This is a genomic window from Klebsiella sp. JN_Kp121 (genome assembly GCF_040062145.1).
Classification (GTDB): Bacteria; Pseudomonadota; Gammaproteobacteria; order Enterobacterales; family Enterobacteriaceae; genus Klebsiella; species Klebsiella aerogenes.
On record NZ_JBEAHX010000033.1, the window covers coordinates 1 to 57,454 of the forward strand.

The window sequence follows — 57,454 nt, forward strand, 5'->3', positions numbered from 1 at the left end:
GCGACGTAATCGAGCGCCTCATCCCAGGAGACGGCTTCCAGTTTGCCGCCACGCTGGCGACGGATCATGGGGGTTTTGAGACGCGGGGTCAGGATCTGGGTATCGTTAATGAAGTCCCAGCCATAATAGCCTTTCAGACACAGGGTTCCCTGATTGGTTTTCCCCTGCGCCGCCTCAGCCCGGACGATTTTGCCGTTATCGACCACCAGGTTGATTTTGCAACCTGATGCGCAATACGGGCAAACCGTGACGACTTTTTTCATCGGTTTTGCTCCAGTTAATCAATTAGCGCTGACGCGCAATCGACCGTCACTATGCATCTTCTATGCCATGTTTTCATTGTGGGTATTAACGGATAGTACGCGGCTTTTTTGGGCGAAATGCTGACGAAAAACAGGTCATCGTCAGTTTTGACGTGACGAAAAGCCCGGAGATGTGACGCCGATTATAAAAACGGCAGCGAAAAATGGATTTGTCGTCGCCCGCTTGCACAATCGACCAGACTGACACTATTCCCGCCAGGCAGAGGTAAACCATGAAACCGGTCATTTTAGTGATTGATGATGACGTCGCGATCTGCGAGCTGCTGAGCGACGTGCTCGGCGCCCACGCGTTTGAGGTGGTGGCCTGCCAGAACGGCGGCGAAGCGCTGGCGACGGTCGCCCGGCGCGCAGATATCGCGCTGGTGCTGCTGGATATGATCTTGCCGGATACCAATGGATTGCTGGTGTTACAACAGCTGCAGCGCACGCGGCCTGAGCTACCGGTGATAATGCTTTCCGGGCTGGGAAGCGAATCGGATGTGGTGGTCGGGCTGGAAATGGGCGCCGACGATTACATCGCCAAACCGTTTAATGCCCGGGTAGTGGTGGCGCGCGTAAAGGCGGTGCTGCGGCGCAGCGGGGCGATCGGCGCGGAAAGCCTCGTGCCGGGCGGGGAGCATGGGCTGTTGTTTAACGGCTGGCGGCTGGATACCCGCCGCTGTGAGCTGTTTAATCCCCAACAGCAGAGCGTGGCGTTAACCCAGGGGGAGTATGGATTGTTGCTGGCGCTGGCGCAAAACGCCCGCCGGGTTCTGAACCGTGAACAGCTGCTGGCGCTGACCCATAATGAGAGCATGGAGGTATTCGACCGCACGATCGATGTGCTGATCATGCGCCTGCGGCGTAAAGTTGAGGTCAATCCGCATCAGCCCACCTTGATTAAAACCCTGCGCGGGCTGGGCTACGTTTTCGCCGCTGACGTTATCCATAACGACAAAGCGGCGTAGGGCGAAAAGAGACCCGGCGCCGCTTTGCCGCGTTATTTCACCGTCCAGCCCTTGTAGCTGCTGACGTTATTTTTATCGATCATTTTCACCGGGATCAGCACCGGCGCGGCTGGCGCGGGCTTGCCCTGCAGAATGTCATAACCAATTTCTACCGCCTTCGCCGCCATGACCTGCGGGTCCTGCGCTGGCGTGGCGACGAACAGGGAATTCTTACGCTTCAGCGCCTCTTCGCCGTCCGGGCTGCCATCGACGCCCACGATAAAGAACTCATTACGTTGCGCCTGTTTCGCCGCCAGATCGGCGCCAATCGCCGTCGGATCGTTAATCGCGAACACGCCGTCAATCTTCGGATTCGCCGCCAGCAGCGACGTCATCACCTCCAGCCCGCCTTCGCGGCTGCCTTTCGCGTTCTGGTTGGCAGAGAGGATTTTGATATCCGGATGTTTTTTGAATTCGGTTTCGCAGCCTTCGACGCGGTTCTGCACCGCGGAAACCGGCGGCCCGTTGATAATCACCACGTTGCCTTTGTTGTTCAGGCGATCGCTAATGTATTTACAGGCCATCGCGCCGGCCTGGGTATTATCGGAGGTGATGGTGGCATCGGCGCCTTCGGCGGCGACGTCAACCGCCACCACCACGATCCCGGCCTCTTTCGCCCGCTTCACCGCCGGGCCGATACCTTTTGAATCAGCGGCGTTGAGGATGATCATATCGACTTTGGCGGCGATAAAGTTATCGATCTGCGCCACCTGCTGCCCCAGGTCGTAGCCGCTCGACACCAGCGTGACCTTCACTTTATCCCCCGCCAGCTTGCGCGCTTCCAGCTCGGCCCCCTTGGTGATTTGCACGAAGAACGGGTTGGCGAGGTCGCCCACCGTCACGCCTATCGCTTGTAGATCTTTGGCCGACGCAAAAGGGGAGGCGGCCAGCAGCGCGCCGGCACACAGCGCGGTCACTATAGGTTTTAAACGCATTCGCTTTTCCTCGCAGGTAAGATGTTGTTGTTATGCACTTTGATGGTGTCGGGTACGGTATTTGTCGATCAGCACCGCTATGATGATCACCGCCCCTTTGATCACCAATTGCCAGAAGTAGGAGACGCCCATCAGCGTCATGCCGTTGTTGAGGGTGGCGATAATCAGCGCCCCCACCAGCGTACCGGTGATGGTGCCTATACCGCCGACGAAACTGGTGCCGCCGAGGATCACCGCGGCAATGGCGTCCAGCTCATAGCCGACGCCGAGGTTGCCGTTGGCGCTGTACAGCCGCGAGGCGCTCATCACCCCGCCGAGCCCGGAAAGCAGCCCGCTCATGCCGTAGACGAACAGCAGCACCAGCCAGACTTTAATCCCCGTCAGCCGCGCCGCCTGCATGTTGCCGCCAACGGCGTAAATATGAATACCGAGGGTGGTGCGGCGCAGGATAAACCAGCACACCGCCACGACCGCCAGCGCTATCACCACCAGCCACGGCACCGGGCCGAGATAGTTATTGCCGATCCATTCAAAACTAATATCGGAGTTAATCACCGTGGTGCCGTCGGCCAGCAGATAGGCGGCGCCGCGCAGCGCGGTGTAGGTGCCAAGGGTGACAATAAACGGCGGTAGTCCGGCGAAGGCCACCAGCGCGCCGTTGAACAGCCCGAGCAGCAGGCCGAGCATCAGCGCCGCCGGAATCGACAGCATCGCGAATGGCGGGATGAGCGATACCACCATCGCCGCAACCGCGGTGGTACCGAGTATTGACCCCACCGACAGATCGATACCGCCGGTAAGAATAATAAAGGTCATCCCCGCCGCCAGCACGATGTTGATGGAGGACTGGCGGGTAATATTCAGCAGGTTGCTTTCGGTAAAGAAGTTCGGCGCGACGAAGCCAAACACTGCGACGATCAGGATTAAAATCGGCAGGATGCCGACGGTTTGCATCAGGTCGCCCATCAGCATTTTTTTTGCCGAGGCGGATTTCGCCGCCGGCGCGGAGGTCTCTTTCGGTATGCTCATGCTTGTCCTGCCTTAAGGTGAGAATCGTTCACGCCGGTCGCCAGCGTCATAATGCTTTCCTGACTGATCTCGCCAACCTGCAACTCGCCGGCGATAGCGCCTTCGCGCATCACATATACCCGGTCGCTCATGCCTACGATTTCCGGCAATTCGCTGGAGATCATTAAAATGGCGACGCCCTGGCGGGCCATCTGATTCATGATGCGGTAAATCTCGCTTTTGGCGCCGACGTCAACGCCGCGGGTCGGTTCATCCAGGATGAGAATGCGCGGGCCGATCGCCACCCAGCGTGAAATCAGCAGCTTTTGCTGATTGCCGCCGGAAAGCCCGCCGGCGCGCACCTGAGCATGCGGGACGCGGATGTTCAGCAGCTGGATGGCGTCATCGGAGATGGCTTGCGCCTTCTTCCGGTCGAGCATTCCCCAGTTGGCGTCGCGCTCAAGCGTCGCCATGGTGATGTTCTCCTGCGCCGCCAGTTCGAGAAACAGCCCCTGTTCTTTACGGTTTTCGGTCAGAAAGCCGATCCCGAGGTCGATCGCTTCGCGCGGCGAGTGAATAACCACCGGTTCGCCGTCGATTTCAATGACGCCGCCCGTCGCTTTGCGGACGCCGAAAATCAGTTGCGCCAGCTCGGAACGCCCGGCGCCGACCAGCCCGGCGAGGCCAACGATTTCCCCGGCGTGCACCACCAAACTGCTGGGATGCACTTTGCCGCCGTCGCTGAGATCCTGCACCCGCAGGCGCGGCTGGCCGCGCGGGATATCGCGCTCTTTATTGAACAGATCGCTAAGCGGACGGCCAACCATCATGCGCACTAATTCGGGGGCGCTAAGGTGGTCGCGGGTGAGGCTGCCGACATACTGGCCATCGCGCAGCACGCTGACCCGGTCGGAGAGTTCATACACTTCGGCCATGCGGTGGCTGATATAGATGATTGCCATCCCTTCATCGCGCAGGCGTAAAATCAGCTCAAACAGGCGCTGAGTTTCTCGCGAGGAGAGGGCGGCGGTAGGTTCATCCATCACCAGAATGCGGCTGTTGCGATGCAGCGCGCGGGCGATTTCCACCTGCTGCTGTTCGGCGATAGTCAGCTTCATCACCCGGTCGCTGGCTTTGAACTGCGCGCCGAGCCGGTCGATAACCGCCTGCGCCTGGGACTCCATCTCTTTACGCTGTACCAGACCGCCGCGGGAAAGCTCGCTGCCGAGGAAAATGTTTTCCGCGACGGTGAGATTCGGCGCCAGCTGCATCTCCTGATAGATAAGCGTGATCCCTGCTGCCAGCGCATCCTTCGGGCCTCTGATCGTCTGTGGTTGTCCGTCGATCAGGATCTCGCCGCTGGAGGCGGTATAGGCGCCGGCGAGGATCTTCATCAACGTGCTTTTTCCCGCGCCGTTTTCGCCCATCAGCGCGTGGATCTCGCCGGGCCAGACCGTCAGATCCACCCCTTTCAGCGCATAAAATTTGCCGAAAACTTTGGCGATGTTGCGCATGGATAGCACCGGTGTTCCCTGCATGCCTGCTCTCCTGGCTGCGTTGTCGATGTCGGCACTTCATCACCGCAACGTAAATGAGTGATGTCATCGGCCATTCATAATTGTCATATTTTTGAATAGTTAATGCAGATCACAATTACGCCGAGAAATTTTCTTCACCTTCGGCGACAGTCCGGGAATGATGGGAGAAAACGCCTGACCGGAGTCGCCATGCCTTCTCGCCATCCGTACTTTTTCGTTAGCGCCCGCGGTCGCCTGCTGTCATTTAACTTGTTGATGGTGGCGGTGACGTTAATGGTCGCCGGAGTGGCGATTTTCGGTTTTCGCCATGCCAGTCAGTTGCAGGAGCAGGTGCAGCTGCAAACGCTTAGCGACATGAACGGCAGTATGAATCTGGCGCGTGATACCGCCAATGTCGCCACCGCGGCGGTGCGGTTGTCGCAGGTGGTTGGCGCGCTGGAGTATAAAAGCGAAGCGCAACGGCTGCTGGAAACCCAACAGGCGCTGAAGCATTCGTTGGGCCAGTTGGCCTCGGCGCCGTTGGCCCGGCAGGAACTGGCGCTGGTAGCGAGCATTATTCGCCGTAGCAACGAGCTGCAGCAGAGCGTCGCCGGCATGCTGGAACGCGGGCAACGCCGCCATCTGCAGCGCAATGAACTGCTGAGCGCGCTGTATCAAAACCAGAGCTATTTGCGCCATTTGCAGGATCTCAACGATCGCGAGGGTAAACCGGCGATCGATCCTCAGCGTTTAAACGAGATGGACCGGTTGATCGTCGCCGCGATACACACTGCGACGCCGCGCTCGATCGTCCTGCAGCTCGATGACATCAGACGCTTTTTACCGCGCAACGATAGCGATTCTGCGCTGGCGTTTATCCTGCCGGATTTCAACGCCGAACTGGCGCGGCTGGCGCCGCTATCGGCGCAGCTTGAAGAGAGCGATCTGGCGATCGGTTGGTATATGTTTCATATCAAAGCGCTGGTTGCGCTGCTTAATGGCGATATTAATCAATATGTTGCCAGAGTCGCTCAAGCTTCGGAGGCGCGAGCGGCGCAAAGCCACCAGCAGTTGCGCTCCATCAGCACGTTTATCCTGCTGGCCGCGCTGCTGGCGCTGGCGATCACCGGGTGCGCTGGCTGGTATATCTATCGTAATCTTGGCCTCAATCTGAACGCGATATCCGGCGCGATGTCGCGGCTGGCGCACGGCGAGCAGAACGTGACGGTGCCGGCCCTGCAACGGCGTGATGAGCTTGGCGAACTGGCGCGCGCCTTTAACGTTTTCGCCCGTAATACCGCTTCCCTTGAACACACCACCCGCCTGCTGCGGGAGAAAACCACCCAGATGGAGATCGACCGCCTTGAGCGACAGGGGCTGGAGGAGGCGCTGCTGCATAGCCAAAAAATGAAAGCCGTCGGCCAGCTTACCGGCGGCCTGGCCCACGATTTTAACAACCTGCTGGCGGTGATTATCGGCAGCCTCGAACTGGTACAGCCGGATGAGCGCGATGCGCCGCGGATATCGCGGGCGCTGAAGGCTGCCGAACGCGGCGCCTTGCTTACTCAGCGGTTGCTGGCCTTTTCGCGTAAACAGGCGCTGAACCCGCAGGCGGTGGCGCTGCAGCCGTTGCTGGAGAATGTCTGCGAACTGATGCGTCATTCGCTCCCCGCATCGTTGCGTCTCGAAATAGAAGCGCAGTCGCCTGCCTGGCCGGCGTGGATCGATGTCGGGCAACTGGAAAACGCGATTATCAACCTGGTGATGAACGCCCGCGACGCTATGGAGGGGCGGTCAGGCGTTATCGCGCTACGAACCTGGAACCAGCGGGTCACCCGTAGCGATGGACGGCGTCAGGATATGGTGGCGCTGGAGGTGATTGACCACGGCTGCGGCATGTCGCAGGAGATAAAAGCGCAGGTTTTCGAGCCCTTCTTTACCACCAAACAGACCGGTAGCGGCAGCGGTCTTGGGCTGTCGATGGTGTACGGTTTTGTGCGCCAGTCGGGCGGGCGTGTGGCAATTGAAAGCGCGCCGGGGCAGGGCACCACCGTTCGTTTGCAGCTACCGCGAGCCACGGCAGCGGCGGAGGATGAACGAACGCCGTTGGTTAGTGAACCGATGGTGAGCGGCGAGCAGCTGGCGCTGGTGCTGGAGGATGAAGCCGATGTGCGCCAGACGCTATGCGAGCAGCTGCATCAGCTGGGTTGGCTGACGTTGGAGGCGCAAAGCGGCGAGCAGGCGCTGCAGATGCTGGCGGCCTCCGGGGATATCGCGTTGTTGATTAGCGATTTAATGCTCCCTGGGGGGCTGAGCGGCGCCGAGGTCATTCACGAAGCGCAACGCCGCTTCCCGGCGGTGGCACTGCTATTGATTAGCGGCCAGGATTTGCGCCCGGCGCATAATCCGGTGTTGCCTGAGGTTGAACGACTGCGCAAGCCTTTCACCCGCACGCAGCTGGCGCAGGCGTTGCGTGCGGCGATGGCGCGGATTTGAGATTCCTCCGCTACACGTGGCAAATAGGGTTGATTAAGGTACCACCAGTACCCTGATGAGACTGGCCACGATGAAACGTTACGCAACCGCTCTGTTTTTTTGCACGCTGGCGCTGAGCAGCCAACTGGCCCATGCCGATATTATTGACGACGCTATTGGTAATATTCAGCAAGCCATCAACGATGCCTACAATCCGGGCAGCAGCCGTTCCGACGACGACGACGGGCGCTATGACGACGGACGCTACGATGACGGCAGCTATCAGGGCAGCCGCCAGCAGCGTAGGGATAACCAGCAGCAATATAACGATCGCCAGCGCCAGCTTGACGACCGCCGTCGCCAGCTGGATGAACGCCAGCGCCAGCTTGATAGCGATCGTCGCCAGCTGGAGAGCGACCAGCGCCGTCTCGACGACGATTACTGATTTTCCATTGCCATGACGCCGGTTACTCCAGCACGATCTCCATGCCGTCGTATCCCGCCTCGAAACCTTTTGGCAGCGGGTTATCCATCATCCAGCGGTCGAACTGATGGCTGATATGGGTGAGGATCACCCGCGGGCAGCCAAGTACCTGGTTCAGCGCGCGCACGGTATTCAAGTCGCTGTGGTTGCGCGGTGTCTCTGTTCTGGGCTCGTGGCTGCAATCGATGACAATCACCTGCGGCTGATTATTAAGTAAAAACTTCAGCGTCTTCTCCGGCAGCCCGGCGGTATCCGCAAGCCATGCCACCCGGCTGTGCGCCGACTCCAGCAGATAGCCGTAGGTCAGCTTCGAGTGGATTAACGGCAGCGGCGTGACCTGTAGCCCCTGTAATTCAAATACCGTGAAGGGGATAACGGTGTGGCTAAAATCGAGGATGCCGGGATGTTTAAACAGATCGTCGCAGCCGATGTCATCCGGCGGGCCGTACACCGCAATCGGATCGCCCCCCCCCCAGCGCAGGGGGAACAGCCCCTGCACGTGATCCATATGGTAATGCGTCAATAAAATCTGCTGGAAGCTGCCAGCGGGCTGGCGTTCCGCCAGATCCGCCAGCCCGGCGTCGAGCAGCGTGACCGCATGGTTAAAGCGCACCACCGCGCTGCAGGGGCGGCGGCGATAGCGTGCATCGACGCGGGCGCGCTGGCAGGCGGCGCAGTCGCAGCCGAAGACCGGCACCTGCTGGGCGCCGCCGGTGCCGGTCAGGCGGATCGTCAGGCTCATCGTATTACCTTACCCTCAGGCATGCTGATTCTCTTCACGTCCGGCGTGCTGGCGCAACAGCTGGAAGAAACGCTCTACCGATTGCCCGAGGCTGCCGTCGTTATTCAACGTCAGGCAATCGGCCGGTTTATAGCGCGCGGCGCGTTGCAGGCGTTGGGCGATTTCCACGGCATTTTCCCGGCCGCGCTGTTCAAGCCGCTGGCGCAACACCGATGGCGAGACTTCGAGACAAATCGGTACCAGCACGTCATCGTAACGTTCCCGCGCCTGCGCCAGATGCGCGCGCGAGCCGTTGGCGACCACATCAAAACCGGCATGCAGCCAGAGGTCGATCTCTATGCCGACGCCATAGTAATTATTGTTGGCATGCCAGCTTAGCGCGAAAAGATTACGCTCGGCGCGGGTGAAAAACTCATGCTCGCTGAGCGCAATATGGTTCTCGCAGCCCACCAGGTGCGGGCGGGTGATGTAGCGATGCGCGACCAGCAGTTGCGGATGCTCACGCTGGCGCAGCGCGGCCAGCAGACTATCCTTTCCCGACCCCGAGGGGCCGACCAGCCAAATCAGTTTTCCAGGCATTAAAAGACCCTCTTTCCCTGACGCCAGACGTGATCGATATGGACGTGCTCGCCGCGGCGGTGCGCGAGCACCAGATCGGCACGTTTGCCTTCGGCGATGACGCCGCGGTCATGCAGGCCCAGCGCCTGCGCAGGATGTTTGCTGACCAGACGGACAGCCTGCGCCAGCGTGAAAGCGTTGTCGTCGCTATCGGCGATGCGGAAAGCGGCATCAAGCAGGCTGGCGGGGTAGTAGTCGGAAGAGAGAATATCCAACAGGCCGCTGGTGGCCAGTTGATGCGCGGCGACATTGCCGGAATGCGAGCCGCCGCGCACGATATTCGGCGCCCCCATCAACACATTCATTCCGTGCTGGCGCGAAGCCTGCGCGGCGGCCAACGTGGTGGGAAATTCGGCAATCACGCTGCCAAGCTGGTGGGATTCGGCGACATGTTCATGAGTGGCGTCGTCGTGGCTGGCGAGAGCGATTTGGCGCTCCCGACACATTGCGGCGATAGCCTGGCGATTAGGCTGCGACCAGGCCGCCGCCAGCGCCATTTGCTCTTCTTCGAAGCGTAACATCTGCTCGCCGCTGAGCTGATATTTGCCCTGATAATATTCACGATATTTTTCGCGGTTGGCGAACTGGCGTTGACCCGGCGAGTGGTCCATCAGCGACACCAGGGTGACCGGCTCGCGGTCGACCAGCTTTTCAAACAGCGGCAAGGTGGTGTGGTGCGGCAGTTCACAGCGCAGATGCAGGCGATGCTCGGCGCGGTTAAGCCCGCGCTTTTGCGTCTCTTCCACCGCGTTGATCATCTTTTCCAGATTCTCAAGGCGGTCGCCGCCGTCGCGCACGTCGCCAATCGCCACGGCGTCGAGTACGGTGGTGATGCCGCTGGCGACCATTAAAGCATCGTGGCTGCTCATCGCCGAGTGTGCGGGCCAGTCAACCTTTGGCCGCGGGGTGAAGAATTTATCCAGGTTATCGGTATGGAGTTCGATAAGCCCCGGCAGCAGCCAGCCGCCTTCGCCATCGAGGGCGCCGGGCAGCCGGCTCTGGCTTTCGGCAAAGGCGTAAATCCGCCCCTCCTGCACTTCCAGCGAACCGTCGATGGTTTCGTCTTCCAGTACCAGCTTTACGTTATTGATTATCATACTGTGATACCCATTGGGTGCAGGCGGTCGGCGACCTGACCGCGTACCGTTTCATCATGGAAAATACCGACGATGGCCGCGCCGCGGGCTTTAGCCTGCTGGATCAGCGCCACCACCGCGGCGCTGTTGTTGGCATCCAGCGAGGCGGTGGGTTCATCAAGGAGTAAAATCGGATAGTCGACCGCAAAACCGCGGGCGATGTTGACCCGCTGCTGTTCGCCGCCGGAAAAGGTGGACGGCGCCAGATGCCACAGACGCTCCGGCACGTTGAGCTGGGTCAGCAGGCGGGCGGCTTTAGCGGCGCTCTCTTCGCGCGGCGTACCGAGGTCGAGCAGCGGCTGCATGACGACTTCCAGTGCGGATATCCGCGGGATCACCCGCAGAAACTGGCTAACCCAACCGATAGTGGTTTTACGCACTTCCAGCACCTTGCGCGGCGTGGCGGTCACCAGATCTACCCATTCGTCGCCGTGGCGGATATGAATATGACCGCTGTCCGGCAGATAGTTAGCGTACAGTGAGCGCAGCAGCGTCGATTTACCGCTGCCGGAATGGCCGTGCAGCACCACGCACTCCCCGGCGTTAACGGTGAGCGAAGCGTCGGCGAGCACCGGCAGGCGTACGCCGTGCTGTTGGTGCAGAACAAAGGTTTTATGGATGTTTTCAACGCGTATAGCGTTCATTTTTAGCCTCATTAGCATTCGTGCCTCCCCGGCGTCGCGTTGCTCGGCCGGGCTACGCTGAATTTGTAGCCCGGCCAAGCGTAGCGCCGCCGGGAACGGCACCGAGGGTTAGTTCTGCAACACCGACGACACCAGTAGCTGGGTGTAAGGATGATGCGGATCGTCGAGCACCCGGTCGGTTAAGCCACTTTCCACCACCTGTCCTTGTTTCATCACCAGCAGGCGGTTCGCCAGCAGGCGGGCGACGCCGAGATCGTGGGTGACTATCACCGCCGCCAGCCCTAACTCCACTACCAGCCCGCGCAGGAGATCGAGCAGGCGCGCCTGTACCGAGACGTCCAGCCCGCCGGTGGGTTCATCCATAAACACCAGTTTCGGCTGCGTCACGAGATTGCGGGCGATTTGCAAGCGCTGCTGCATACCGCCGGAAAAGGTGGTCGGCAGGTCGTCGATGCGGGAAGGCGGGATCTCCACCTCCTGCAGCCAGCGTTCGGCGGTGGCGCGAATGTCGCCGTAGTGGCGAGCGCCGGTCGCCATCAGCCGTTCACCGATGTTGCCGCCCGCCGAGACCTGGCGACGCAGGCCGTCCATCGGGTGCTGATGTACAACGCCCCATTCGGTGCGCAGCAGGCGGCGGCGTTCGGCTTCGCTCATGGCATACAGCGAGCGCTGTTGATACCGCACTTCACCCTGTTGCGGCGCCAGACGAGCGGAAATCGCTTTCAGCAGCGTGGTTTTACCGGAGCCGGATTCGCCGACGATGCCGAGCACTTCGCCCGGCCACAGCTCGAAAGAGACATCGCTAAAACCTTTGCCCGGCGCATAGAGATGGGTCAGGTGATTAACTGTAAGTAACGGCTGGCTCATTTTTTCTGCGCCTCGCTCTGTTGGCGGCAATAGTCGGTATCGGAGCAGACAAACATCCGCTGGCCGCTGTCATCCAGCACCACTTCGTCAAGATAGCTGTGGCGCGAACCGCAAATGGCGCAGGGTTCATCCCACTCCTGCACGCTAAACGGGTGATCGTCGAAATCGAGGCTTTCGACTGTGGTATAGGGCGGCACCGCGTAGATACGTTTTTCGCGCCCGGCGCCGAACAGCTGCAGCGCCGGCATCATGTGCATTTTGGGGTTATCGAATTTCGGGATCGGCGAAGGGTCCATCACGTAGCGGCCGTTCACCTTCACCGGATAGGCGTAGGTGGTGGCGATATGGCCGAAGCGGGCGATATCCTCATACAGCTTCACCTGCATTACGCCGTACTCTTCCAGGGCGTGCATGGTGCGGGTTTCGGTTTCGCGCGGTTCGATAAAGCGCAGCGGCTCCGGGATCGGCACCTGATAGATCAGGATCTGATCTTCCACCAGCGGCGTTTCCGGGATCCGGTGGCGGGTCTGGATCAGGGTGGCGTCTTCGGTGCGTTCGGTGGTGGCGACGCCGGTTACGCGTTTAAAGAACTGGCGGATCGACACCGCGTTGGTGGTGTCATCGGCACCCTGATCGATGACCTTCAGTACGTCGTTCTCGCCGATAACGCTGGCGGTCAGTTGGATCCCGCCGGTACCCCAACCGTAGGGCATCGGCATTTCGCGGCCGCCGAAGGGCACCTGATAGCCGGGAATGGCCACCGCTTTCAGTATCGCCCGGCGGATCATGCGCTTGGTTTGCTCATCAAGATAAGCAAAGTTATAGCCAGTCAGTGGGTTAGACACGTTCGTTCTCCCGTTGCAGGCGTTTCAACAGCGCCAGTTCGGCCTGGAAATCGACATAGTGCGGCAGTTTCAGATGCGAGACGAAGCCGGCGGCTTCAACGTTATCGGCGTGCGCCAGCACGAACTCTTCGTCCTGGGCCGGTCCGCTTATCTCTTCGCCGTATTCCGGCGCCTGAAGGGCGCGGTCGACCAGCGCCATGGCCATCGCTTTACGCTCGCTCATGCCAAACGTCAGGCCGTAGCCGCGGGTGAAGTGCGGCGGCTCATCCTCTGGATCGACAAAGCCGTTGACCATTTCGCATTCGGTCAGCAGCAGCTCGCCAATATTGACGCTAAAACCCAGCTCTTCCGGCACGATTTCCACCTGCACGTAGCCGCTGCGGATCTCGCCGGCAAACGGGTGGTTGCGGCCATAGCCGCGCTGGGTTGAGTAGGCCAGCGCCAGCAGATAGCCTTCATCGCCGCGTACCAGCTGCTGCAGCCGCGAGGAGCGCGAGCAGGGATAGACCGGCGGGGTGCGGGTGATATCGTCAGGGGGCGCGCCGCGGTCCGCTTCCGCTTTGGCCAGCCCCTGCTGCGTCAGCAGGTTGAAGACGTGCGGCGTCGGCTGCGTTTCGCTACCGGCTTTCTGCACCGACGGCGGTTCGCCGTTGGCCAGCAGGGCAAAATCGAGCAGGCGGTGGGTATAGTCGTAAGTGGGGCCCAGCAGTTGGCCGCCGGGGATATCTTTGTACACCGCGGAGATCCGGCGTTCGAGGCGCATCCCGGCGGTATCAACCGGTTCGCTGACTGCCAGCCGCGGCAGGGTGGTGCGGTAGGCGCGCAGCAGGAAAATGGCTTCGACGTTATCGCCGCTGGCCTGCTTCAGCGCCAGCGCCGCCAGTTCGCGGTCGGCAATACCGCCTTCGGTCATCACCCGGTCCACCGCCAGGCTGAGCTGTTCGCTTATCTGCTCGACGCTCAGTTCGGGAAGCCGTCCATCGCCCCGTCGTTTCTGATCTTGCAAAGCGTGAGCGGCGCTAATCGCCTTCTCGCCGCCTTTGACGGCAACATACATTTAGCACACCTCCACGTGGGTGGTACGCGGGATAGCCAGCAGGCGCTCGCCGCAGGTCAGGATCAGGTCAATGCCCAGTGGGAACGGGTGCGGGCGTTCGGTTAATTCGTCGATGATGCAGTCCGGGAGCTGGGGGGCGATCATTCGCTCCTCGGCAATGCCCGCGCCGGTCAGGCGCAGCATGCGTCCGCCGCTCAGGCTGGCTAGTTGAACAATCAGCGTGACGCCGGTTTCCGGCGCCGCCACGGTACCAGCGGAAAGGACATTAAGCTGTTCGGCGCTGATGGTGTCGCAGGCGACGGCAAATACCGCCTGCTGCGGCTGTTCCACCAGCGTCGCGCCGGTATGAAAGCGCAGATTTTGGCTGACCAGATCGTTATGCAGCGCGGCGGCCATCCACACCGGGGTGTCGTGATCGGCCAGGGTCAGCAGCAAGCTGGTGGAGGCGATATTCAATGGCTGCCAGCCGTGCTGAAGCTGCTGCAGGGAGACAATCACTCCCGGCTCGCTCATTGCTTTCAGCAGGCGGCGGAAACTGTGTTGGGCATCCTGCACCGGTAGGGTAAAGGCGGTTTGTAATGTCATGCGTTATCTCCGCGAACCAGAGTAAAGAAGTCGACCCGGCTGGCGTTGACTTCGGCGCGGCGGGCGTCGAGGCGCGCGCTGCGTTGTGCTTCCAGCGGGGTAATGAGGGTTTCCATTAAGGTGTGAAAATAGTGAGGCGATTGCAGCAGGCCATCGATCGCCGCGCAGCGTTCGGCGTGGGGGCGGTCGCGGCCCAGAATCCAGCTGTAGCCGAGGGTGCCATCGGCCAGGCGTACGGCGGCGCGGGTCAGGGTGGCGTCACCGGCAAAGAAACGATCGCCGATGCCGCCCATACGCGCCTGGAGCTGTACCAGCCCGGTTTCCGGGGCGCGAATTAATTCATACTCCGGCGCCAGCCGCAGCGATTGCATGCGCGCCAGAAGGTCCTGCGGTTCACTGTGGGCCAGCACGGACATCCAACGCTGGCGGGTGGCGGTATCGAAGTGCATTCAGTGCTCCATGGTGAATTCAATCATGTCGGCGCGGGTCAGGCTGACGGAGTACTCCGTCGTGACTGTCTCGCCCTCGCGGCTATTGAGCGTGCGTACGCACAGCAGTGGCGCCATATTGGGGATTTCCAGCAGCTTGCTCTCTTTCGCCTGCGCGCGGCGGGCGCTGATTTTGGTGCGTACGCGGGTCAGTTCGATGGCGAGTTGGTCGCGCAGCAGGTCGTGTAGCGAGCCATGGGTGAAGGTTTGCAGCACCGGCCAGAAGCGCAGGTCGGCGAAGTAGTGGTCAATCAAACACAGCGCCACGCCGTTAACCCGGCGCAGGGTGCGCAGATGAATGACGGTTTCGCCTTCGGCGATGCCAAAGGCTTCGGCAACGTGGCTGCTGGCCGGGCGCAGCACCGACAGCAGTTTCTCGCTGGTCGGGTGGCTGCCTTGTTCCAGCAGATTCTGGCTAAAACGCGCCTGGGCGTTGAGCGGGTAGTCGATGGGGCGCATCAATACCAGCACGCCGACGCCCTGGCGGCGCTGGACCCATCCGCGTTCCACCAGCTGATCGATGGCGCGGCGTAGGGTGTGGCGGTTAACTTCAAAGCGCGCCGCCAGCTGTTGTTCCGCAGGCAAATAGTCGCCGCAGCGATAGTGATGGCGCAGCTCCTGTTCAAGCCTGGCGGCAATTTCCTGATACCGGGTGGGATAACTGGTCGGATGTCTGGATAAGTACATGGTTATCGAGCCTCACTAAGCACTTTGGGGTTCCCCGTTGAGCGTGGGCCGATACTGACGCGTTTTTGTTACATTCCTGTTAAGTCACGATGACCGCAGGATGAAGAGTTAATGCCGGTGAGATGACAGGGCGGAGAAGCCGCCCTGGAGAGAAGATTAGGGTTGTTTGACGACGTTAACCATCCACGGTACGCCGAAGCGATCGACCACTTTGCCGAAACCGTGGGCCCAGAAGGTCTCCTGCCATGCCATTTCGATGCGCCCGCCATCGGCCAGCGCCTCAAACCAGTGTTTGCCTTCAGCAATATCTTTCGGCTCCAGCACGAGGACGAATCCCGCGTAATGTTCCATGTCGCTACTGGGGCTATCGCTCAACATCAAAATACTGTCGGCGACCTGCAGGCTGGCGTGGGCGATGCAGTCGGCGGCAAGATGTTGCCCGGAGGCGCAACCATCTTCGGCATCCTGGGCGCTCTGCGGCATTTCGCCGTAGGTGATTTGGTGGATAAGCTGCGCCCCCAGCGCCTGCTGATAGAAGGCGATGGCGGCAGCGCAGTTGCCGCTAAAAGCAATGTAAGGACTCAGGGACATAACCATGACCTCAGATAACCAATGACCCCTAAAGCGTAGTTGGTGACGGGCAAAAGAAGCCAGGCGGCAAAGCGGGGTGAATTTTTCTGAAAATGCGTTGCCGCGTGGCGGGAAGGCAGAGACGAAATGAGAATTGATCGCGCGGTTCGGCCTGGAGATTTCGGGAATAATTTTCGCGAAATTAGCAAAATAATTTCGCCGCGATCCGCCGCTGATATTCGTACGCGCCGGCGAGGTTGCCGCCAGCGCCGGAAAAATAATGGCGCTGGTGTAAAAAAAATTAATTAGTTCTTTTTGACGAATTCAGATTTCAGCTTCATCGGACCAAAACCGTCAATTTTGCAGTCGATGTTGTGATCGCCTTCGACCAGACGGATATTCTTCACTTTGGTGCCGATTTTCAGCATGGAAGAACTGCCTTTTACCTTCAGATCTTTCACCACGGTGACGCTGTCGCCATCGGCAAGTAAGTTGCCGTTAGCGTCTTTTACAATCAGCGCGTCGGCATCGTCGGCCGGCTCGGCATTGTTCCACTCGTGGGCGCATTCCGGGCAAATGTACATGCCGTTATCTTCATATGTGTATTCAGAATGGCATTTTGGGCAGTGTGGAAGTTGCATGGCGTTCCTCGTGATTACTGGGAAAAACAGGACGTTGGTCCGTTAAACAGCGGCTGTGAGCCGAAAGTGCGGCTGATTATAGCGCAATCCCGCACTTTTGTCGGGTATTTTTTCCAGGAAATAACGCAGGGTAATTATTTTGGCTTTGCGGAGAATATGCTGAAAAATGGACGTTAATAAAGTCCAGAAATAAACATCGGCGGCGAAACAGAGATTGAACTTATTCATTTTATTTGGCTCTGTAATTAAGCTGGGCGAATTTTTCGTGAAGTTGATCCCAAATTTAAACGCTGGTAGGGTAAAAAGGGACGTAAGTAAATTCGTCACTGCTTATTTGGTAAGTGAATTATTAATTTAAGGCCAGAGCAGGCGTCAACAGGTTCGGTTGTACACTCTGTCAGAAAGACAGTGCAGGCAAACCTGCTACGCTTGAAATGTGGAGCACAGCACTTCGCCGCTCCCAACGTACGTCGCGAATGACCTCGTCATTTGGCGAGGAGTCGTGCGCTCAAGGCGATAGCACAGAGGAAAAGTATGCTTAAAAGGAAAAAAATAAAGCCGATTACGCTTAGGGATGTCACTATCATCGATGATAGCAAGCTGCGAAAAGCCATCACCGCGGCCTCGCTCGGTAATGCGATGGAGTGGTTCGATTTCGGTGTGTATGGTTTTGTGGCTTATGCCCTCGGTAAAGTCTTCTTCCCCGATGCCGATCCCAGCGTGCAGATGATTGCCGCGCTCGGTACTTTCTCGGTTCCTTTCTTGATTCGTCCGCTCGGCGGCCTGTTCTTCGGGATGCTCGGCGATAAATACGGTCGACAAAAAATCTTAGCGATCACCATCGTTATCATGTCGATAAGTACATTCTGTATCGGCCTTATTCCGTCGTATGCCACCATTGGTATCTGGGCGCCGATTCTGCTGCTGTTGTGTAAAATGGCGCAGGGCTTCTCGGTAGGCGGCGAATATACCGGGGCGTCGATCTTCGTGGCCGAATACTCGCCTGACCGTAAACGCGGGTTTATGGGCAGTTGGCTGGACTTCGGTTCGATTGCCGGCTTCGTGATGGGCGCAGGCGTGGTGGTACTGATTTCCAGCGTCGTGGGCGAAGAGAACTTCCTCGACTGGGGCTGGCGTATTCCGTTCTTCCTGGCGCTGCCGCTGGGGATTATCGGCCTGTACCTGCGTCACGCGTTAGAAGAGACCCCGGCGTTCCAGCAGCACGTGGATACCCTTGAACAGGGCGATCGCGAAGGCCTGCAGGAAGGTCCGAAAGTCTCCTTTAAAGAGATTGCCACCAAACACTGGCGCAGCCTGCTGACCTGTATTGGCCTGGTGATTTCCACTAACGTGACCTACTACATGCTGTTGACCTATATGCCGAGCTACCTGTCGCACAACCTGCACTACTCGGAAGATCACGGCGTACTGATTATTATCGCAATCATGGTCGGCATGTTGTTTGTCCAGCCGGTTATCGGCATGCTGAGCGACCGTTTTGGCCGCCGTCCGTTTATCCTGGTGGGTAGCGTCGCGCTGTTCGCGTTGTCTATCCCGGCCTTTATCATGATTAACAGTAACGTGATTGGCCTGATTTTCGCCGGTCTGCTGCTGCTGGCGGTGGTGCTGAACTGCTTTATCGGCGTGATGGCCTCATCGCTGCCGGCGATGTTCCCGACCCACATCCGCTTCAGCGCCCTGGCCAGCGCCTTTAACATCTCGGTGCTGATCGCCGGTCTGACGCCGACGCTGGCGGCATGGCTGGTGGAAACCACCCAGAACCTGATGATGCCGGCTTACTATCTGATGGTGATTGCGGTGATTGGCCTGATTACCGGCCTGTCGATGAAAGAGACCGCTAACCGTCCGCTGAAAGGGGCGACACCGGCGGCGTCCGATATCCAGGAAGCGAAAGAAATTCTGGGCGAGCACTACGATAACATCGAACATAAAATCGAAGATATCGATCAGGAAATCGCCGACCTGCAGGAAAAACGCGCCCGTCTGGTACAGCAGCATCCACGTATCAACGACTAACCGTTTTAAGCTGTGAAAAATGCCGCCGTGGGAGACCACGGCGGCATTTTTTATGGCTGCGGCGGCGCGAGGCTGTGGCGGCGCTGCTGGCTCAATTTACGGTACTGCTGCGGCGGCATGCCGACATAGCGGGTGAAGGTACTGTAGAAGCGGCTGCTGGAGCGGAACCCGGCGGTGAGGGCGATATCAAGAATGGTCTTATCGGTATCGCTCAGCAGCGCGCGTACGTGATTGATGCGCATGGCGGTAATGTACTGCTTCATGGTCTGCTGCATTACCCGCTGAAAAACGCCCATCGCGTAGTTCGGATTGAGTTTAACGTGCTCGGCGACGGCATCGACGGTCAGCGCCTGGTCATAATGGGCGGCGATAAATTCCAGCATCTGGCTGACATAAAACTGCGCGTGGCGCGAGACGCTGTTCTTGTGCGTGCGCGAGGTCTTATTGACCAGAATCGGCTGCCAGCCGGCGAGGCTCAGCCGCTTGAGCATCAGGGCGATTTCATCGATCGCCAACTGGCGAATCTGTTCATTCTCGTGATTCAACTCCTGCTGCCAACGGCGCACTTCAAAAGCGCTTAGCTGCTGGGCGGCGAGAGATTTAATCACCATCCCGTGGGTGACGTGGTTTATCAGTTCGCGATCCAGCGGCCACGACAGAAACAGATGCATCGGCAGGTTGAATATCGCCATCTGCTGGCAGTCGCCGGGGCGGGTCAACTGATGCGGCGTACAGGCCCAAAACAGGGTGATATAGCCTTTCTCAATGCGCACCACTTCATTGTTAATCAAATACTCCACGTCGCCGTCGAACGGCACGTTGACCTCTACCTGGCCGTGCCAGTGGCTGGTGGCCATGGCGTGCGGGGGGCGCAGTTCGATATCCATGCGCTGATACTCGGAATAGAGCGCCAGCGGGCTGCGGCTCTGCTTTTCATCGCTGCTGCACATGTGCGGGTCGGGGGGCAGGGAAGTGAAGCGGTGTTCCATCATGGGCGGATTCCTGGATCGTCAGAGTGGCTGCGTTTTTAGCCTGAACTGATTACAGCTTAGCGGAATCATCGGCCCGTTTTCTCTCCTTTTAAGCCGATCTATTCCCAAAAACTCAGATTTTGTGGCGTTCAATGGCCGATCTGAGTTTCCGGGAATGCTCCGGTGGGAACGGGGCAGCGCAACGGCGAGCGGCATGCCACTCTGAAAGTGTTCAATGACCTGATGGAGAGAGCGCGATGTCCGCCCCAAAAATTACCTTTATCGGCGCCGGTTCGACGGTGTTTGTTAAAAATATTCTCGGTGATGTTTTCCAGCGCCCGGCGTTGAAATCGGCGCATATCGCGCTGATGGATATCGACGAAACCCGGCTGGAAGAGTCGCATACCGTGGTGCGAAAGCTGATGGATTCCGTCGGTGCGAATGGCGAAATTAGCTGCCATCGCGATCGTAAAACCGCCTTGCGCGACGCCGATTTTGTCGTCGTCGCCTTCCAGATTGGCGGCTATGAACCCTGTACTGTCACCGATTTCGAAGTCTGTAAACGTCACGGCCTTGAGCAGACCATTGCCGATACGCTGGGGCCGGGAGGCATTATGCGCGCGCTGCGCACTATCCCGCACCTGTGGGCTATCTGCGACGACATGACCGAGGTTTGCCCAAACGCCACCATGCTTAACTACGTTAATCCGATGGCGATGAACACCTGGGCGATGTACGCCCGCTACCCGCATATCAAGCAGGTGGGTCTGTGTCACTCGGTGCAAGGCACAGCGGAAGAGCTGGCGCGCGACCTTAACCTCGACCCGGCGGATTTACGCTACCGCTGCGCGGGTATTAACCATATGGCGTTCTATCTGTCGCTGGAGAAAAAGCTCGCGGACGGCAGCTACGTCAGTATCTATCCCGATTTGCTGCAGGCCTACGCCGAAGGGCGGGCGCCGAAACCGAACCTGCACGGCAATCCGCGCTGCGAAAACATCGTCCGCTATGAGATGTTCAAAAAGCTGGGCTACTTTGTCACCGAATCGTCGGAGCATTTCGCCGAATACACGCCATGGTTTATCAAGCCGGGACGCGACGATCTTATCGCCCGCTATAAAGTACCGCTGGATGAGTACCCCAAACGCTGCGTCGAGCAGCTGGCCAACTGGCATAAAGAGCTGGAGAGCTATAAGAGCGGCGAGCGGATCGAGGTTAAACCTTCGCGCGAGTATGCCAGCACCATCATGAACGCTATCTGGACCGGCGAGCCAAGCGTGGTGTACGGCAACGTGCGCAACGATAATCTTATCGACAACCTGCCTCAGGGCTGCTGCGTGGAAGTTGCCTGCCTGGTGGACGCCAACGGCATCCAGCCGACGAAAGTGGGCGCGCTGCCGGCGCATCTGGCGGCGCTGATGCAGACCAACATCAACGTGCAGACGCTGCTGACGCAGGCGATCCTCAACGAAGACCGGGATTACGTTTATTACGCCACGATGATGGATCCGCACACCGCTGCGGTGCTGGGGATCGAAGAGATCTACGCGCTGGTGGACGATCTGATCGCCAGCCACGGCGACTGGCTGCCGGACTGGCTGCACCGCTAATCTTCTCATGCCGCCGGGGGGATCTGGCCCGGCGGCGCCTGCCATGCTCTATCAAACGCTGAAGGAGGCGCTGGCGACAGCGACCTATACCCTATGAGTATTTCAATGACAACAAAGCTCAGCTACGGATTTGGTGCTTTTGGTAAAGATTTCGCTATCGGTATCGTTTACATGTATCTGATGTATTACTACACCGATATTGTTGGCCTATCGGTTGGGGTGGTTGGCACCTTGTTTCTGGTGGCGAGGATCCTTGATGCGATAGCCGATCCGATCATGGGCTGGATCGTCAACTGCACGCGATCGCGATGGGGGAAATTCAAGCCGTGGATCCTGATCGGAACTATCACCAACTCGGTGGTGTTGTATATGCTGTTCAGCGCCCATCACTTCAGCGGCGGAGCGCTACTGGCGTGGGTGTGGCTGACCTACCTGCTGTGGGGCTTCACCTATACCATCATGGATGTGCCGTTCTGGTCGCTGGTGCCGACCATTACCCTTGATAAACGCGAACGTGAACAGCTGGTGCCTTACCCGCGCTTTTTCGCCAGCCTTGCCGGGTTTGTGACGGCCGGGGTCACACTGCCGTTTGTCAGCGCCGTCGGCGGCGCCGATCGCGGCTTCGGTTTCCAGATGTTTACCCTGGTGCTGATTGCCTTTTTCGTAATTTCCACCCTCGTTACCTTGCGCAACGTCCATGAGGTTTATTCGTCGGATAGCGGCGTGAGCGAGGATTCCAGCCATCTTTCACTGCGTCAGATGGTGGCGCTCATCTATAAAAACGATCAGCTGGCCTGCCTGTTGGGCATGGCGCTGGCCTATAACACGGCGGCGAATATCATTGCCGGCTTCGCGATTTATTACTTTACCTACGTCATTGGCAGCGCGGAGATGTTCCCGTATTACATGTCCTACGCCGGGGCGGCGAATTTACTGACGCTGATCTTGTTCCCACGGCTGGTAAAAGGGCTGTCGCGGCGCATTCTGTGGGCGGGGGCATCGATCATGCCGGTGCTGGGCTGTGGCGTGCTGTTGCTGATGGCGCTGAGCGGCGTTTACAACATCGCGCTGATTTCGCTGGCCGGGGTGCTGTTGAATATCGGCACCGCGCTGTTCTGGGTGCTGCAGGTCATTATGGTGGCCGATACCGTCGACTACGGCGAATATACGATGAATATCCGCTGCGAAAGTATCGCCTACTCGGTGCAGACGCTGGTGGTCAAAGCTGGTTCGGCGTTTGCGGCCTGGTTTATCGCCATCGTGCTGGGTATTATTGGCTACGTGCCGAATGTTGTGCAGTCGTCCCACACGCTGCTGGGGATGCAGGCGATAATGATTGCGCTGCCGACGCTCTTTTTTGCCCTGACGCTGTTTCTCTATTTCCGTTATTACAAGCTGAATGGCGATATGTTGCGACGTATTCAGATTCACCTGCTGGATAAATATCGTCGGGTACCGGAAAATGTCGTCGAGCCGGAACGGCCGATTGTGGTACCCAATCAGGTGTAAAAAGCGTGCGCAAACCGCTGGCGAAAGAGGGGAGGGGTGCTCTCTTTTTGCACAAAAATAGCGTTTAAAATAGACAGAAATGAAAATTTTTAGTTCTCTGTTTTGTCTCTATAAATTCTCTATTTGAACTCAATGGGTTAATCGAAATCTCCATTGTTTCTCAAATAAAACTCGGAATTGTCTCTTTTTCGTGCTCTTGCGCTGCTTTTTAACTCTTGCTACTCTTTTTGGGTCTTACATTTTCTCTTCTTTGTCTCAGTGATGGAGCAATGCGATGCGCATTTTTATCGATGATGGTTCAACCAATATCAAAATGCTGTGGGAACAAGATGGCGAAACTTTCACCCATATCAGCCCCAATAGTTTTAAACGAGGCTGGTCTGCCACCTTCGGCGCCGGGAAGCCATTTAACTACACCGTGGATGATGAAAAGTACTCTTTCGACCTGATCACCCCCGATGCGTTACCCACCAACAATATTGATTGGCAATACAGCCCGTTGAACTCCATCGCTGTCCACCATGCGCTGTTGACCAGCGGTCTGGAACCGCAGGATGTCGAGATTGTGGTCACCCTGCCGCTGACTGAATTTTATGATGAAGATGCGCAATATCGTCTTGATAACATTGAGCGTAAGAAAAAGAGCCTGCTTCGCGAAGTTAAACTGAATAAAGGCGTGGTGTTCAATATCACCAAAGTCACCGTGCGTCCGGAATCCATTCCGGCGGGTATCAGCCTGTGTGATGAGCTGAAACCGTCGCATTCGGTGCTGATTGTCGACCTCGGCGGCACCACGCTGGATATTTCGATGGTGGCCGGGCAAATGACCTCGGTTTCGCGCATTTACGGCGACCCGAAGCTGGGCGTGTCGCTGGTGACCGACGCCGTTAAGCTGGCGCTGGCGCGGGCGAATACCGATACCTCCAGTTATAACGTTGATCAGATAATCATCAACCGCCACGACGAAGAGTATTTGACCGATAACATCAACGATCCGGATGCGGTATCCGAGGTGAAAAAGGTTATCTCCAATAGCATCGAACGCCTGACGACTCGCGTTCTGACGGCGATTGATAGTTTTAAAGGCTATTCGCACGCCATCGTGATTGGCGGCGGCGCGCCGCTGGTTGCCGATGCGATTCGCGAACGTATGGGGCTGCGCGAAGATCGCTTTGTGGTGGCCGACGAGCCGCAGTTCGCCCTCGTGCGTGGTCTGAAAATTATTGGTTAAGGAGCGTCTATGACTCTGGATCGCAGAAAGGTTCTGATATACCTGCGCCCGGATATCAGCGCCAGCGAGCGCTTTGCGGACGCGAAAATTGAGGCCCATCATCGCGGCGATCGCGGGGATATGTCGCGTACGGCGCTGTTGGCAGGGTTAGCGTTGGGTGAAGTTGATAGCCGGCTGCCGTCAATGCTGGCGGCGCTGCTGGCGGAAGATACGCCACCGGAGACGCTGCGCAGAATGCTGGCCTCGTTTCTTGAGATTCAGCCGGCGTCTTCCGCTCCGGCATCCGCGCCAGCGGCCGCGCCGGTAAAGGCGCCCGAGCCGCCAGCCCCGGTGAGCGAGAGCGTCTCCGCGCGTAATCTCGCCGGCTCGCTGCCGGATTAAGCGCTTATCCCGGCTTTCGCTACGCTCAGCCGGGCTACGGTTTGCGCTGTGAGCGACCTGTAGCCCGGGTAAGGCGGAACGCCGCGACCCGGGAATTCCGCTTAGCTGTGGGTCAAAAAGCGGGCCAGACGCTGCTGCAGTAGTCGATTTTCGCGGGTGAGTCGCGCATTTTCATCCAGCAGCGTCAACGCCACCGCAATCCCCGGCCAGTCCAGCTCCAGCTCGTTACGCAGGCGCACAGCGCGATGCACAATCGTCACCGCGCTGTCGTCAAACAGCCAGGTTTCAGCCTGCGGCTGGTGCGGCTCAATCATCCCTAAGCCGACGATTTCCGTCAGCTCCTCTTCCGACACCCCGGTGCGCAGGCACAACTCGGTGATGGTAAACGTCACTGTTACTTTAGCCATCAGGCTTTCCCCCATGTCTTACGCGGATCGAAGCTGGCTTCGCTTTCGGCGAGCTGCTGCCAGAGCTCACGCGCTTTTTCATCTGGTTTTGGCGGCATAACGATTTTGATGACGGCGAACAAATCGCCGGTGTGGGTTTTGCTCACCAACCCTTTGCCCTTGATACGCAGCCGTTGTCCCGCCTGACTACCCGCTGGAATTGTCAGCAGAATGCTCTCTTTTAACGTCGGTACGGTGACTTTCGCCCCCAGCGCGGCTTCCCACGGCGCCAGCGGCAGTACGATCTCCAGGTTATGACCGTTGATGTCGAACAGCGGATGCGGCGCGATATGAATCACCAGCCACAGATCGCCATTCGGGCCGCCGTTTTCGCCCGGTGTCCCCTGACCTTTCAGGCGAATACGCTGGCCATCGCTGACCCCCGCCGGAATTTTCACATTCAGCGTTTTCGGCGTTTCACTCTCAACCATGCCGAAGACGTTATAGACCGGCAGCTTGTAGCTGATGGTACGAGTCTGTTCGGCGAGGGTTTCTTCGAGGAACACCGCCACTTCGATTTCGACATCGTGGCCGCGCTCGGCGCGCTGGCGGCGGGCGTGATGCGCATGCTGGCCGAACATCGAGGAGAAGATATCGTCGAAGTCCTGCTGGCTGTAGCTTTGTTCGTGGGCGTGCTGCTGGCGGTTGAACTGCGGATCGTTGCGGTGCTGCCAAAGTTGGTCATATTCGGCGCGACGCTGATCGTCTTTGAGAACTTCCCATGCTTCGGCGAGATCTTTGAATTTTGCTTCGGCATCGGGTTCTTTGCTGACGTCGGGGTGATATTTACGAGCCAAACGGCGATAGGCGGTCTTGATGGTTTTCAGATCGTCCGTTGGCTTAACCCCCAGAATGGTATAATAATCCTTTAATTCCATGGTTTTATCTCATTTATGCTCAAAAATCTGGTCACAGAATCCCTGGATCAGGCGGCTCTATTAAGCGTAGGGCAAATGAGAAAGGGTGGCGGAGAAAAGTGGCGAAAACTTGACGCCGTCGGGGGTGACGGCGTTCAGTGATTATTCTGGGGTACCGGAGCGGTAGTTGCGCCGCCATCCTTCCAGCAGCACCAACGCCGCGCCAATGGCCCCGGCAACAAAATGTAGATAATTCGGGGAATGGGGGAACAGCTGAACAAAGGTCGGGTCGGTTATCATCATTGAACCGGCAATCCAGCCAATCAGCGCGCCGCCCAGTAATACGACCGAGGGAAAGCGGGTCAGGATTGCCAACACCAGCTTACTACCGGCGACAATAATCGGAATGCTGATTAATACCCCCAGCGCCACCAGTAACAGATGGCCTTTACCGGCGGCGGCCACGGCCAGTACGTTATCCAGCGACATGATGACATCGGCGACGGTGATGGTGACGGCGGTGCGCCATAGGCTGCTTGAGCTGCTGATATCGCTCTCTTCTTCCTCGTTGGCGACCAGCTTAATGCCAATCCACAGTAGCAGTAGCGCGCCGACGATTTTTAGCCACGGCAACGACAGTAAATAGATTGCCACCGCCAGCAGCGCGACCCTGGCGATAATCGCGCCGAGAGTACCGATAACAATGGCTTTGGTGCGCAGATGCGCCGGCAGCTTGCGGCAGGCCATGGCGATGACCACCGCGTTATCGCCGCCTAATAACAAATCGATGGCGATGATTTGTAGCAAAATGACGGCGAAGTCCCACTGACTTAATATTTCGTTCATGCCTGGCTCGTATTGCAAATAATGTCGATCAAAAAAGATGGGCGCAGGGTACTCCCGTTCTTCGCCCCTGACCACCCTTCAAGCCGTAGGGGGAAGCGTGACGTCTGACAAATAAAGTTACGAATCAATGCATAGACTGACAATGATTCGCCGCCAAAGGATGATATTTTGTCCGATTAGGCTCACCTGCCGTCTACTTTTTCGTAAGGACTTTTCAATATGTCTGGCATCAAGAATCTACTTATTCTCGCCCTGGCGGGCGCTTCCCTGCTGCCGGCGCTGGCCAGCGCCGCTGACGCGCCGGCCGCGACGTTCACCGCGGAGCAGGAAGCGCGTATTGGCAAAATCGCCGCTGACTACCTGGTCGCTCATCCGGAAGTGCTATTGCAGGCCAGCCAAAAGCTGCAGCAAATTCAGGCGGAACAGCAGGCCAGCGCCGCTACCCAGGCGGTAATCAAGAATGCCGACAAGCTGACGCAGGATAAGGCCACGCCAACCTACGGCCCGGCTAACGGTAAAGTTACCGTTATCGAGTTCTTCGATTATCAATGCATCTACTGTAGCCGCCTCGCGCCGGTTATGGAGCAGGTAATTAAAGACCATCCGCAAACCCGCTTTGCTTTCAAAGAGTGGCCGATTTTCGGCAGCCGCTGGGCAACCTCGCTGGACGCGGCGAAAACCGGTCTGCAGATATATCAGCAGAAAGGGGCCGAGGCCTACCTGACTTACCACAACGGCGTTTACGCCACCGGGCATAACGAAGGTAAACTGACGGCGGCGGATATTCAGCAGCAGGCGAAAAAGGTGAACTTTGACGCCAAAAAAGCGGCGGACGTCGAACCGGCGCTGGACAACATTAACCAGCTGGCGCAGGAGATTGGCTTAAGCGGTACGCCTGGCGTGATTGTTATGCCGACTACCGGCGCGACCGAAGCGACCATTACCGTCTTCCCGGGACTGGCTGACAAAGCCTCGCTGGATGCGGCGATTAAGAAAGCCGGCGGTCAGTAATCTCACCGGGCTGAAAGAGGAAAGGCCGCACGTGATGCGGCCTTTTTGGTGGTCCCGTTAGCGTTCGTCTTCCTCGTTCTGATTGATTTTTAAATCAATGATTCTGCCAATCTGGTCGTGGTATACCGTCAGCAGATTATATTGGCTCATCTCGGAAATGATTTGCGGAGCGATATTAAAGCTCTCTGCCAGCTCTTCATGGCGCAGCGAGGCCATGCTGCCGTGCCGCCGGGCGTTATAACGGCGTAGATTGTACTGATACCACAAAATCAGCAGCCAGCCGTTAATTGCCGCCACCAGTAAATAGACCAGCACGGTATTAAACGACGCCATAATCGCGTCCCAGCTGTCGTTACCGCGCTCGGTAAACTGCATCAGCAGGTTGGCATACAGAAAAAAGGCGAAGCCGGCCCACGCGATAGCGGTTAACACGCCGTCAAAGATCCGCGGCAGCATACGATGCTCGGTTAATATCAGGGTTTGTTCGTTCATGACATTCTTCCTTTACCTCTATCGGGGCTGACCCAGCGAGCCCTGGCGCGTTTACGTTTCAACATGACTTTGGGGAAGGCGACGATGGTGGTTAACAGGCCGATCATCCAGTACACCATCGGAAACCAGATCACCCAGAACAGCGAGCCGGCGACGCCGCGTTCATAGCGCCGTTCGATGTACAGGCTGGCGATAAACTGCAGCAGACACATCACCCCCAGCAGTAGCCCGGTAAATTCCGGCGGAAAAAGGCTGCGGACGGTCAGGTTTTCCGGCAGCGGGGCAAAATGGCTGGCGATGAACAGAAAAATGGTGACCGCATAGGCGAAGGCCCACAGCGTGGAGAGGGCATATTCGAGGAACAGCGGCCACATCCGGTGATGCTCCCAGCGAAACAGGCGGCGCAGATTGACCAGGAAAACCTCGGCGCCGCCCTGCGCCCAGCGTAACCGCTGTTTCCACAGCCCCTTCAGCGTCTCCGGCATCAGGATCCAGCACAGCGCCCGCGGCTCGAAGAAAATCGCCCAATGGCGTAGCTGCAGCTTCCAGCTGATATCGATATCTTCGGTGATCATATCCGGGCTCCAGTAGCCGACGTCCGCCAGCGCCTGGCGACGAAAAGCGGCAATCACCCCGGAGACGGTAAACACCCGGCCGTAAATACGCTGGGTACGCTTAATCAGTCCGATTATCGAAGAGAACTCGCCCACCTGAATGCGGCCAATCAGCGTCGATCGGGTACGAATACGCGGGTTGCCGGTCACCGCGCCGACGTGGGGATACTGAATCAGCGGCGCCACAAGGTAGGCGGCGGTATCGCGATCGAGCAGGGCATCGCCGTCGATGCACACCAGCAAGTCCCCGCGCGCGGCGGCGGCGCCGGCTTTCAGCGCTACCGCTTTCCCCTGATTTTCGGCCAGATGAATCACCCGCAGCAGAGCGTACTCTTCCGCCAGTTGATTCAGCACCCTGGCGGTATCGTCGGAGGAGCCGTCGTTGATGGCGATCACCTCAATGTTGCGATAGCGCTGCGCCAGCGCGGCTTCGATGGTCTCGCGGGCATTTTTCTCCTCGTTAAAGCAGGGAATCAAAATGGAGATCAACGGATTACCTGCCAGCTCCGGCGGCGGGGTCTCTTTACCCCACGGCCAGTGGCGCTCCAGTTGAAACCAAAAGTAGAGCCCGCCGGTTATCCACAGCACCGACATAAACAGCGGCCAAAAAAAGACGAAATCCAGTATCAACTCGCCGGTGAAAACGGCGGCCACGCCCAGAGGCAGCCCGAAAACCAGGCATAAAATCGAAAATGCGATAATGCGATCAGTCATTGTTGGGATACCAGTACGATGAAAACAGGGGCCTGATTTTCGAGATATCAGGCTGATTATTAAGGAAATCGTCGGGGTAGTAGCCGTAATTGTTGACGCCGTTGAGCTGTAATGTCCGCATCCAGTCGACCAGCTGTTGGTCAGGGATGGCGTTCTGCTGCGGGAGATTCCAGTCTTTAGCCTGCAGCTCAAAAATGGTTTTATTCAGTGCGCCTGGCCTGGCGCTGACGGCGCGCACCAGGCGAGCCAGCCACGCATCGCTTTCCGCGACCGGAACGGATTCCATCAGCGGCATCGCCATCGGCACCGTCCAGTCGTAGGCCGCCAGAAAATCATCCAGATTCTGCGCGAACCAGGCCTCGCTTTCCGGCTGCAGGATCGGCAGGGCGAAGATATTGCGCGCGGTTCTCACCTGCGGGCCGCGAATCGCTTTCACGCTCTGGCTGAGCATGCGGGTGAAGTCGATAAGCGCCTGACTTTTAAACCGCGTCCAGGCGTGCAGCGCGGCGGGGTTTTGGCGGATCTGCGCGATATCCTCCCGATGGCCCGCCGCCCGCCAGGCGGCCATCGCCCCGGCGCCGGCATCTTCGTAATCCGTCAGCACCGCGTCGTCGTGGAACAGCACGCCGTCAAAGGTCGCGTAGCGGGCAAGGTCCTGATAAATATCGCGGATCTCATCGCGCACCTGGCTATTCCATGGCGACAGACGTACATAGGGGCGAGTGGCCTGGCGCAGCGTGTTGCTCTGTGCATCCCAGCGCTGTACGCGCGGTAGCGAACCGTCCAGATCGAACGCCAGCACCGGCATCCACGCATACACTTTGACGCCGCCGCGCGTCTGCAATTGCCAGGCGACGAAATTAAACAGATCGGCGCGCATCGGCAGGCGGCGGTTGGGGAAGTAGAGCGCTTTCACCGTGCCGTCGCCGAGCGGATCGGAAAAGGCCTGTAGGAAAACGTGAGTGATTTTCATGTCGTAGACGCGCTGGATCAGCTTATCGATATTTTTGCGCTGCTGAGACGGGTCTTTATCGTAGACATAATCAAGATCGACGTGCATCACCCGAACCGGTTCACGCTCCTGGATTTGCGTCACCTGGCTGGCGAAAGCCTTGATCGACGGATTACCGGAGATAAGCAGACGGGGAATATTATCCAGATCGCGCACGTCGCCCAGACCATCGCCGAGGGTAAACGCCAGTTGATAGCCGCGATTTTTGGCGATAGCCAGCGATGTGCCGTTGGCGGCGCCGTAGGGCCATACCCAGGCGCGCGGCGCTTTGCCGGTGACGTCGGCGATTTTGTCGCTCACTTTGCGCACGTCGGTATCGATGCGTTGGTGAAACTGCTGGTCGCTTTCGTAGCGTCCGCTGGCTTTATCATAAAAGCGGTTGGCAACCGCCGGTTCGCGGCTGCCCTGCGGATTGGCCTGAATACCGTAGTGTGAAGCCCAGGTATGCGCACCGATTTCAACCAGCGGCGATTGCGCGAGCTCGCGCACCATCTCCCAGGTGGCGAAACGCTCGCGCGGAGTCATCAGACCGCCGAAATCGACTTTTTTCTGTCCCGGCGTATCGACCCAGCTGCCTACCGGCGCCCACAGAGCCGGTACATTCCAGGCTTTTAACAGCGGCCAGACCCGGGTGTAAAAACTGCTGTAGCCATCATCGAAACTCAGCAGAAATGCCTTCGGCGGCAGGGTGATTAACCCCGCGTTAGCGTCGAGAATATTTTGTACACTGACAGCTTTATAGCCATTGTGCAGCAGCCAGCCGATTTGATCGTTGAGCGCGCTGGTACGCACCGCCAGATAACGCTGATCGGCGGCATCGTCTTCTACATCGTGATAGGCCAGTACCAGAAACTTATTCTGCGGCCAGGGCTTATTCGCCTCCGGCTGCGGCCGCGCCTCCGGCGGCAGAAAAGGAATCGTCTCTGCGCGAAGCGCGCAGGTCATCAGGAGCCAGCCGATAACCATCAGGCTGATGCGGATACTTTTGTTGACCATGTTTATCCTTAAAACCGTAAATTCGCATCAAGGGCAATGGAGAGATTGCTTTCGCGTTTGCCGTCGTAAGGGCGCTTGTCCCAGTTCAGCATCACGCCGGTGTCGATCACGTTGTTCCAGCGAATACGCTGGCCGTAGCCGAACATGGCGATAGCGCCGGCTGAATACGCTTTTTGCCAGTAGGCGCCGCCGCCTGCCGCAAGCTGCTGGCTCCAGACGGTATCGTAGTGCTGATACATGACGTGATCGGCGACCAGCGCCGAGGTGGCGGAGAAGTCGCGTTTCGGGTTGTAGTAGAGGGTATCCGCCCGGCTGTTGGCGCTGGCGGAGAGCCCAGGTTCCAGATCGAGCGTGATGGTTGGCGATTGCCAGAGCCGCTCTTTGCCGGAAAAAGTGTATTCCTGACGACGGTTATGGTCGGAGAAGCGGCTGGCGGCGGCGCTGAAGCGATATTCGCGTCGTTCGTTTTGATACCAGCGAATCCAGCCCTCGCCGCGGTTGGCGCTGATACCATTGCGCAGCGCGCGCAGCGGCGTCTGCCGTGACAGACGTTCGACCTCGCCGCCAATCTGCCATCGGTCGTTGAAACTTTGCCAGGCGGACAGCCGGGCGCCGGGTTTGTTGTCGCCGGCGAAATTGTTGTTGGAGATTTCCAGTTCAGCCCAGGCATCACGCGGGCGCCATTCGATACCGCCAAAGAGCTGGCGGCTGGAGCCTTTTCCTTCATCAAAATTTCCTTTGGCGAAGCGATTACCGGCGAAAAGCCGCCAGTTATCAGCGATTGGCGGGCCGTAAATCGCCGCATCCCAGCTAAAATCGTGGCTACCGCTGACCGGGTTATCCGAGTGGATCCCCTGAGTACTGTTGAGACGCAATTCCGACATATGGTGCACCTCGCGAGCGCGGACTAATTTTTGCGTGCTCAGGTCTTCAGGGCTGCGCGCCAGCAAGTCATCGGTTAATAGCTCCATCTGCCGCCACTCCTGAAGATCCATCGCTACGTAGGCCTGCTGGCGTTCGAGGGGGATATTCGACGGCTCCAACGCTTCCGCCGCTTTCAGTTCCCGTTCGGCGGCGCGGGGTAGACCGCGCGCCTGCAGTATCGCCGCGTAGTCAATGCGCAGCCCCTGATTACCGGGCGCGGTGGCGGCCAGTCGGCCGGAGAGCTGTTCGGCTTCCGGCAGCGCATTAGTATTCAGTAGATACTGTACCTTCAGCGATTGGGCGTTCAGCCACGGATCGTTTGGCTGCGGCGTCGGCGAGCCGTAGAGGCGGCGGGTGTAGGGGACACCGTTGGTCACTGTGGCGAGATAGTCGCGGGCGGCCTGATACTGGCCGCTGTCCAGCAGCGCGTAAAATAACTCATGCCGATCATCTTGCGGATCGGGGCGATAAAGGGGATGTTGGCGGGCGATCGCCAGCGCGGCCTCGACGTTCTGTTGCGCAAGGTAAGAGGAGATGACCCAGCCGATGGCCCAGTCAGGAACGGGCTGCTGAGCGGCGGTCAGCGACTGATATTCTTTGATGACCTGGGGGTAATCGCCGCGGGTGTATAGCGCACCGAGGCGGTCAATACGCGCGCGGGCAAGATCCTCTGCGGCCTGCGGATCCTGACGCCAACGGGCGAACAGCGCGTCGTAGCGGTTGAGCGCCGCTTGCGCCAGGCGAAAGCGCTCCTGTTCACCGCGGGCAGGGGTGTCCGCCAGCCGTACCCACTCCGCCGCCGCGTCCATTTCCAGCTTTCGCTGCTGCGCAGGCGTTAAGGTGGTTTTGGTTGACCATTGCAGCGCGGGAGTACTGATGCGATTGCTGCTCAGGCTCTCAAGCAAGCTATTGAGCGTTTCTCTGTTTTGCGGCGCAAGCTCCTGCGCGCGCATATCGGTGAGCAGCTGGTCCCAGCTTTTTCCCTGACGTAAATAGACGTAGGAGAGCGTCTGCAGGTGAGCGGTGCTGGGTGTGGTGGCGGCTAAGCGCCGGGCTTCACTTAGCGCCTGCCCGTCATGACGCGCATCGGCAAGCGTTTTAATCCGGCCAATAAGATAATCGTCGTTCATCGGCTGTTGGCTGAGCGCTTGATCCCAAAGCGCCAGCGCCGAAGACCACCGTTTTTGATTACGGTAAGCCTGCGCCGCTGCTGCCGTACCACGTGCCGGTAGCGCCATATAAACCTGATAGCGCTGCCAAACCTGGATAACTTCCTCATCACGTCCAGCCCAGGAGGCAACTTGTAGCCAGTCGGCGACTTGCTCGGGCGTCAAGGCATGTTGTTGTTGATACTGCTGAAGATAATCGAGAAAAGGGGAGTAATTACCTTCACGCGCCTGTAGCACATGCTGATCATATATCGACTCAGCCCCCTGAGCCAGAATAGGCGTTAACAACAATAAACTAATTGAAAACGAGAATGTCGTGCGGCGATAAAAGAATAACTTATTGAAACGCGTTGATCTTCCCATAACTATTTACCATATGTCCATCAAGAATCCATTGCACAACACGTCGGCCTTTTAGCTGAATGCAAAAGGATGGGTAATGAGTTTTTACCTGACGGTACGCGACTGCGATTACTTATTTAAGGTAATAAAATATCTCCTCGCGATAACGGGGTAGCGATTAATGTACACCTGATATGTTTGCCTGAAAATATGTCAAATAATAGACCTGTGGTTTTAAGATAAATCTGGAAATTGTCTTTTTATAGAATAATTAATTGTCTGATGTTACGCATAACTAACTGAATTGGAAAAAGTTAAGGTCTGTCCGAAATTCTGTTTTAATGTTTTTGGTTCGCTTTTCCACGCATAATGTTAGGCTGTTATTGTAGATATTTAAGACGATTTTTGACAAAAAATCTCAATAGTAGAAAAGCTTCTTTTTTGTGCGAGTTTTTTATTTATAATTAGCCGAAGGGCAGATAATTAGGAAATGACGTAAGAGTCGTGGAGTGGAGCGTTCACTATAGATGGAGAGGTTGGAGGTTTACTAAAACGACAAACACATGCTTTATTTTGCTCGCCATAGTCAGCACGCCACCAGGCGCTGTGCATATTCTCCCTGGAGGGGTTTTGTTGCTTTATTGTTAAAGGGATGATTTGTGGCAACGACAATGTTTTTAGTTACTCAGGATCACTATCTCTTTGAAGGGGTAAGGATTTTCTTTCCAGATATCATCCAGTTACATTCGATTGAGTATAAGCTTTTTGAGAGTGATGCCGAGGAGTTTTCGGTGCTGGTGGATAGTCGGGCGCCGCTTTGTTTTTATGATTATCTTATTCCTGGCGCAGCGGAAGCGGGTAAACGTATCTGCTGTATTATGCTTGATATGCGCCATCGGGAAGAGCATTTGCTGAGCCTGAAGTGGTTTCTCAACATGTCTTTGACGCCGACGGATATGGCTAATTTATTTAGCCTGTTTCTTGATGTGAAGAGTAAGCGGCTGACCCGAGAATGGCTCAAGAATTTCAGTCTGAAACCACAGGAACATATGACGTTGACTTTGCTCAGGGCCGGAATGACCATGGATCAAATTGCTGGGGTGCTTAATACTTCAGTGAAAAGCCTGTATCGTAAACGCATTGAGCTTTATGAACGTCTGGGGCTGGCCAACTTTAATGAGGCCTGTTTGTTTATCTTTAAAAATAGACTGCTGGAGTGTCCCGCACAGAAGCGATAAAAAGGGAAATGAATACAGAGTAAGGTATCTACGACAAGCTACTCAACAACGGTATTATGTTAATTTAATCAATCATTGATAGGTATAACCGTAGTTCAGGAATAACTCAGATGATAATCCGCGGTATATGATAAAAATGCTCTTTGGAAGTACTTACTGCTTCGGCAGTTTTAATGCACACAGCAATTAATATTATAAATGCCCTCAATATTGAGCTGGCATAGATTTATCGTGGATAAAATTATCGGGGTTTTCTTTCATTATTTCTTCGGATGGCGTGGTTATATTTATATACGCAAATTAGCTAGCATATGTGAGAGAAATTATCGAATGATCAAGGACAGTATCGCCGAGTCTCTGGAAGCCCGTGGATTGTACCGTCGGGCCGCTTCGCGCTGGGTGGATGTGATGCAGACGTGCGTCGATGATAACGACCGTGAATGGATTAGGATGCACCGCAATAAATGCCTGAAAAAAGCGAAGCTGCCGCCGGCGCGTAAAGAAGAGTTTGCTGACATCCACAAGGCTGCCAGAGAGACGCAGTACCGTATGGGAATTGCTAAGCCGAATGGTGAAGTGTTCCGCCTTCCCGCTAAAAAGAAAACGACGCGGCGCTAGCGTTTTCAGCGACATCTTGCTGAATCAGATCAAACCGATAGTGTGGTAAGGAAGCCGCGGGTTACTGACGGCCTGTCGGCTCCGCCTCATTCAGGGAATGACTAATTCTATCTCTTACCCGTTTCAGGAAGCTAAGGGCATCTGTTTCCCACAGGTGAGGATCAAAGTCTGAACCATAGCGCATCCTGAATTCCTCTTCCGGGTTATCTGCTTCCTTCAGCAGAAGGTCAATGTCTGCGATAAGACCATGCTTCATGGCGAGATGACTATCGGCGATAAATGCGTCAATTTTGGGGTCGATCTCATCACTATCATCGATAAGGTCATAATCCTGCCCGAAGTAAACCGTGATAAAGCTGTTAAGTTCATTCAGGTTCATTTTTGTCATGTACAAACCGTGTTCAGGGTAGAGGAAAGGCTGTCAATACAAAATAGGGTTTTCCATGCCAGTGCGCAAACTCGATGACCACCCGGACTTTGTAGCAAGTAGTTACTTCTTTCGCACCTTTGAATAATAATATTCCCGTCTGGTTCGCAAATATGCGATCCAACTGCATTTTTGCATTCATCCCAGGTGGTAGATGTCTTACCCACATCTCTATCTGAGTTTTATTGTCCTGAATAACGGCTGATACTAAGCGCTCAGCTTCACTGGTACTTTTGAAACTACTGACAGACTTTAATCGGGGAGTAGTATCTAGTCTCATTCTCAGCCCTTCTGGCGTTTTGCCAACATGATTTTGGAGAGTATGGCCACCTGATGAGCGACTCCTCAAAGATTCATGTTCAGCCAGTTTTATCCGTCCTCCACGTATAGAAGCAACGCGGATAGCACCCATTGTCAGCGCAAATCCCATAGGAATCGCAAGATCCAGAGTCATTCCAACGTTCACGGCAGTTTGGTGATCGGAACCCAGACTTTCGGCCAGAGATACTACAGAATTGTATGTATCGGTACTGACCTGCCTACCGGTCCATACCTGACGAAAGGAAGCCTGTATCGTATCCAGGCTGTGGGTTCCCACGATGACACACCCGATTTTAGTGATCATTGTTGGTTCGGGGGCTATGCACATGACTCCGGCACCAAACATTTCAACCAGACCGTTGGCCAATCCTAGACCACCCCAGAGGCGATTACTAAGTGTTTCCCCCTCACTGACGGATTTATCGGCCAGAACGGCGGCTAGTTGTACGGGAGAAAGAGCCATTCTTATTCCGTTATTCTCTTGCATATCACAGACTTCCTGTTGTGATTAAATATTCGACACAATCATAACAGTCATTAGCATGAATTTTCATTACCGGATAAGCTACTATTGCTCTTATTTTTCTCAAATACGTTCTGATTAGAGTGGGTTGAAGATAAATTGGCACTATTATTTTGCGTTAGGGGCTTATAAAGAGGGGCGGCTGAAACGAAGATTCATCTTAACGTTTTTATGTGACTCAATGCAGTATGTCACATCCGAACTGAAGGCCTGCGTTAGTGATGAATAACCGATGGCTGAAGTTAAAGGTAAAAACGATGGGCATTGAATGCCTGATGGCGCTGCGCTTATCAGGCCTACGGTTCGCGGTAGGCTGTAGAAAAGCAAAAACCCGCCTTTTGGGCGGGTTCTTTAAATAGTGGTGCCCGGACTCGGACTAACGCCGCAGGCGTTGAACAGCGCGCTTGTCGCGCTGGCCCCGAAGGGGTGAGCCGCGTTGCGGCGAATAATCGAACGCAGTTCGATGGAGAGTCCGGCCGCAGAAAAGCAAAAACCCAGCCATAGGCTGGGTTCTCTGAATAAGTGGTGCCCGGACTCGGAATCGAACCAAGGACACGGGGATTTTCAATCCCCTGCTCTACCGACTGAGCTATCCGGGCAACGGGGCGCATTAAACCGTAATCCGCCCACTGCGTCAATGAAATTTCTCTATTTATTGTTTGATTGCTTATCTTTGCGGCAATTCTGTGCCAAAAGGCGCGTTTTGCTTAAAATCACATCACTCCGTTATCGCCTTCGCGAACTTTCCAGCCGCTGGTGATGGTGATGGCATGGCGTTTTCCGGAGATATCGTAATCGCCAACGAGCTCTTCATCATCCCGCGGCGAACTGATGGTTAAGATCGCATCCACTCCATGGCGATAAGCGCCATGATGGCTGAAAATCGTGCCGATAAAGCATTTATCGTTGAGCCACACCGGGATCCACGCCACCGTTTCGACAGTATAGTGTCCTGCAGCGCCGCCATAGTAGCTGTCCGCATCGTCTTTCGCAGTGCCAGGCGGGATCGGGCAAATCGGCTCATCGCTATCGTCAGAAGATTTATCCTTTAGCAGGCTACCTTGCATGACGTCCAATGACTTCAATAAGCCAGCTCTATCTTTATCGTTTAAGGCGGGGGTGGGGGTCTGCTCGTTTTCCGCAGCGCTAATGATATTGAGGTTATAACGGTAGCGGATGGTGATGGCCGGCGTCAGGTCGCTCTGGTTGAACGGACGCAGCAGATAGAGATTATCTTCCCCAAACACGCCGTTAAACCACAGGGCGTAAACCTGGCCGTTGATTCTGATCCAGCGGCCCCACTGGTTCGCTCCGCGATCGTTAATAGAGTAAAGGGCGCCGGGCACGCCGGCATCGAAGTTATCGTCGTCATTGCTGTCGGCATTGTTCACCGATTCAAAGGTGTTATCGCCGCGTTTCAGCACGCCGGTATAGCTGAACAGGCCGGTGCCGCCGACGTAGCTATCGATGATGAGGTCGCGTTTGCCGTCGCCGTCGAGGTCGATAAGCGTGAAGCTGACTTTGCCGTTTTCCGAATCGGCGCTGATATCGGAATGTAAAAACGCCTGCCACTCATCGTCGCTGATATCCGCCGCTGGCTTGGTCGTCGAGACCGGCGCGTCGTCGGCATAGGTGAGGGTAAAGTGGCTGATGTGTCCGCTGAGGGGAAACTGTTCCGCAATGTTCTCTAATGCGAGTTCCGGGTTGCGTTTTTGCTCTTTTAGTACCGCATCGTGCAACGTCTTCAGCGCGAGTATGTCGGCCTCTCGTTGCTGGCGGGGGATAACTTTGCTAACAAAGGTGGGAAGCTGCCAGGTTCCGCCAGGGGTGATTTCCCGGCACATGCCGGTACTGTACTTGAGGCTTTGCACAAAGGTTTTGCCATCCCACACACGTTCTTCCCCGTTAACGCAGTCGGCGACGCCGCGTCCTTTGTTGAAGAAGGTCATTACGCCATCGTTATAGCTGGAGGCATCAGTGGTTATCAGCTGTGGCCTGGCGGCCTGTGTGTTATCGACAACCCATATCGCGTAGCCGTCGTTATAGGCGGCGCGCCAGCATAGAGTCTGCAGCAGCGAGTGATTTTTATCCAGCGGGGCGACGGTGATCTGCCGTTCGTTGGCCGGAATATCGGCGTTTTGCCAGTCATCACACTGGCGGTTGAGCGTGCTTTCCAATTGCGACAGCCATTTCTGCTGTTGTTTCGCATTGAGCGCAACGGGCTGGGCGTTGTGAATAAACGACGCGCTCAGGATCTCCGGTGCGGGAATGGCGCGCAGGACGGTGCTGCCGTCACCGCCGCCTTTACGTAACAGCGCATCGGCGGTACCGATCCGCTGCTGGAATTCATCGATCTTGAGGAACACCGCGCTGCTGCCCGCGTTAGACAGCCGTTTGCGCTGGCCATTGAGCGCCAGCTCGATTTTAGCGTTTTGCTCCAGGGCGGTAATAAGCGCGCTGGTTTGTGTACTGTCAAAATGAAAATGGCTGTCGTCGATAGCCTCAAGCGCTCCGCGATCGTTATCGTTGATAAACAGATTTACGCTGGCATCAGGTGGAATATCGTGGTCGGTCTGCGCAAACGTGACCTGCGCGGTTGCCTGCCGCCCGGGGCCGGCGCTACGGGTCAGCAGAACGCTGACTTCGCCCATTGTCGCGCCATAGCCCGCTGCCCGGCAGGTGCCGGTATTATCGCAGGCGACTTCCCAGTCTTTGTAGGCAAAAGAGAAACCGCGAGGAGGGGCGGCCATCAGCGAGGTCGAACAGAGCCCCAGTACGGCGGCCCAGAGAAGTGGACGCATAGAAATCCCTGCCACAGAAAGTGTCAGGGAATTATATGCGCCTTGCAGGGCTTGGGAAATCCGAATTACGTGAGCGCGCCGCCCATCCGGCAGCGGGCAAAGCGCAGGATATCTTCCGCCAGACGATGGGCGGTATCGACGTCGGCCTGGCTACGTTTGATCAGCATGCGGCTCAGGCAGCCTTCGACGATTAATTCCATCTGCTTGGCGACCATTTCCGGATCATCCACCTCAAGCTGAGTGAGCAGCTCGTGCGTGTAGGCCAGCGAAGCCTGCTTCTGCTGTTCCGCTAACTGGTGAATTGGGTGCTGGGCATCCGGGTAAAAGGTACAGGCGGCGATAAACAGGCAGCCGGGATAACGGTGGTTGCTGACGCATTTGGTCAGTGCGCTATAGCGCGCCAGCAGCTTTTGTTCTGCGCTCAGCGTCTCATCCAGCAATAGCTGGCGACGCCAGGCGTCTACCTGCTGGCTTAAATAACGCAGGGCGTCATAGAGCAACGCTTCGCGGTCAGGCCAAAAACGCTTGAGGTCATCAAGCGGATATGCGACGCGGTCGGCGACCATTTCCAGCGTGGTGTTGGCGATACCCTCGATTTCGAGAATTTGTATGGCTTCACCCAGGACATCTTCACGTTGCACGGTAGTCTCCTCCATTTATCCTCCTCAAGTGTCGTTCACGGTTGCCAATCGCGCAAATGGGCGCTGAATGCCGCGGCATCCATAAACCCGGTGACGCGCTGCGCGGGCTGTTCTTCTCCCTGCGCGTTGAAGAACAGAATCGTCGGCAAGCCGAGCACCTGTAAATGCTTCAGCAGGGCCGCGTCTTGCGCGCTGTTCTTGGTGACATCCACTTGCAGCAGAACGGTCTCTTTTAGGGCCTGTCGCACTTCAGGAGCGCTAAAGGTATATTTTTCGAACTCTTTACAGGCCACGCACCAGTCGGCATACAGATCGAGCATGACCGGTTTCCCTTTGGCTTGCGCCAGCGCCTGGTTGAGTTCATCAACGGTGCTGACGCGGGTAAATTCCAGATGCGCCTGCTGCTGGACAGCCGGCGCGCCAAAGGCCCAATCCTGTAGCGGACGCGCGCAAACCAGCGCAGCGCCCAGCATGACGATTTGCACCATCCGTAGCCACGGTTTGCTCGCGCCAAGCGAGGTAATAAACGCCCAGCTAAAGAAGGCGACGCCAAGCAGCGACCACAGGCGTAAACCCCAGGCTTCGCCAATAACGCGCTCCAGTAAAAAAACCGGCAGCGCGAGGATCACGAAGCCAAACGCGGTCTTGACGTGAGCCATCCACGGCCCGCTCTTCGGTAGCAGACGGTTACCGAACACGGTCACCAGGATCAGCGGCAGCCCCATTCCCAGCGCGTACAGATACAGCGTGCCGCCGCCGAGCCACAGGTTACCGCTTTGGGCGATATACAACAGAATGGCGCTAAGCGGGGCCGTAGTGCAAGGGGAACAGATAAGCCCGGCGATAGCGCCCATTGCAAACACGCCGCCCGGCGAGCCCCCCTGGCGCTTGTTGCTCATTAGCGTCAGTCGGGTTTGCAGCGATGAAGGCAGCTGTAGCGTAAACAGGCCGAACATCGACAGCGCCAGCGCGATAAATACCACTGACAGCCCAATTAATACGTAAGGGTGCTGCAGCGCGGCCTGGAATTGCAGGCCGGCGGCGGCCACGATCAACCCCAGCGCGGTATAGGTTACCGCCATCCCCTGAACATAAATAAATGCCAGCAGCAGGGCGCGCGCCGTCGATAAGCGCTGTTTACCGCCGAGGACAATCCCGGAAATCAGCGGATACATCGGTAAAACACAAGGCGTAAAGGCGATGCCGATACCAATCAGCAGCGCCCATAGCGCCGAAAATGGCAGCGACGCGGGTTCCGCGCCGGTTTGGCTGCCGCTGGCCGGGAGCGTGGCGGGCGCTGATGGTTTGGCCGCTTGCGCCTTGTCGGAATCGGCGAGCACCGCGCTGAGCGGCACGACTTTGGTCTCCGGCGGATAGCAGAACCCGGCGTCGGCACAGCCCTGATAGGTGACGGTCAGCGTGGCTGCTTTGCCGGCTTGCGTGAGGGTAATCGGCAACATCAGGCGCTGACGATAAATTTCGCTTTTGCCATAAAACTCGTCTTCATGCCATTCGCCAGGCGGTAGAGAAGGGTCGACGATCGCCGCGTCCTTTGTCGTCAGCGTAATCTGCTTACGGTAGAGGTAGTAGCCATCCTTGATGTGCCAGCTCAGGTTGAGGTCGTGTTGATTCTGCTGAAAGTCAAAGGCGAAAGCCCGATCGGCAGGCACGAAGTTTGAGCGCCCGGGGGCGTCAAACAACCCGGCGCTGGCGGATGCGCTGCACAGTAGCAGGATCAGCGTAATGATGCGTTGAGCCATGAGAGGTAATCGTTGTCTCCGTGAGTAACCGGCAGGACCAGTAGTTCGGGGGTTTGATACGGGTGATGGGACTTCAGACAGTCCAGTAACGCCTGCTGATGGGCCAGGTTGGTTTTGAGCAGCATCTGGACTTCATACTCCTGCTCAAGCTTTCCTTCCCAGTAGTAGAGCGACGTCGCTCCCGGCAGGATGGTGGCGCAGGCGGCGAGTTTTTCCCCGAGCACTTTGGCCGCCAGATCCTGGGCGGTCGCTTCATCCGGCGCGGTACAGAGTACAACAACAGCATCAGGCGTAGTCATCGTGAACCTCGTATCAGCGAAAAGAGGCACTATAGCATGCATGATGCGGGGAGATTAACCAAAGGGGCCAGTTACTTTACCGGCCCCTTTTTAACGATCTTACAGCATGAGGCCGCCGAAGATGAATCCGAGGATCACGCAAAGCGTAATGGCGATGACGCCCGGGATCAGGAAGGCGTGGTTAAAGACATATTTGCCGATACGCGTGGAGCCGGTGTCGTCCATTTCAACCGCGGCCAGCAGGGTCGGATAGGTTGGCAGCACGAACAGCGCTGAGACCGCGGCGAATGAGGCAATTGCCGTCAGCGGGGTGACGCCGAGCAGCAGCGCGGCGGGCATCAACGCCTTGGTCGTGGCGGCCTGTGAATAGAGCAGCGTAGCGGCGAAGAACAGCACTACCGCCAGCAGCCACGGATAGTTGTGCAGCAGATCGCCCGCTACCGTCTGGATATCGGCAATGTGCGCTTTGACGAAGGTATCTCCAAGCCAGGCGACGCCGAGCACGCAGACGCAGGCGCTCATCCCGGACTTAAAGGTGCTGGCATTCAGCACTTCGCCGGTATCGATCTTACAGGTGATGCTTATCAGCGTGGCGATGGTCAGCATGAAGACTACGATCGCTTCGTTACGCGGCAGTACCGGGTTCTGGATCAGGCCGACGGTGTCGCTGATGGCAGTAGCGTAGAACATGACCGCGACGATGCCGACGAGGAACAGCAGGACGGAGCGTTTAGCGTGCGGCTTCAGTTCGAAGACCTGACTACCGCGCAGGCTCACTTCCCCTTTTGCCAGCCGTTCCTGGTAGACCGGGTCGTCTTTCAGCTCGCAGCCGAGGAAGTTACAGACCACGGCGGTCAGCATGACGGCAATCAGGGTAACCGGCAGGCAGATCGCCAGCAGCGTCAGGTAGCTGACGCCAAGCGGTTCGAGAATACCGGCAAAGAAGACCACTGCCGCGGAGATCGGCGAGGCGGTAATCGCAATCTGCGAAGCGACAACGGCGATGGAGAGCGGGCGGGAAGGGCGAATACCCTGTTCTTTCGCCACTTCGGTAATCACTGGCAGGGTAGAGAACGCGGTATGACCGGTGCCTGCCAGCACGGTCATAAACCAGGTGACCAGCGGCGCCAGGAAGGTAATGTACTTGGGATGGCGGCGTAGCATACGTTCGGCGAGGCTGACCAGATAATCCATCCCTCCGGCGACCTGCATCGCGGCGATTGCGGCGATAACCGCCATGATGATTTCAATGACGTCAAAGGGGATTGCGCCGGGTGGAATTTGAAAAATTAAGGTTAAGACGAGGACGCCGAGGCCACCGGCAAAGCCGATACCAATGCCCCCGAGTCGGGCCCCCAAATAGATTGCCAGCAGGACAACCACGAGCTCTGCACCAAACATATATGCCTTCCTTGTTTTTTAACAAGTTGATATTGAATTGTTGTCGTTTCGTAAACCCAAAAAAGCAAAAAGGCATGTCATCACTGACATGCCTTTGGTTAGTTTACCCTGAAAGCTTACTGTTCGCTTTCATCGGTATACCGTTTTGCTTTATAAGCCGGATGCATCAGGTTTTGCGGCGAGAAAATGTCATCCAGTTCGGCTTCGGTCAGCAGCCCGCGTTCCAGTACCACTTCACGTACGCTCTTACCGGTTTCGGCGCAAATCTTGCCGACGATATCGCCATTGTGGTGGCCGATGAACGGGTTGAGGTAGGTCACGATACCGATGGAGTTGTAGACGTAGCTTTCGCATACCGCTTTGTTGGCGGTAATGCCGTTCACGCATTTTTCCAGCAGGTTGTAGCAGGCGTTAGTCAGGATGTGGATAGATTCAAACATCGCCTGGCCAATCACCGGCTCCATAACGTTCAGCTGCAGCTGACCGGCTTCGGAGGCCATGGTTACGGTGGTATCGTTGCCGATAACTTTGAAGCACACCTGGTTAACCACTTCCGGCACCACCGGGTTAACTTTTGCCGGCATGATAGAGGAACCGGCCTGCAGCTCTGGCAGGTTGATTTCATTCAGGCCAGCGCGCGGCCCGGAAGAGAGCAGGCGCAGATCGTTACAAATCTTGGACAGTTTGACCGCCAGGCGTTTCAGCGAACTGTGAACCATCACATACGCGCCGCAGTCAGAAGTCGCTTCAATCAGGTCTTCCGCCGGAACGACCGGCAGGTTGCTGACTTCCGCCAGTTTCTGTACCGCCAGCTGCTGGTAGCCGTCAGGGGTGTTCAGGCGAGTCCCGATAGCGGTCGCGCCGAGGTTCACTTCCAGCAGCAGTTCTGCGGTACGCAGAATGCTTTTGGTTTCTTCGTTCAGCAGAACGTTAAAAGCGTGGAATTCCTGGCCGAGGGTCATCGGCACCGCATCCTGTAACTGCGTGCGGCCCATTTTCAGGATGTCCTGGAACTCGACGGCTTTCGCCTGGAAGCCTTCGCCCAACTGTTTGATGGCATCGATTAATTTGAGAATCGAAGCATAGACCGCGATGCGGAAACCGGTTGGGTAGGCGTCGTTGGTGGACTGGCATTTGTTGACGTGGTCATTAGGGTTGAGGAACTGGTATTCACCTTTCTGGTGGCCCATCAGTTCCAGACCGATATTCGCCAGCACTTCGTTGGTGTTCATATTGACGGAGGTGCCCGCGCCGCCCTGGAACACATCAACCGGGAACTGGTCCATGCATTTACCGTTGTTCAGCACCTCATCGCATGCGGCGACAATGGTGTTCGCTACGCTTTTAGGAATGGTTTGCAGTTCCTTGTTAGCCAGCGCGGCGGCCTTCTTCACCATCACCATGCCCCGAACAAACTCAGGGATGTCGCTAATCTTGTTGTTGCTGATGTAGAAGTTTTCAATCGCTCTCAGAGTATGAACGCCATAGTATGCGTCAGCTGGAACTTCCCTGGTGCCCAACAGATCTTCTTCGATACGAATGTTGTTTAACATGTGAACCTTCTTTTTCAAGCTGCCAATGAATTCACCAAATACACAGAATTTATAGGATTTAGCGTATTTTCAGACCGAAGATTATTTCCTTAACCGGCCCGGTGCCCACGATCATATGCTGATGATAGCGAAGTTCAGTAACCTTGATCACTTATTATATAGCGCGGCGGATAAGAATTATTAATCTGTGAAATGAGTCACCGCTTTACTATTTTTGAAAAAAATGCCGTTACCGTTGATTGAAAAATGGCGCGCCAACCCCACATTCCTATGACGCGAATAGCAAATTTATCACTACGGGCGTCTGCGACGACGGCCGAATGAAGGAGACGCCGGTGCGTTGGATCCCATTTATTGCCTTTTTCTTATACGTTTACGTCGAGATCTCGATCTTTATTCAGGTCGCGCACGTGCTTGGTGTGCTGTTGACGCTGATTCTGGTTATCTTTAGCTCGGTGGTGGGGATGTCGCTGGTGCGCAACCAGGGCTTCAAAAACCTGATGCTGATGCAGCAGAAAATGGCGGCTGGCGAAAGCCCTGCCGCAGAAATGATCAAAAGCGTGTCGCTGATTATCGCCGGGCTGCTGCTGTTGATCCCGGGCTTCTTTACCGACTTCCTCGGCCTGCTGCTGCTGTTGCCGCCGGTGCAAAAGCTGATGACTTTAAAACTAATGCCGTATCTGCGCTTTAGCCGGATGCCGGGCGGCGGTTTTAGCGCTGGCGCCGGCAACGGAGACACCTTCGAAGGGGAGTTCCAGCGCAAAGACGACGAACGCGACCGTCTGGATCACAAAGACGACCGCTAAAACGACAAAACCGGCCTACGCCGGTTTTTTGTTATCGGCTTGCTGAGGATGACCGTGCAGGTAAGGCGAACCACAGCACCGCCAGCATAATAATGGCGTACAAGCTCTTCCAGCCGACCATCGCTAACAGCAAAACGCAGAGCACGCTGCCCACGATGGCCAGCACGCGGTATTTACCGTGCAGGAGTCGGCATCCCGCCAGCATGCACAGCAGATAAATCATGATGAAAATGCCGTTGGCATAGACGATCAGCGCATCGAGATTAATGTTCAGCCAGTAAATGCACAGCGTACTGTGTACGCAGCAGCCTAAGACCGCATTCAGCGCATTGCGCGGTACCTGACGCGGCGACAGGCGGGCCAGATAACCTTCCGGCTTGAACTGCGCCTGCGACCAGACCAGGCGGGCAAAACTTTGGATATAGATATTGAGGCTGGCGAAGCAGGCGAGATAGCCGATCACGCAGGCGACCCACAGCGCCTGCACGCCGAACAGCCGTACCACGATGTTTGGCAGCGAGGCCGCTGCCGCCATTTCCGCACCGAAGGCGCGAAAATGCAGTACCACCACGGTACAGCCCCAATAAACGGTTCCTGCCAGCAATAAGCCAATCATCAGCGCCCGGGGGAAGTCGCGCTCCGGACGTTTAAACTCTGATGCCAGATGAGCAAAGGCTTCAAGGCCGACGAAGCACCAGAACATTACCGATAGCGCAGCAAACAGCTGCGATGTGTCGACGTCTTTAGGCTGCGGGAAAGGGATCTGCGCCGGGTTTATGCCGCCGCGCCACCAGATGGCGACGATCAGCGCGACAATCATTACCGCGACCAGCGTCTGTAGATTAGCGCTGGAACTGGCGCCGCGCGAGCCCACCCACCAGACGATCGCCAGCGTGCCGAGCTCGGCAAGCAGCAGTTGAGTATCGTGCCAGCCAAACAACGCCTGGCCAAACCCGGTAGCAATATGGAGGGCGGCGGGTAAACCCACCGGGATGACTGATAAAAACAGCCAGCCGGTTACCCGCGCCAGACGCGGGCCAAACGCCATATCCACAAAATGAGCCACGCCGCCAGCGCTGGGAAAGTGGCGCCCAAGCACGGCAAACACGATAGCGATGGGAAAGACCAGGAGAATCAGCGCTGGCCACGCCCACAGGCTGTTATCGCCAGCGACCAGCGCCGCCAGCGCCGGTACGGCGAACACGCCGGTTCCCAGTAGTGATGTTGAAAGCAACCCGACTCCCTGACCTAACCCCAGCTCCTGTTTTAACCCACTCATGACTCAACCCTGCGCGCGGCAAAAAAACGATGTTATCACAACCCTTTGCGCCAGATAGCGCAGCCGCCGCGGGAATATTTTTGCGCGTCAGCGCACAGGCGGAAATTTTTTTTTAATTTTCCCCTTGAAGCCGTAAATGGCCATCCCCATCTCTCTCTGCACTAGTCGGAAACCGTTTACGGCCCGGCGCCATCCATAACTGATAATGACTTTCTCGAAGGAGAGCTATCAATGAGTATTCGTCCGTTACATGATCGTGTGATCGTCAAACGTAAAGAAGTTGAAACCAAATCTGCAGGCGGCATCGTTCTGACCGGTTCTGCGGCAGCTAAATCAACTCGTGGCGAAATCATCGCTGTCGGTAAAGGCCGCATCCTGGAAAACGGAACTGTGCAGCCGCTGGACGTTAAAGTTGGTGACATCGTGATTTTCAACGATGGTTACGGCGTGAAGTCTGAGAAGATCGACAACGAAGAAGTGCTGATCATGTCCGAAAGCGACATCCTGGCAATTGTTGAAGCGTAATTCGCACGACCCTGAACGAATTTGAGGAATAAAAGAAATGGCAGCAAAAGACGTAAAATTCGGTAACGACGCTCGTGTAAAAATGCTGCGCGGCGTAAACGTACTGGCAGATGCAGTTAAAGTCACCCTGGGCCCGAAAGGCCGTAACGTTGTTCTGGACAAATCCTTCGGCGCGCCGACCATCACTAAAGATGGCGTTTCCGTTGCTCGTGAAATCGAACTGGAAGACAAATTCGAAAACATGGGCGCGCAGATGGTGAAAGAAGTTGCCTCTAAAGCGAACGACGCTGCAGGCGACGGTACCACCACCGCAACCGTACTGGCTCAGGCTATCGTTAACGAAGGTCTGAAAGCCGTTGCTGCGGGCATGAACCCGATGGATCTGAAACGTGGTATCGACAAAGCTGTCGTTGCCGCTGTGGAAGAACTGAAAGCGCTGTCCGTACCGTGCTCTGACTCTAAAGCCATTGCTCAGGTTGGTACTATCTCCGCTAACTCCGACGAAACCGTAGGTAAACTGATCGCTGAAGCGATGGATAAAGTCGGTAAAGAAGGCGTTATCACCGTTGAAGACGGTACCGGTCTGGAAGACGAACTGGACGTCGTTGAAGGTATGCAGTTCGACCGTGGCTACCTGTCCCCTTACTTCATCAACAAGCCGGATACCGGCGCTGTTGAACTGGAAAGCCCGTTCATCCTGCTGGCTGACAAAAAAATCTCCAACATCCGCGAAATGCTGCCGGTTCTGGAAGCCGTAGCGAAAGCTGGCAAACCGCTGGTTATCATCGCTGAAGACGTTGAAGGCGAAGCGCTGGCGACCCTGGTTGTTAACACCATGCGCGGCATCGTGAAAGTTGCAGCGGTTAAAGCGCCGGGCTTCGGCGACCGTCGTAAAGCTATGCTGCAGGACATCGCGACCCTGACTGGCGGTACCGTTATCTCTGAAGAGATCGGTATGGAGCTGGAAAAAGCGACTCTGGAAGACCTGGGTCAGGCTAAACGCGTTGTTATCAATAAAGACACCACCACCATCATCGATGGCGTTGGCGAAGAAGCCGCAATTCAGGGCCGCGTTGCTCAGATCCGTAAGCAGATCGAAGAAGCGACCTCTGATTACGACCGTGAAAAACTGCAGGAGCGCGTGGCTAAACTGGCCGGCGGCGTTGCGGTAATCAAAGTCGGTGCTGCTACCGAAGTTGAAATGAAAGAGAAAAAAGCGCGCGTTGACGATGCCCTGCACGCGACCCGTGCTGCGGTTGAAGAAGGCGTGGTAGCTGGCGGCGGCGTAGCGCTGGTCCGCGTGGCGGCGAAAATCGCTGGCCTGACCGGTCAGAACGAAGATCAGAACGTCGGTATCAAAGTTGCGCTGCGCGCAATGGAAGCGCCGCTGCGTCAGATCGTTTCCAACGCTGGTGAAGAGCCGTCTGTTGTTGCCAACAACGTGAAAGCAGGCGACGGTAACTACGGTTACAACGCGGCTACCGAAGAGTACGGCAACATGATCGACTTCGGTATCCTGGATCCGACTAAAGTCACCCGTTCTGCGCTGCAGTACGCGGCATCCGTTGCTGGTCTGATGATCACCACCGAGTGCATGGTGACCGACCTGCCGAAAGGTGACGCGCCTGACTTAGGTGCTGCTGGCGGTATGGGCGGCATGGGCGGTATGGGCGGCATGATGTAATCGTGCGCTATACGGCATAAAAATGCAGAAACCCCCGGTCAGAAATGGCTGGGGGTTTTTCTTTTTGCTGGCTTTTTAGTATAAGGTTTACATCCGGGCCAGTGCGTCCAGCTCATTGGGGAATAACATGCAGGTAAAATATTTAGCAGGGATTGTCGGCGCAGCTTTATTGTTAGCGGGTTGCAGTTCCAGCAACGAATTAACCGCAGGCGGCCAGAGCGTGCGTTTTGTTGAAGATAAACCGGGAACGGAATGCCAGCTGTTAGGGACGGCAACCGGCACGCAAAGCAACTGGCTGTCAGGCCAGAATGGCGATGAAGGCGGCTCGATGCGCGGCGCGGCGAATGCGCTGCGTAACCAGGCGGCGGCCATGGGCGGTAACGTCATTTATGGCGTGAGCAGCCCGACGCAAAATCTGCTGTCGAGCTTTGTCCCGACCGATAGCCAGATGAACGGCCAGGTTTATAAGTGCCCGAACTGATGCGTTAAGCACTCTCTGCCTGCGCAGAGAGTGCTTAACAATTTATGCCTCAAGCGCTGCTTTGGTAGCCACGTAGAATTCGTGCAATGACTTTAAGCATTCATCCTTAGTCAGCATTTGTCCCGGTGCGGATGGAATCACCTTGCTGAAGATTTGATACGGTGTATGTTGGTTGTGAACTTGTTTTAGCTTCTGGCTCTTTTCAATCAGACGTAGCGCGATACTTTTTTCAAAATCTGACTGATGCGCGGCGCTGGTTTTAATCACCGCGCCAGAGAGTACTTTTTTACCCTCTTCCTGCTCGTAGCTATACAGCACGCCAAGATGATGGTTGAACAGATTTAACTTCCACTCTTCCTGAGCGTATTGCTGGTACTCGATATTAGGTTGGGTCGTTAAATCGACGGTATACAGCAGTACGAAGTCCAGAGCCAAAGCTAAATATTCATTCAGTTTCGTGTCCGCGGCCATGGTGAGAGATTGTTGGATCCCCAATATCAGCGCTTCGACCTGGCGGTCATCAATCCGTAGAGTTGCTATTTGCTCGTTCTGCAGCATTAATATCAGCGTCGATTCTGTTTCCCCTGGTTTCAGGGTGATCGACATGATTCGCAGCTCCGGGTTGGGGTTTTGTACCTCCAACATATCTATCTCTGGCGTGTTGGCTATTAGCGTTTCATTGTAGGCAAGAAGCTCCACTTTCTGAGCCTCATTCTCGCCATCCTGTTGTAATCTCTGCAAGAAAATAGACATCCGGTTTGCCAGGACCATGAGCAGGTCAGCCAGCACCGGCGCCTGCAAATAGTACGTCTGAAACATGCCATTCTGATGTTTTACTTTCAGCAGCAGCGCCATGAAATGGTCTTCGTAGGTAATTCCGGCGGTGTTAAAACCAATAAACGTTCCTTGCATACTCTTCTCCTTACGCTGGCATTGGTATTCTTGACTGCGATAAATCAATAACCCGATCGGCAGAGGCGATGGTTGACGGGCGGTGGGCGACGATGACGCGGGTAATACTGAGGCCTGAAATAGACTGGTTGATAACCGACTCATTTCTTAAATCAAGATGGCTGGTGGCCTCATCCATAAACAGAATGCTCGGTTTACGGTAAAGCGCGCGGGCAATCAAAATACGTTGCTTTTGGCCCCCGGAAATCCCCAGGCCCAACTCACCAACGATGGTTTCATAGCCCATCGGCATTTTCATAATTTCGTCGTGAATGTTGCAGCGTTTGGCGCATTCGACGACAAAATCCACATCGGCGTTATCTTCAAAACCGCTGATATTATCGATAAGCGACCCGGAAAAGAGGCGGTCCTCCTGCAGCACGCAGGCGGTTCCCTGGCGATAGTTATTTAGACCTATCTTCTGGATATCGAGATTATCGGCGAAGACGTCGCCGCTGGTGGGCGAGAGCAGCCCGCACATCACTTTCAATAGCGTGGTCTTACCGACGCCGGACGGGCCGACCAGCGCGACGGATTCCCCCGGCTCAACGGTGATGTTCAGATTTGAGAAAATCGGCTGCGAAAAGGGATCGTATTGATAGCTGAGATTTCTGACTTCAAGCCTGGCGCCGGCATCCTTCGAAAAGACTTCACGTGACGGTAGCTCTTGCTCTGGTTCGCTGAAGACGATCTCTGAAAGACGCTCGTTATGCAGCGAGAGCATGCGTAGCTGCATGGTAAGATCAACCAGGCTGGATGCGCGCTGGGAGAACTGGCCCCGGTAGGCGTTAAAAGCCATAAACATACCGAGGGTCATTTCATTATCAATAACCATAATGGCGCCCAGCCACAGTACCGCAACCTGATCGATGGCGGTAATAAAGGTATTGATACCGCTAAACATCATGTCGAAACGGGTCTGTTTGATCCCCGCATTACAGGCGTCGATGTTGATATTCAGCCAGTGCTGAGAGCGGCGTTCTTTCAGGTTCAGCGCTTTGATGGTCGAAATACCGTATAGCGACTCCATAAAGTGTGAACTGGAGCGCGCGCCTTTGATTACCTGTTCTTCAGCAACGCGGCGATAGAAGCGATAAGTTCCCAGACGCATAAGGGCGTAACATAAGGTAAAGCCAACGACGACCCATGTTAGCCAACCGCCGTACAGGGTGAGCATAATCAGCAGGCCGATCGTCATGATCGAGTCGATAATGCCGCTGACGATGCTATTAGTGAACGTGGAGCGAATGGTATCCAGCGAAGAGAAACGGGACTGAATATCCCCCAGATGACGCTTTTCGAAAAATGCCAGCGGCAGGCTAGCCAAATGATCGAATAGAGTGGTTTTCCACTGAATATTGGTTAGCGTGTTGAGCGTCAGTGAAGTCCATGCGCGCAGCATACTGATAAAGGTGCGGAAGAGGGTAAAGAAGACCAGACCAATACAGATAACCGAGAGCAGGCTTTGATCGTGGGCCATGATCACGTGGTCAGTGACCAACTGCGTGCCTATTGGCAACAGTAGTCCAATCGCTTCAACGACGACGGAAAAGGCGAAAATTTTCAGCAGCGCTGATTTTAAGCCAACAATATTACGCATCAGATCTAACAAACGCAGGCGAGATTTGGCTTTTTCCTGCTGGAAGTTCTGATCGGGCCATAACTCTAACGCGATGCCGGTAAAGTTGTTCGACATTTCCTGAATGCCGATAATGCGTTTACCCAGCGCCGGGTCGTGAACCACAAAGCTAGATTTGCGTACTTTGGTGAGCACGACGTAGTGGTTCATTCCCCAGTGGATAACGCAGGGCAGCTTTAATTGTCTGATTTCATCAAGATCGAGCGACAGCGCACGGCTTTTTAAGCCAGCATGTTCTGCCGTTTTGCTCAGTGACATCAACGTTACCCCCTGGGAGGGGCTGCCAAAGCGTTGACGGAAATTGAACAGATCAATATCGAGACCATAATGGCCGCAAACCATTGCCAGACAGGCAATGCCACACTCGGCGGCTTCAGATTGCAATATGACCGGCGTCTTTCTCAATATCGAAAAATTAACTTTCGCCGTAATTTTTTCAAACAGTTCATTAGTCATGAATCGGGCCGCTCACGCTTTGAGTAATCTTATAAACCGGAGTAAACATCCACATGTAGAGAGGGCGTTCTTCAAGGAAGACAACAGCCTGTGCTTTAAGCCCATTGGAGAGGCTTAGCTTTTTCCCGTCATATTCGAACTGTTTATCTTTAATTTTGACAATCGCTTTATACAGCGCCAGTTCTTGTTGCTGATTGGTACCGTTACTGACGTTGGTGTATTCAGACATTTCTTGCCGTGACGCTGGCATTGATGATATGGATATAATTTTTCCTGGGAATTGACCAAATTTATCCGATGGGAAGGCATCATAGCGAATATTGATGGTATCTCCCGTTTTTAAATACGGAATGGTATTGTTGGGTAGCCACAGAATGAGATAATACTCAACGTTTCCGGTCGGTTTTATCTGGGCCAGGCTACTTCCATTATCAACGGTTTGCCCTTGGGTAGCCGACAGTGACTCAATCCTGCCATCGCTGGTCGATTTGATAATAATATTACCGTTAGCATTAGATTCCACTAACTGATTTTTATAATCATTGGCCTGGTTGTATTGACTGGAAATTTGGTTGTCAAAATCAGCAGCTTTAGTGATTATATCGCTATTAAGTTGTGTAATTTGCGATTCGAGTTGCATTTTTTGGCTAACTAAAGACTGGTAGGCACTCTGCTGCTGAAAGTATAAAGAGTGCTGATAGTTATACTGATCTTTTGTTATCAGGCCGTTGCTAAGGTATTTATCGTAGCTGGAAAGGTTATCATGCATTTTCTTCAGGCCTACCTGGGTGTTGACCAGCATACGGTTGGTCTCCTTCAGGGAGGCAGTGGTAGTTTTCAACTGCGCATTCAGCGCATTTAACGTCTGGTTTTTATTATCTTCCAGTTTTTTAATAATATCTTCAGAGTTGGCGATTTTTTCATTGATAACTTCTATCTGTGCCGCGCTAACATTGCCACTGGTGGTGCTGCGGGAAACATCAATCTCGTATAGCGGTTGGTTTTTTTTAACGACGTCACCAATTTTTACGAATTGCTTGACGATAAACCCCTGCTGTGGCGCAAAGACGTTAATTGAGTGAGGCAGGGTAATGACTTCGCCTTTAACATCGACACGCTGGGTAAACTTGCAAAATATCAATGCGCAGATAAGCGCAATGAGAAATAATGCCGACAATAAGGCGATTAACCAGGCGGGTAAACCAGCGAGCAACAAGGCTTTCCCTTTCCAGTGATGCCTTTTGTATTCGATCGCTTCCTTGCGATAGAGATTTTTATTCATATTGATAAGTTATATTTACTTTGGCTTGGATTGGATATAAAACAAAGGCCTAAAGGCCTTTGTTTATTCTATGGAACTTTTTCCAACGCGCGAAATTATTATCAAGATCCCGGTGCAAAGGTACCATCAAGGGCACTATCTATAAATTCCTGGAAAATAGCCATTGACTTGTCCCAACCGAATGCGACGGCTCCAGCAGCTCCGGTAATAGCACCAAGAACAAAGCCAACAACAGCCCCTACAGCATTACCAAGTAGGCCAAGTCCCAAAATACCACCATTATGACCGCCTTGAACACCACCAATCCACGTGCCGACGGCTGACACAATAATGGCACCTAATGTTCCAATAGCAAGAGCCTCTACCGCATTGCTAGCTAGTGAAGTGATAGTGGAGGTAACTGATGAGAAATCCCAAGTGTAACCACCGGAGATCTCTTCCATTTCAAATACAGTTAATTCCTTCATATTTATTCCTTTAAATTAATATTATTACTAGTTGGCCTAATTATAGGACGGAAGAAAATGTAAATGAGGTTTGTAGTTTAAACAACTCAACAGACATGAATTCATGTAGAATTCATGTCTGTTTGAGGATTTTATTGTTCCTGAATAACTACTTCTAACATTGCTTTAACTCTACCATTTGTAATGTCGTCAACACTATTGCTTTTGCGATAGTAATCAGCGGTGAGATTGATCACCTGCGATGTTGCAGCACTATTAAAACTGTAGCTATCCATATCATAAAAGACTAACGGGGTGCCAGTTTGTTTGAAAATGATACCAACATTTTTGGCGCCAGAATCGTCGGTTATCATATTATCAATGATACCATCGCCAGATGTGCTCGCGGTGCCTATCGGATTAAACCAGTACATTAAAGTATTCCCGATGGAACCTGCAGGGCAGGTAATGGTTAATAAGAAATTCTTTTGCTCTGGCGTGACGCCGCCGCGGGAGACCGACATTAGCGTGCTTTTTTTAATCCGGCCGAGCGTTATTTGTGAACTGGATGGTGATATGTCACATGAGGTTGCCTGATATTTGGTGTTTTTTAGCTTGATATTGGTTGTATATAATAGTTTGTCATTACTTCCAGGGTTGGTGGTAGGATTGCCGACAGAGAAACTTATTGATGGGTTTGAGTCCGAACCTGAAGTATCAATGACCTGCTTGGTTTTGATAAACCACACGGTAATGAATTTATAGTAATTATCTGACGTATTTTCAAATGGTACTAGTACTGAGCCCGCGACAGCAGGCACTAATGCGCCATTTTTGCTTTCCAGAAGATCGGATACCTGGAATCCAATACCATCAATTCCAGTTTCATATACTGGCTTTCCCTGTATTCCTGTAACGCCAGCTACTTCTGGTGTACTGATGGTAGTTATATACTGATCGTTAGTTTTTTGGCTACATGAGAAGTTTTTATAGTTACCAGTGCCGTATTTAGCCGAATATAATATGCTTCCCACTGGAATTGAGTCGTCTGTCGGTATTTTTGCTCTAATAGTAAATGCTTGCCGCTGGATGCTGCCTGAGTAACTACATTTTGCAGTCGCCTCACCGCAGATAACTAAAAGCATTAATAGAATAAACATTCTCTTCATCAATATTCGTCCTTAAATAATGGCTAGCGACACACCGCTTCGATCTGGTTTAAGCCAGCGGTTTTGCCTTCCCGCGGAGGTAATGTGAAGGGGGCTTTACATTGCTGGGAACTACTTTTTCCCCACTGTACGTTGAGCGTCCCGGTTTGCTGCAGACCGGACATATAGACCATCCCGGCGTCGCTGACGATACTCGCCTGGCTTTTCGCATCGTCGGCCAGTAAGACCATAGCGCCGTAAGGAACGTCTTGACCGCTAGCCGTTTTCAGGTGAATAAAGGCGCGTTGTCCGATCTTGCCGTCGTAGTTGGCCCGTACAATGGCGCCGCGGGTTGGCACCACGGTTTGCGTCGTTTCCGGCAGTTCCATATCATCACCAAGCGTGGTGCTATCAAGGGTAATATCAGTGCGGCGATAAGGGGTGACGTAAGGCACGATGGCATAGCCGCGGTAGTCGGTTGAGATAGTGCTATCGGTAGTCAGCTTGACGTTATCTAAGCCTGGAGCCTTAACCAGCACGGCGGCATCGGTGATGTCCTGTCCTAACGTAATACCGTCGGCGTGGGCGATAATGCTACCGCTGGCGCCATAATCCACGCGCTGACTGTCACGATCGTAGCTATAACCGGCATTGATGCTGCCCTGGGAACCGTTATAGGTAGCGCGCATGTCGCCGCTGTAATACTCACGGTTGCTATATCCCTGCTGGATACTCCAGTCCAGGCTATCGTTTTCCAGCCCCACGCCGCCGATAGCGACGGATTGATCCGTCGAGCCGGGGTTACTATTGGTGAGCTGATAGCTGGTGTAGGTGCCAGGGAGCCAGTTGCTGATTGGCAGCGTGACGGTCAACGTAATGCGCTGATCGTCCTGCGCGTCGCTGTCGGAGCTATTGTTGCTCCAGGTATAGCGGCTATAGCTATAGCCCAGATAGAAGTTCACATTTCTAAAGCCGCCGTTATAGCCAACGCTGATAGATTTGTTGGTGCGTTTATCATCCCAATAATCTTCAACCAGCCCGCTAATAGATACGCTGCCCAGGCCTTTACCCAGACTTTGGTTGAGGGTCAGGTTGGTGCGATTGCGTAATGAACGGGTGGTATAGTGACCGTCATTAGCATAACTATCCAGCACCTCGGATAAGGTGTTAAATCCCTTAGTAGAGTATCGATAGCCAGCGATGGTGATGTTGGTGCCGGTATCAAGGATGTTTTTACCATAACGGATTCGCCAGGACTGTCCCGAAGTCTTTTCCCGATCCTGCATTTTTGACCAGGCTTGGGTGACGTCAGCTGACGCGGCTCCGAAATCGCCGAGGTTATAGCCGAGACCGGATGACAACGCCTGATAATGCGAGGCCATCTGCATCCCGCCGTAGGCGGTCA

The 57,454-nt window shown here is 55.4% G+C and carries 54 protein-coding genes and 1 tRNA gene (1 of these 55 cut by a window edge); 15 read left to right on the forward strand and 40 right to left on the reverse strand.

The genetic code is table 11. The features are described 5' to 3' along the window. Positions 1-263, reverse strand: a 263-nt coding sequence (locus ABLU86_RS21430; protein ID WP_179208124.1) for a molybdopterin-dependent oxidoreductase, incomplete at its 3' end; no start/stop codon positions are given. Between the two features lie 272 nt (positions 264-535). Between ABLU86_RS21430 and ABLU86_RS21435 the strand changes: the two genes are divergently transcribed. Next, a complete protein-coding gene (locus ABLU86_RS21435; RefSeq protein WP_015704071.1) occupies positions 536-1,270 on the forward strand; it encodes a response regulator transcription factor in 735 nt (244 codons plus the stop codon). A gap of 32 nt (positions 1,271-1,302) precedes the next feature. Here the strand turns inward: ABLU86_RS21435 and ABLU86_RS21440 are convergent, their stop codons facing one another. Genes ABLU86_RS21440 through ABLU86_RS21450 form a run of 3 tightly spaced genes read right to left on the reverse strand, consistent with a single transcriptional unit; the run spans position 1,303 to position 4,790 of the window. Continuing rightward, entirely contained in the window at positions 1,303-2,244 is a 942-nt protein-coding gene (locus ABLU86_RS21440) for an ABC transporter substrate-binding protein (protein WP_015368709.1), read from the reverse strand. Positions 2,245-2,274: 30 nt separating this feature from the next. Next, a complete protein-coding gene (locus ABLU86_RS21445; protein WP_015368708.1) occupies positions 2,275-3,273 on the reverse strand; it encodes a putative carbohydrate ABC transporter permease in 999 nt (332 codons plus the stop codon). Next, positions 3,270-4,790: a sugar ABC transporter ATP-binding protein gene (locus tag ABLU86_RS21450; RefSeq protein WP_015704072.1), complete on the reverse strand. Its 1,521-nt coding sequence runs from the start codon at positions 4,788-4,790 to the stop codon at positions 3,270-3,272. Before ABLU86_RS21450 ends, ABLU86_RS21445 begins: the two co-directional genes overlap by 4 nt. A gap of 189 nt (positions 4,791-4,979) precedes the next feature. Here ABLU86_RS21450 and ABLU86_RS21455 point away from each other — a divergent pair, with 189 nt between their 5' ends. Then, complete coding sequence (locus tag ABLU86_RS21455; RefSeq protein WP_242814315.1) at positions 4,980-7,265, forward strand: hybrid sensor histidine kinase/response regulator; 2,286 nt, start codon at positions 4,980-4,982, stop codon at positions 7,263-7,265. 70 nt (positions 7,266-7,335) lie between these two features. Continuing rightward, positions 7,336-7,689, forward strand: coding sequence for a DDRRRQL repeat protein YjdP (yjdP, locus tag ABLU86_RS21460; RefSeq protein ID WP_015368705.1), 354 nt, complete (start codon positions 7,336-7,338; stop codon positions 7,687-7,689). A gap of 22 nt (positions 7,690-7,711) precedes the next feature. Here yjdP and phnP read toward each other — a convergent pair whose 3' ends face one another. From phnP to ABLU86_RS21520, 12 genes are all read right to left on the reverse strand, one after another. Further along, positions 7,712-8,470, reverse strand: a complete 759-nt coding sequence (gene phnP / locus ABLU86_RS21465) for a phosphonate metabolism protein PhnP (protein ID WP_259925141.1) — start codon at positions 8,468-8,470, stop codon at positions 7,712-7,714. 15 nt (positions 8,471-8,485) lie between these two features. Beyond that, a complete protein-coding gene (gene phnN / locus ABLU86_RS21470; RefSeq protein WP_032713460.1) occupies positions 8,486-9,049 on the reverse strand; it encodes a ribose 1,5-bisphosphokinase in 564 nt (187 codons plus the stop codon). Beyond that, positions 9,049-10,185, reverse strand: a complete 1,137-nt coding sequence (phnM, locus tag ABLU86_RS21475; RefSeq protein ID WP_042894291.1) for an alpha-D-ribose 1-methylphosphonate 5-triphosphate diphosphatase — start codon at positions 10,183-10,185, stop codon at positions 9,049-9,051. The genes phnN and phnM overlap by 1 nt, the downstream gene beginning before the upstream one ends. Further along, positions 10,182-10,868 carry a phosphonate C-P lyase system protein PhnL gene (phnL, locus tag ABLU86_RS21480; protein WP_015704077.1) on the reverse strand — a complete coding sequence of 229 codons (687 nt, stop codon included), beginning with the start codon at positions 10,866-10,868 and terminating at the stop codon, positions 10,182-10,184. Before phnL ends, phnM begins: the two co-directional genes overlap by 4 nt. Positions 10,869-10,976: 108 nt before the next feature. After that, positions 10,977-11,735 (reverse strand): phosphonate C-P lyase system protein PhnK, encoded by a 759-nt coding sequence (gene phnK, locus ABLU86_RS21485; protein ID WP_015368700.1) that lies wholly within the window; start codon positions 11,733-11,735, stop codon positions 10,977-10,979. After that, positions 11,732-12,580: an alpha-D-ribose 1-methylphosphonate 5-phosphate C-P-lyase PhnJ gene (locus ABLU86_RS21490; protein ID WP_163312552.1), complete on the reverse strand. Its 849-nt coding sequence runs from the start codon at positions 12,578-12,580 to the stop codon at positions 11,732-11,734. The genes phnK and ABLU86_RS21490 overlap by 4 nt, the downstream gene beginning before the upstream one ends. Continuing rightward, entirely contained in the window at positions 12,573-13,637 is a 1,065-nt protein-coding gene (locus ABLU86_RS21495; RefSeq protein ID WP_348796323.1) for a carbon-phosphorus lyase complex subunit PhnI, read from the reverse strand. Before ABLU86_RS21495 ends, ABLU86_RS21490 begins: the two co-directional genes overlap by 8 nt. Beyond that, positions 13,638-14,222 (reverse strand): phosphonate C-P lyase system protein PhnH, encoded by a 585-nt coding sequence (gene phnH / locus ABLU86_RS21500; protein WP_015368697.1) that lies wholly within the window; start codon positions 14,220-14,222, stop codon positions 13,638-13,640. Then, positions 14,219-14,671, reverse strand: coding sequence for a phosphonate C-P lyase system protein PhnG (gene phnG / locus ABLU86_RS21505; RefSeq protein ID WP_015368696.1), 453 nt, complete (start codon positions 14,669-14,671; stop codon positions 14,219-14,221). The genes phnH and phnG overlap by 4 nt, the downstream gene beginning before the upstream one ends. Next, the gene (phnF, locus tag ABLU86_RS21510) at positions 14,672-15,397 is read right to left on the reverse strand and encodes a phosphonate metabolism transcriptional regulator PhnF (RefSeq protein ID WP_015368695.1); all 726 of its coding nucleotides are present in this window, start codon (positions 15,395-15,397) and stop codon (positions 14,672-14,674) included. Positions 15,398-15,553: 156 nt separating this feature from the next. Then, on the reverse strand, positions 15,554-15,988 hold the full coding sequence (yjdN, locus tag ABLU86_RS21515) for a VOC family metalloprotein YjdN (protein WP_015704080.1): 435 nt from the start codon (positions 15,986-15,988) through the stop codon (positions 15,554-15,556). Positions 15,989-16,272: 284 nt separating this feature from the next. Beyond that, entirely contained in the window at positions 16,273-16,608 is a 336-nt protein-coding gene (locus ABLU86_RS21520) for a zinc ribbon domain-containing protein YjdM (protein WP_015368693.1), read from the reverse strand. A 534-nt stretch (positions 16,609-17,142) separates the two neighbouring features. Here ABLU86_RS21520 and proP point away from each other — a divergent pair. Further along, positions 17,143-18,645, forward strand: a complete 1,503-nt coding sequence (proP, locus tag ABLU86_RS21525) for a glycine betaine/L-proline transporter ProP (protein ID WP_015704083.1) — start codon at positions 17,143-17,145, stop codon at positions 18,643-18,645. Positions 18,646-18,695: 50 nt separating this feature from the next. On the opposite strand, the gene melR is transcribed toward proP, so the two are convergent. Next, positions 18,696-19,634: a transcriptional regulator MelR gene (melR, locus tag ABLU86_RS21530; RefSeq protein WP_026612426.1), complete on the reverse strand. Its 939-nt coding sequence runs from the start codon at positions 19,632-19,634 to the stop codon at positions 18,696-18,698. Positions 19,635-19,873: 239 nt separating this feature from the next. Between melR and ABLU86_RS21535 the strand changes: the two genes are divergently transcribed. The 4 genes from ABLU86_RS21535 to ABLU86_RS21550 all read left to right on the forward strand — a co-directional run bounded on the left by ABLU86_RS21535 (position 19,874) and on the right by ABLU86_RS21550 (position 24,347). Continuing rightward, positions 19,874-21,226, forward strand: a complete 1,353-nt coding sequence (locus tag ABLU86_RS21535; protein WP_126027719.1) for an alpha-glucosidase/alpha-galactosidase — start codon at positions 19,874-19,876, stop codon at positions 21,224-21,226. Between the two features lie 93 nt (positions 21,227-21,319). Beyond that, a complete protein-coding gene (gene melB, locus ABLU86_RS21540) occupies positions 21,320-22,735 on the forward strand; it encodes a melibiose:sodium transporter MelB (protein WP_008807237.1) in 1,416 nt (471 codons plus the stop codon). Positions 22,736-23,009: 274 nt separating this feature from the next. Further along, positions 23,010-23,966, forward strand: coding sequence for a plasmid stability protein StbA (locus ABLU86_RS21545; RefSeq protein ID WP_015368687.1), 957 nt, complete (start codon positions 23,010-23,012; stop codon positions 23,964-23,966). Positions 23,967-23,975: 9 nt separating this feature from the next. Beyond that, entirely contained in the window at positions 23,976-24,347 is a 372-nt protein-coding gene (locus ABLU86_RS21550) for a plasmid partitioning/stability family protein (RefSeq protein WP_015704087.1), read from the forward strand. Positions 24,348-24,448: 101 nt separating this feature from the next. On the opposite strand, the gene cbpM is transcribed toward ABLU86_RS21550, so the two are convergent. The 3 genes from cbpM to ABLU86_RS21565 all read right to left on the reverse strand — a co-directional run bounded on the left by cbpM (position 24,449) and on the right by ABLU86_RS21565 (position 26,496). Continuing rightward, on the reverse strand, positions 24,449-24,754 hold the full coding sequence (gene cbpM, locus ABLU86_RS21555) for a chaperone modulator CbpM (protein WP_015368685.1): 306 nt from the start codon (positions 24,752-24,754) through the stop codon (positions 24,449-24,451). Next, the gene (gene cbpA / locus ABLU86_RS21560; RefSeq protein ID WP_348796324.1) at positions 24,754-25,671 is read right to left on the reverse strand and encodes a curved DNA-binding protein; all 918 of its coding nucleotides are present in this window, start codon (positions 25,669-25,671) and stop codon (positions 24,754-24,756) included. Before cbpA ends, cbpM begins: the two co-directional genes overlap by 1 nt. A gap of 141 nt (positions 25,672-25,812) precedes the next feature. Beyond that, on the reverse strand, positions 25,813-26,496 hold the full coding sequence (locus ABLU86_RS21565) for a TerC family protein (protein ID WP_015704088.1): 684 nt from the start codon (positions 26,494-26,496) through the stop codon (positions 25,813-25,815). A gap of 219 nt (positions 26,497-26,715) precedes the next feature. Here ABLU86_RS21565 and ABLU86_RS21570 point away from each other — a divergent pair, with 219 nt between their 5' ends. Then, complete coding sequence (locus tag ABLU86_RS21570) at positions 26,716-27,507, forward strand: DsbA family protein (protein ID WP_059476360.1); 792 nt, start codon at positions 26,716-26,718, stop codon at positions 27,505-27,507. A 57-nt stretch (positions 27,508-27,564) separates the two neighbouring features. Here ABLU86_RS21570 and pgaD read toward each other — a convergent pair whose 3' ends face one another. Genes pgaD through pgaA form a run of 4 tightly spaced genes read right to left on the reverse strand, consistent with a single transcriptional unit; the run spans position 27,565 to position 33,791 of the window. Continuing rightward, positions 27,565-27,999: a poly-beta-1,6-N-acetyl-D-glucosamine biosynthesis protein PgaD gene (gene pgaD / locus ABLU86_RS21575; protein ID WP_015704090.1), complete on the reverse strand. Its 435-nt coding sequence runs from the start codon at positions 27,997-27,999 to the stop codon at positions 27,565-27,567. Continuing rightward, positions 27,996-29,327 (reverse strand): poly-beta-1,6-N-acetyl-D-glucosamine synthase, encoded by a 1,332-nt coding sequence (gene pgaC / locus ABLU86_RS21580; RefSeq protein ID WP_015368679.1) that lies wholly within the window; start codon positions 29,325-29,327, stop codon positions 27,996-27,998. The genes pgaD and pgaC overlap by 4 nt, the downstream gene beginning before the upstream one ends. Further along, the gene (gene pgaB, locus ABLU86_RS21585; RefSeq protein WP_348796325.1) at positions 29,320-31,335 is read right to left on the reverse strand and encodes a poly-beta-1,6-N-acetyl-D-glucosamine N-deacetylase PgaB; all 2,016 of its coding nucleotides are present in this window, start codon (positions 31,333-31,335) and stop codon (positions 29,320-29,322) included. The genes pgaC and pgaB overlap by 8 nt, the downstream gene beginning before the upstream one ends. An 8-nt stretch (positions 31,336-31,343) precedes the next feature. Continuing rightward, positions 31,344-33,791 carry a poly-beta-1,6 N-acetyl-D-glucosamine export porin PgaA gene (pgaA, locus tag ABLU86_RS21590; RefSeq protein WP_348796326.1) on the reverse strand — a complete coding sequence of 816 codons (2,448 nt, stop codon included), beginning with the start codon at positions 33,789-33,791 and terminating at the stop codon, positions 31,344-31,346. Between the two features lie 650 nt (positions 33,792-34,441). Here pgaA and ABLU86_RS21595 point away from each other — a divergent pair. Further along, positions 34,442-35,008 carry a LuxR family transcriptional regulator gene (locus tag ABLU86_RS21595; RefSeq protein ID WP_348796332.1) on the forward strand — a complete coding sequence of 189 codons (567 nt, stop codon included), beginning with the start codon at positions 34,442-34,444 and terminating at the stop codon, positions 35,006-35,008. A 330-nt stretch (positions 35,009-35,338) separates the two neighbouring features. Beyond that, positions 35,339-35,626 carry a PerC family transcriptional regulator gene (locus ABLU86_RS21600; RefSeq protein WP_015704092.1) on the forward strand — a complete coding sequence of 96 codons (288 nt, stop codon included), beginning with the start codon at positions 35,339-35,341 and terminating at the stop codon, positions 35,624-35,626. Between the two features lie 61 nt (positions 35,627-35,687). Here the strand turns inward: ABLU86_RS21600 and ABLU86_RS21605 are convergent, their stop codons facing one another. The 9 genes from ABLU86_RS21605 to aspA form a co-directional block, all read right to left on the reverse strand. Then, complete coding sequence (locus ABLU86_RS21605) at positions 35,688-36,014, reverse strand: contact-dependent growth inhibition system immunity protein (RefSeq protein ID WP_042894325.1); 327 nt, start codon at positions 36,012-36,014, stop codon at positions 35,688-35,690. Positions 36,015-36,027: 13 nt separating this feature from the next. Further along, positions 36,028-36,861, reverse strand: a complete 834-nt coding sequence (locus ABLU86_RS21610) for an RNase A-like domain-containing protein (protein ID WP_049034670.1) — start codon at positions 36,859-36,861, stop codon at positions 36,028-36,030. A 559-nt stretch (positions 36,862-37,420) separates the two neighbouring features. Then, positions 37,421-37,496 (reverse strand) — tRNA-Phe (locus tag ABLU86_RS21615). A 114-nt stretch (positions 37,497-37,610) separates the two neighbouring features. Next, positions 37,611-39,698, reverse strand: a complete 2,088-nt coding sequence (locus tag ABLU86_RS21620) for a DUF1176 domain-containing protein (RefSeq protein ID WP_348796327.1) — start codon at positions 39,696-39,698, stop codon at positions 37,611-37,613. Positions 39,699-39,763: 65 nt separating this feature from the next. Beyond that, a complete protein-coding gene (locus ABLU86_RS21625) occupies positions 39,764-40,339 on the reverse strand; it encodes a transcriptional regulator (protein WP_015704143.1) in 576 nt (191 codons plus the stop codon). A 35-nt stretch (positions 40,340-40,374) separates the two neighbouring features. After that, complete coding sequence (locus ABLU86_RS21630) at positions 40,375-42,099, reverse strand: protein-disulfide reductase DsbD (protein WP_045413465.1); 1,725 nt, start codon at positions 42,097-42,099, stop codon at positions 40,375-40,377. After that, on the reverse strand, positions 42,075-42,398 hold the full coding sequence (gene cutA / locus ABLU86_RS21635) for a divalent cation tolerance protein CutA (RefSeq protein ID WP_015368670.1): 324 nt from the start codon (positions 42,396-42,398) through the stop codon (positions 42,075-42,077). Before cutA ends, ABLU86_RS21630 begins: the two co-directional genes overlap by 25 nt. A gap of 99 nt (positions 42,399-42,497) precedes the next feature. Then, entirely contained in the window at positions 42,498-43,799 is a 1,302-nt protein-coding gene (locus ABLU86_RS21640) for an anaerobic C4-dicarboxylate transporter (RefSeq protein WP_015368669.1), read from the reverse strand. 116 nt (positions 43,800-43,915) lie between these two features. Then, positions 43,916-45,352 (reverse strand): aspartate ammonia-lyase, encoded by a 1,437-nt coding sequence (aspA, locus tag ABLU86_RS21645; protein WP_015368668.1) that lies wholly within the window; start codon positions 45,350-45,352, stop codon positions 43,916-43,918. A 335-nt stretch (positions 45,353-45,687) separates the two neighbouring features. Here aspA and ABLU86_RS21650 point away from each other — a divergent pair, with 335 nt between their 5' ends. Further along, positions 45,688-46,158: an FxsA family protein gene (locus tag ABLU86_RS21650; RefSeq protein WP_015368667.1), complete on the forward strand. Its 471-nt coding sequence runs from the start codon at positions 45,688-45,690 to the stop codon at positions 46,156-46,158. 31 nt (positions 46,159-46,189) lie between these two features. Here ABLU86_RS21650 and yjeH read toward each other — a convergent pair whose 3' ends face one another. Then, positions 46,190-47,437, reverse strand: coding sequence for an L-methionine/branched-chain amino acid transporter (gene yjeH, locus ABLU86_RS21655; protein ID WP_348796328.1), 1,248 nt, complete (start codon positions 47,435-47,437; stop codon positions 46,190-46,192). 231 nt (positions 47,438-47,668) lie between these two features. Here yjeH and ABLU86_RS21660 point away from each other — a divergent pair, with 231 nt between their 5' ends. From ABLU86_RS21660 to ABLU86_RS21670, 3 genes are all read left to right on the forward strand, one after another. After that, positions 47,669-47,962 (forward strand): co-chaperone GroES, encoded by a 294-nt coding sequence (locus ABLU86_RS21660; RefSeq protein ID WP_003855929.1) that lies wholly within the window; start codon positions 47,669-47,671, stop codon positions 47,960-47,962. Between the two features lie 37 nt (positions 47,963-47,999). After that, positions 48,000-49,646: a chaperonin GroEL gene (groL, locus tag ABLU86_RS21665; RefSeq protein ID WP_015368665.1), complete on the forward strand. Its 1,647-nt coding sequence runs from the start codon at positions 48,000-48,002 to the stop codon at positions 49,644-49,646. Between the two features lie 127 nt (positions 49,647-49,773). Next, positions 49,774-50,127 (forward strand): DUF4156 domain-containing protein, encoded by a 354-nt coding sequence (locus ABLU86_RS21670; protein ID WP_015368664.1) that lies wholly within the window; start codon positions 49,774-49,776, stop codon positions 50,125-50,127. A gap of 42 nt (positions 50,128-50,169) precedes the next feature. On the opposite strand, the gene yjeJ is transcribed toward ABLU86_RS21670, so the two are convergent. The 6 genes from yjeJ to ABLU86_RS21700 form a co-directional block, all read right to left on the reverse strand. Beyond that, the gene (yjeJ, locus tag ABLU86_RS21675) at positions 50,170-51,039 is read right to left on the reverse strand and encodes a YjeJ family protein (RefSeq protein WP_046883323.1); all 870 of its coding nucleotides are present in this window, start codon (positions 51,037-51,039) and stop codon (positions 50,170-50,172) included. A 10-nt stretch (positions 51,040-51,049) separates the two neighbouring features. Then, complete coding sequence (locus ABLU86_RS21680) at positions 51,050-53,173, reverse strand: peptidase domain-containing ABC transporter (protein WP_047037365.1); 2,124 nt, start codon at positions 53,171-53,173, stop codon at positions 51,050-51,052. After that, positions 53,166-54,455, reverse strand: coding sequence for an HlyD family secretion protein (locus tag ABLU86_RS21685; protein WP_015368661.1), 1,290 nt, complete (start codon positions 54,453-54,455; stop codon positions 53,166-53,168). The genes ABLU86_RS21680 and ABLU86_RS21685 overlap by 8 nt, the downstream gene beginning before the upstream one ends. 101 nt (positions 54,456-54,556) lie before the next feature. Then, positions 54,557-54,922: a hypothetical protein gene (locus tag ABLU86_RS21690; RefSeq protein WP_015704148.1), complete on the reverse strand. Its 366-nt coding sequence runs from the start codon at positions 54,920-54,922 to the stop codon at positions 54,557-54,559. Positions 54,923-55,053: 131 nt separating this feature from the next. Beyond that, positions 55,054-56,070: a fimbrial protein gene (locus ABLU86_RS21695; RefSeq protein WP_046883322.1), complete on the reverse strand. Its 1,017-nt coding sequence runs from the start codon at positions 56,068-56,070 to the stop codon at positions 55,054-55,056. Positions 56,071-56,093: 23 nt separating this feature from the next. Beyond that, positions 56,094-57,454 carry the 3' portion of a fimbria/pilus outer membrane usher protein gene (locus ABLU86_RS21700; protein ID WP_348796329.1) on the reverse strand. Its footprint extends 1,186 nt past the window's final position, so 1,361 of the gene's 2,547 nt are visible here — the last part of the coding sequence; its start codon lies beyond the right edge, outside the window — the gene reads right to left on this strand; it ends in the stop codon at positions 56,094-56,096.

Coding starts and splice junctions, on each gene's coding strand:
- ABLU86_RS21435 (WP_015704071.1), top strand. CDS start 536: ATGAAACCGGTCATTTTAGTGATTGATGATGACGTCGCGATCTGCGAG.
- ABLU86_RS21440 (WP_015368709.1), bottom strand. CDS start 2,244: ATGCGTTTAAAACCTATAGTGACCGCGCTGTGTGCCGGCGCGCTGCTG.
- ABLU86_RS21445 (WP_015368708.1), bottom strand. CDS start 3,273: ATGAGCATACCGAAAGAGACCTCCGCGCCGGCGGCGAAATCCGCCTCG.
- ABLU86_RS21450 (WP_015704072.1), bottom strand. CDS start 4,790: ATGCAGGGAACACCGGTGCTATCCATGCGCAACATCGCCAAAGTTTTC.
- ABLU86_RS21455 (WP_242814315.1), top strand. CDS start 4,980: ATGCCTTCTCGCCATCCGTACTTTTTCGTTAGCGCCCGCGGTCGCCTG.
- yjdP (WP_015368705.1), top strand. CDS start 7,336: ATGAAACGTTACGCAACCGCTCTGTTTTTTTGCACGCTGGCGCTGAGC.
- phnP (WP_259925141.1), bottom strand. CDS start 8,470: ATGAGCCTGACGATCCGCCTGACCGGCACCGGCGGCGCCCAGCAGGTG.
- phnN (WP_032713460.1), bottom strand. CDS start 9,049: ATGCCTGGAAAACTGATTTGGCTGGTCGGCCCCTCGGGGTCGGGAAAG.
- phnM (WP_042894291.1), bottom strand. CDS start 10,185: ATGATAATCAATAACGTAAAGCTGGTACTGGAAGACGAAACCATCGAC.
- phnL (WP_015704077.1), bottom strand. CDS start 10,868: ATGAACGCTATACGCGTTGAAAACATCCATAAAACCTTTGTTCTGCAC.
- phnK (WP_015368700.1), bottom strand. CDS start 11,735: ATGAGCCAGCCGTTACTTACAGTTAATCACCTGACCCATCTCTATGCG.
- ABLU86_RS21495 (WP_348796323.1), bottom strand. CDS start 13,637: ATGTATGTTGCCGTCAAAGGCGGCGAGAAGGCGATTAGCGCCGCTCAC.
- phnH (WP_015368697.1), bottom strand. CDS start 14,222: ATGACATTACAAACCGCCTTTACCCTACCGGTGCAGGATGCCCAACAC.
- phnG (WP_015368696.1), bottom strand. CDS start 14,671: ATGCACTTCGATACCGCCACCCGCCAGCGTTGGATGTCCGTGCTGGCC.
- phnF (WP_015368695.1), bottom strand. CDS start 15,397: ATGTACTTATCCAGACATCCGACCAGTTATCCCACCCGGTATCAGGAA.
- yjdN (WP_015704080.1), bottom strand. CDS start 15,988: ATGTCCCTGAGTCCTTACATTGCTTTTAGCGGCAACTGCGCTGCCGCC.
- ABLU86_RS21520 (WP_015368693.1), bottom strand. CDS start 16,608: ATGCAACTTCCACACTGCCCAAAATGCCATTCTGAATACACATATGAA.
- proP (WP_015704083.1), top strand. CDS start 17,143: ATGCTTAAAAGGAAAAAAATAAAGCCGATTACGCTTAGGGATGTCACT.
- melR (WP_026612426.1), bottom strand. CDS start 19,634: ATGGAACACCGCTTCACTTCCCTGCCCCCCGACCCGCACATGTGCAGC.
- ABLU86_RS21535 (WP_126027719.1), top strand. CDS start 19,874: ATGTCCGCCCCAAAAATTACCTTTATCGGCGCCGGTTCGACGGTGTTT.
- melB (WP_008807237.1), top strand. CDS start 21,320: ATGAGTATTTCAATGACAACAAAGCTCAGCTACGGATTTGGTGCTTTT.
- ABLU86_RS21545 (WP_015368687.1), top strand. CDS start 23,010: ATGCGCATTTTTATCGATGATGGTTCAACCAATATCAAAATGCTGTGG.
- ABLU86_RS21550 (WP_015704087.1), top strand. CDS start 23,976: ATGACTCTGGATCGCAGAAAGGTTCTGATATACCTGCGCCCGGATATC.
- cbpM (WP_015368685.1), bottom strand. CDS start 24,754: ATGGCTAAAGTAACAGTGACGTTTACCATCACCGAGTTGTGCCTGCGC.
- cbpA (WP_348796324.1), bottom strand. CDS start 25,671: ATGGAATTAAAGGATTATTATACCATTCTGGGGGTTAAGCCAACGGAC.
- ABLU86_RS21565 (WP_015704088.1), bottom strand. CDS start 26,496: ATGAACGAAATATTAAGTCAGTGGGACTTCGCCGTCATTTTGCTACAA.
- ABLU86_RS21570 (WP_059476360.1), top strand. CDS start 26,716: ATGTCTGGCATCAAGAATCTACTTATTCTCGCCCTGGCGGGCGCTTCC.
- pgaD (WP_015704090.1), bottom strand. CDS start 27,999: ATGAACGAACAAACCCTGATATTAACCGAGCATCGTATGCTGCCGCGG.
- pgaC (WP_015368679.1), bottom strand. CDS start 29,327: ATGACTGATCGCATTATCGCATTTTCGATTTTATGCCTGGTTTTCGGG.
- pgaB (WP_348796325.1), bottom strand. CDS start 31,335: ATGGTCAACAAAAGTATCCGCATCAGCCTGATGGTTATCGGCTGGCTC.
- pgaA (WP_348796326.1), bottom strand. CDS start 33,791: ATGGGAAGATCAACGCGTTTCAATAAGTTATTCTTTTATCGCCGCACG.
- ABLU86_RS21595 (WP_348796332.1), top strand. CDS start 34,442: ATGTTTTTAGTTACTCAGGATCACTATCTCTTTGAAGGGGTAAGGATT.
- ABLU86_RS21600 (WP_015704092.1), top strand. CDS start 35,339: ATGATCAAGGACAGTATCGCCGAGTCTCTGGAAGCCCGTGGATTGTAC.
- ABLU86_RS21605 (WP_042894325.1), bottom strand. CDS start 36,014: ATGACAAAAATGAACCTGAATGAACTTAACAGCTTTATCACGGTTTAC.
- ABLU86_RS21610 (WP_049034670.1), bottom strand. CDS start 36,861: ATGCAAGAGAATAACGGAATAAGAATGGCTCTTTCTCCCGTACAACTA.
- ABLU86_RS21620 (WP_348796327.1), bottom strand. CDS start 39,698: ATGCGTCCACTTCTCTGGGCCGCCGTACTGGGGCTCTGTTCGACCTCG.
- ABLU86_RS21630 (WP_045413465.1), bottom strand. CDS start 42,099: ATGGCTCAACGCATCATTACGCTGATCCTGCTACTGTGCAGCGCATCC.
- cutA (WP_015368670.1), bottom strand. CDS start 42,398: ATGACTACGCCTGATGCTGTTGTTGTACTCTGTACCGCGCCGGATGAA.
- ABLU86_RS21640 (WP_015368669.1), bottom strand. CDS start 43,799: ATGTTTGGTGCAGAGCTCGTGGTTGTCCTGCTGGCAATCTATTTGGGG.
- aspA (WP_015368668.1), bottom strand. CDS start 45,352: ATGTTAAACAACATTCGTATCGAAGAAGATCTGTTGGGCACCAGGGAA.
- yjeH (WP_348796328.1), bottom strand. CDS start 47,437: ATGAGTGGGTTAAAACAGGAGCTGGGGTTAGGTCAGGGAGTCGGGTTG.
- ABLU86_RS21660 (WP_003855929.1), top strand. CDS start 47,669: ATGAGTATTCGTCCGTTACATGATCGTGTGATCGTCAAACGTAAAGAA.
- groL (WP_015368665.1), top strand. CDS start 48,000: ATGGCAGCAAAAGACGTAAAATTCGGTAACGACGCTCGTGTAAAAATG.
- ABLU86_RS21670 (WP_015368664.1), top strand. CDS start 49,774: ATGCAGGTAAAATATTTAGCAGGGATTGTCGGCGCAGCTTTATTGTTA.
- yjeJ (WP_046883323.1), bottom strand. CDS start 51,039: ATGCAAGGAACGTTTATTGGTTTTAACACCGCCGGAATTACCTACGAA.
- ABLU86_RS21680 (WP_047037365.1), bottom strand. CDS start 53,173: ATGACTAATGAACTGTTTGAAAAAATTACGGCGAAAGTTAATTTTTCG.
- ABLU86_RS21685 (WP_015368661.1), bottom strand. CDS start 54,455: ATGAATAAAAATCTCTATCGCAAGGAAGCGATCGAATACAAAAGGCAT.
- ABLU86_RS21690 (WP_015704148.1), bottom strand. CDS start 54,922: ATGAAGGAATTAACTGTATTTGAAATGGAAGAGATCTCCGGTGGTTAC.
- ABLU86_RS21695 (WP_046883322.1), bottom strand. CDS start 56,070: ATGAAGAGAATGTTTATTCTATTAATGCTTTTAGTTATCTGCGGTGAG.